Origin of the sequence: Psychromonas aquimarina ATCC BAA-1526 (assembly GCF_000428725.1) — a bacterium.
Lineage (GTDB): Bacteria > Pseudomonadota > Gammaproteobacteria > Enterobacterales > Psychromonadaceae > Psychromonas > Psychromonas aquimarina.
In genome coordinates, this window is the sequence record NZ_AUAM01000026.1 from 1 (window position 1) to 57671 (window position 57671).

At 43.2% G+C, this 57671-nt stretch carries 49 protein-coding genes and 3 pseudogenes (1 of these 52 running past the window's edge); 23 read left to right on the forward strand and 29 right to left on the reverse strand.

What is annotated here, in order from left to right:
- From G337_RS0111030 to priA, 3 genes are all read left to right on the forward strand, one after another.
- Window positions 1-711 (forward strand): transketolase-like TK C-terminal-containing protein (locus tag G337_RS0111030; protein ID WP_028863934.1); only part of this gene is annotated, 711 nt, incomplete at its 5' end.
- Between the two features lie 95 nt (window positions 712-806).
- Window positions 807-1565, forward strand: coding sequence for a uridine phosphorylase (gene udp / locus G337_RS0111035; RefSeq protein ID WP_028863935.1), 759 nt, complete (start codon window positions 807-809; stop codon window positions 1563-1565).
- A gap of 191 nt (window positions 1566-1756) precedes the next feature.
- Entirely contained in the window at window positions 1757-3988 is a 2232-nt protein-coding gene (gene priA / locus G337_RS0111040) for a primosomal protein N' (RefSeq protein ID WP_028863936.1), read from the forward strand.
- A gap of 66 nt (window positions 3989-4054) precedes the next feature.
- Here priA and G337_RS0111045 read toward each other — a convergent pair whose 3' ends face one another.
- Window positions 4055-5713, reverse strand: a complete 1659-nt coding sequence (locus tag G337_RS0111045) for an FAD-dependent oxidoreductase (RefSeq protein WP_028863937.1) — start codon at window positions 5711-5713, stop codon at window positions 4055-4057.
- Between the two features lie 185 nt (window positions 5714-5898).
- Here G337_RS0111045 and G337_RS0111050 point away from each other — a divergent pair, with 185 nt between their 5' ends.
- The 3 genes from G337_RS0111050 to G337_RS26085 are packed head-to-tail and all read left to right on the forward strand — an operon-like array spanning window position 5899 to window position 7121.
- On the forward strand, window positions 5899-6204 hold the full coding sequence (locus tag G337_RS0111050) for an ArsR/SmtB family transcription factor (protein WP_028863938.1): 306 nt from the start codon (window positions 5899-5901) through the stop codon (window positions 6202-6204).
- Between the two features lie 30 nt (window positions 6205-6234).
- Window positions 6235-6657 carry a YeeE/YedE family protein gene (locus G337_RS0111055; protein WP_028863939.1) on the forward strand — a complete coding sequence of 141 codons (423 nt, stop codon included), beginning with the start codon at window positions 6235-6237 and terminating at the stop codon, window positions 6655-6657.
- Window positions 6657-7121 carry a YeeE/YedE family protein gene (locus G337_RS26085; RefSeq protein WP_051303174.1) on the forward strand — a complete coding sequence of 155 codons (465 nt, stop codon included), beginning with the start codon at window positions 6657-6659 and terminating at the stop codon, window positions 7119-7121. Before G337_RS0111055 ends, G337_RS26085 begins: the two co-directional genes overlap by 1 nt.
- 39 nt (window positions 7122-7160) lie before the next feature.
- Here G337_RS26085 and G337_RS0111065 read toward each other — a convergent pair whose 3' ends face one another.
- The 4 genes from G337_RS0111065 to rlmD all read right to left on the reverse strand — a co-directional run bounded on the left by G337_RS0111065 (window position 7161) and on the right by rlmD (window position 14032).
- Window positions 7161-8756 (reverse strand): GGDEF domain-containing protein, encoded by a 1596-nt coding sequence (locus tag G337_RS0111065; protein ID WP_028863940.1) that lies wholly within the window; start codon window positions 8754-8756, stop codon window positions 7161-7163.
- On the reverse strand, window positions 8753-10234 hold the full coding sequence (locus G337_RS0111070) for a hypothetical protein (protein ID WP_157619282.1): 1482 nt from the start codon (window positions 10232-10234) through the stop codon (window positions 8753-8755). The genes G337_RS0111065 and G337_RS0111070 overlap by 4 nt, the downstream gene beginning before the upstream one ends.
- A gap of 201 nt (window positions 10235-10435) precedes the next feature.
- Window positions 10436-12649 carry a GTP diphosphokinase gene (relA, locus tag G337_RS0111075; RefSeq protein WP_028863942.1) on the reverse strand — a complete coding sequence of 738 codons (2214 nt, stop codon included), beginning with the start codon at window positions 12647-12649 and terminating at the stop codon, window positions 10436-10438.
- Between the two features lie 42 nt (window positions 12650-12691).
- A complete protein-coding gene (gene rlmD / locus G337_RS0111080; protein WP_028863943.1) occupies window positions 12692-14032 on the reverse strand; it encodes a 23S rRNA (uracil(1939)-C(5))-methyltransferase RlmD in 1341 nt (446 codons plus the stop codon).
- Between the two features lie 198 nt (window positions 14033-14230).
- Between rlmD and barA the strand changes: the two genes are divergently transcribed.
- A complete protein-coding gene (gene barA, locus G337_RS0111085) occupies window positions 14231-17011 on the forward strand; it encodes a two-component sensor histidine kinase BarA (RefSeq protein WP_028863944.1) in 2781 nt (926 codons plus the stop codon).
- Window positions 17012-17049: 38 nt separating this feature from the next.
- Here the strand turns inward: barA and G337_RS0111090 are convergent, their stop codons facing one another.
- Window positions 17050-18135 carry a mechanosensitive ion channel family protein gene (locus G337_RS0111090; RefSeq protein WP_028863945.1) on the reverse strand — a complete coding sequence of 362 codons (1086 nt, stop codon included), beginning with the start codon at window positions 18133-18135 and terminating at the stop codon, window positions 17050-17052.
- Window positions 18136-18400: 265 nt separating this feature from the next.
- On the opposite strand from G337_RS0111090, the gene G337_RS0111095 reads away from it, so the two are divergent.
- Window positions 18401-20074: a bifunctional metallophosphatase/5'-nucleotidase gene (locus G337_RS0111095; RefSeq protein ID WP_028863946.1), complete on the forward strand. Its 1674-nt coding sequence runs from the start codon at window positions 18401-18403 to the stop codon at window positions 20072-20074.
- Between the two features lie 74 nt (window positions 20075-20148).
- On the opposite strand, the gene cgtA is transcribed toward G337_RS0111095, so the two are convergent.
- The 3 genes from cgtA to rplU all read right to left on the reverse strand — a co-directional run bounded on the left by cgtA (window position 20149) and on the right by rplU (window position 22095).
- A complete protein-coding gene (gene cgtA, locus G337_RS0111100; RefSeq protein ID WP_028863947.1) occupies window positions 20149-21315 on the reverse strand; it encodes an Obg family GTPase CgtA in 1167 nt (388 codons plus the stop codon).
- Between the two features lie 194 nt (window positions 21316-21509).
- Window positions 21510-21767 (reverse strand): 50S ribosomal protein L27, encoded by a 258-nt coding sequence (gene rpmA, locus G337_RS0111105; protein WP_019616184.1) that lies wholly within the window; start codon window positions 21765-21767, stop codon window positions 21510-21512.
- Between the two features lie 16 nt (window positions 21768-21783).
- Window positions 21784-22095 (reverse strand): 50S ribosomal protein L21, encoded by a 312-nt coding sequence (rplU, locus tag G337_RS0111110; protein WP_019616183.1) that lies wholly within the window; start codon window positions 22093-22095, stop codon window positions 21784-21786.
- 357 nt (window positions 22096-22452) lie between these two features.
- Here rplU and ispB point away from each other — a divergent pair, with 357 nt between their 5' ends.
- The gene (ispB, locus tag G337_RS0111115) at window positions 22453-23424 is read left to right on the forward strand and encodes an octaprenyl diphosphate synthase (RefSeq protein ID WP_028863948.1); all 972 of its coding nucleotides are present in this window, start codon (window positions 22453-22455) and stop codon (window positions 23422-23424) included.
- 50 nt (window positions 23425-23474) lie between these two features.
- Here ispB and treC read toward each other — a convergent pair whose 3' ends face one another.
- The 13 genes and pseudogenes from treC to G337_RS0111180 form a co-directional block, all read right to left on the reverse strand.
- Entirely contained in the window at window positions 23475-25151 is a 1677-nt protein-coding gene (gene treC / locus G337_RS0111120; RefSeq protein WP_028863949.1) for an alpha,alpha-phosphotrehalase, read from the reverse strand.
- A gap of 78 nt (window positions 25152-25229) precedes the next feature.
- Complete coding sequence (treB, locus tag G337_RS0111125) at window positions 25230-26684, reverse strand: PTS trehalose transporter subunit IIBC (RefSeq protein WP_028863950.1); 1455 nt, start codon at window positions 26682-26684, stop codon at window positions 25230-25232.
- 218 nt (window positions 26685-26902) lie between these two features.
- Window positions 26903-28216 (reverse strand): adenylosuccinate synthase, encoded by a 1314-nt coding sequence (locus G337_RS0111130; RefSeq protein WP_028863951.1) that lies wholly within the window; start codon window positions 28214-28216, stop codon window positions 26903-26905.
- A gap of 151 nt (window positions 28217-28367) precedes the next feature.
- Window positions 28368-29234, reverse strand: a complete 867-nt coding sequence (gene hflC / locus G337_RS0111135; protein WP_028863952.1) for a protease modulator HflC — start codon at window positions 29232-29234, stop codon at window positions 28368-28370.
- On the reverse strand, window positions 29234-30415 hold the full coding sequence (gene hflK, locus G337_RS0111140) for an FtsH protease activity modulator HflK (protein WP_028863953.1): 1182 nt from the start codon (window positions 30413-30415) through the stop codon (window positions 29234-29236). Before hflK ends, hflC begins: the two co-directional genes overlap by 1 nt.
- A 101-nt stretch (window positions 30416-30516) precedes the next feature.
- Window positions 30517-31809: a ribosome rescue GTPase HflX gene (gene hflX, locus G337_RS0111145; protein ID WP_028863954.1), complete on the reverse strand. Its 1293-nt coding sequence runs from the start codon at window positions 31807-31809 to the stop codon at window positions 30517-30519.
- Window positions 31810-31938: 129 nt separating this feature from the next.
- Entirely contained in the window at window positions 31939-32175 is a 237-nt protein-coding gene (gene hfq, locus G337_RS0111150) for an RNA chaperone Hfq (protein WP_028863955.1), read from the reverse strand.
- 338 nt (window positions 32176-32513) lie between these two features.
- Entirely contained in the window at window positions 32514-33431 is a 918-nt protein-coding gene (miaA, locus tag G337_RS0111155; protein WP_028863956.1) for a tRNA (adenosine(37)-N6)-dimethylallyltransferase MiaA, read from the reverse strand.
- On the reverse strand, window positions 33424-35328 hold the full coding sequence (gene mutL, locus G337_RS0111160) for a DNA mismatch repair endonuclease MutL (RefSeq protein ID WP_028863957.1): 1905 nt from the start codon (window positions 35326-35328) through the stop codon (window positions 33424-33426). Before mutL ends, miaA begins: the two co-directional genes overlap by 8 nt.
- Window positions 35329-35352: 24 nt before the next feature.
- Window positions 35353-35499 (reverse strand): annotated as a pseudogene (locus G337_RS29180) (LysM peptidoglycan-binding domain-containing protein); the annotation flags it as partial.
- A 1518-nt stretch (window positions 35500-37017) separates the two neighbouring features.
- A pseudogene (locus tag G337_RS29555) lies at window positions 37018-38349 on the reverse strand (N-acetylmuramoyl-L-alanine amidase); the annotation flags it as partial.
- Window positions 38346-38804 carry a tRNA (adenosine(37)-N6)-threonylcarbamoyltransferase complex ATPase subunit type 1 TsaE gene (tsaE, locus tag G337_RS0111175; RefSeq protein WP_028863958.1) on the reverse strand — a complete coding sequence of 153 codons (459 nt, stop codon included), beginning with the start codon at window positions 38802-38804 and terminating at the stop codon, window positions 38346-38348. The gene tsaE and the pseudogene G337_RS29555, both read right to left, overlap by 4 nt.
- Complete coding sequence (locus tag G337_RS0111180) at window positions 38804-40306, reverse strand: bifunctional ADP-dependent NAD(P)H-hydrate dehydratase/NAD(P)H-hydrate epimerase (protein WP_028863959.1); 1503 nt, start codon at window positions 40304-40306, stop codon at window positions 38804-38806. The genes tsaE and G337_RS0111180 overlap by 1 nt, the downstream gene beginning before the upstream one ends.
- Before the next feature lie 24 nt (window positions 40307-40330).
- On the opposite strand from G337_RS0111180, the gene queG reads away from it, so the two are divergent.
- The 3 genes from queG to G337_RS0111195 all read left to right on the forward strand — a co-directional run bounded on the left by queG (window position 40331) and on the right by G337_RS0111195 (window position 42561).
- On the forward strand, window positions 40331-41515 hold the full coding sequence (queG, locus tag G337_RS0111185; RefSeq protein WP_051303178.1) for a tRNA epoxyqueuosine(34) reductase QueG: 1185 nt from the start codon (window positions 40331-40333) through the stop codon (window positions 41513-41515).
- Window positions 41516-41667: 152 nt separating this feature from the next.
- A complete protein-coding gene (locus G337_RS0111190; protein WP_028863961.1) occupies window positions 41668-41997 on the forward strand; it encodes an antibiotic biosynthesis monooxygenase family protein in 330 nt (109 codons plus the stop codon).
- 162 nt (window positions 41998-42159) lie between these two features.
- Complete coding sequence (locus G337_RS0111195) at window positions 42160-42561, forward strand: DUF2750 domain-containing protein (RefSeq protein ID WP_028863962.1); 402 nt, start codon at window positions 42160-42162, stop codon at window positions 42559-42561.
- Between the two features lie 28 nt (window positions 42562-42589).
- Here G337_RS0111195 and G337_RS0111200 read toward each other — a convergent pair whose 3' ends face one another.
- Complete coding sequence (locus tag G337_RS0111200) at window positions 42590-43300, reverse strand: pirin family protein (protein ID WP_028863963.1); 711 nt, start codon at window positions 43298-43300, stop codon at window positions 42590-42592.
- A gap of 107 nt (window positions 43301-43407) precedes the next feature.
- Complete coding sequence (locus G337_RS0111205) at window positions 43408-44355, reverse strand: glutathione S-transferase family protein (RefSeq protein ID WP_028863964.1); 948 nt, start codon at window positions 44353-44355, stop codon at window positions 43408-43410.
- Between the two features lie 118 nt (window positions 44356-44473).
- On the opposite strand from G337_RS0111205, the gene G337_RS0111210 reads away from it, so the two are divergent.
- From G337_RS0111210 to G337_RS0111225, 4 genes are all read left to right on the forward strand, one after another.
- On the forward strand, window positions 44474-45373 hold the full coding sequence (locus tag G337_RS0111210) for a LysR substrate-binding domain-containing protein (protein ID WP_028863965.1): 900 nt from the start codon (window positions 44474-44476) through the stop codon (window positions 45371-45373).
- Between the two features lie 75 nt (window positions 45374-45448).
- A complete protein-coding gene (locus G337_RS0111215) occupies window positions 45449-46162 on the forward strand; it encodes a DUF1007 family protein (protein WP_028863966.1) in 714 nt (237 codons plus the stop codon).
- Entirely contained in the window at window positions 46152-47198 is a 1047-nt protein-coding gene (locus tag G337_RS0111220) for a nickel/cobalt transporter (RefSeq protein ID WP_028863967.1), read from the forward strand. The genes G337_RS0111215 and G337_RS0111220 overlap by 11 nt, the downstream gene beginning before the upstream one ends.
- Before the next feature lie 20 nt (window positions 47199-47218).
- Window positions 47219-48589: an L-serine ammonia-lyase gene (locus G337_RS0111225; protein ID WP_028863968.1), complete on the forward strand. Its 1371-nt coding sequence runs from the start codon at window positions 47219-47221 to the stop codon at window positions 48587-48589.
- Window positions 48590-48642: 53 nt separating this feature from the next.
- Here G337_RS0111225 and bamJ read toward each other — a convergent pair whose 3' ends face one another.
- From bamJ to G337_RS26095, 4 genes and pseudogenes are all read right to left on the reverse strand, one after another.
- Window positions 48643-49098 (reverse strand): BamJ family beta-barrel-assembly machinery protein, encoded by a 456-nt coding sequence (gene bamJ, locus G337_RS0111230; RefSeq protein ID WP_425414432.1) that lies wholly within the window; start codon window positions 49096-49098, stop codon window positions 48643-48645.
- Window positions 49099-49270: 172 nt separating this feature from the next.
- On the reverse strand, window positions 49271-50026 hold the full coding sequence (locus tag G337_RS0111235; protein ID WP_028863970.1) for an FCD domain-containing protein: 756 nt from the start codon (window positions 50024-50026) through the stop codon (window positions 49271-49273).
- 324 nt (window positions 50027-50350) lie between these two features.
- Window positions 50351-51520, reverse strand: coding sequence for an amino acid permease (locus G337_RS0111240; RefSeq protein WP_028863971.1), 1170 nt, complete (start codon window positions 51518-51520; stop codon window positions 50351-50353).
- A gap of 324 nt (window positions 51521-51844) precedes the next feature.
- Window positions 51845-52222, reverse strand: a pseudogene (locus tag G337_RS26095) (DNA alkylation repair protein); the annotation flags it as partial.
- 77 nt (window positions 52223-52299) lie between these two features.
- On the opposite strand from G337_RS26095, the gene G337_RS0111250 reads away from it, so the two are divergent.
- From G337_RS0111250 to G337_RS0111280, 7 genes are all read left to right on the forward strand, one after another.
- The gene (locus G337_RS0111250; RefSeq protein WP_028863972.1) at window positions 52300-53868 is read left to right on the forward strand and encodes a recombinase family protein; all 1569 of its coding nucleotides are present in this window, start codon (window positions 52300-52302) and stop codon (window positions 53866-53868) included.
- Between the two features lie 120 nt (window positions 53869-53988).
- Window positions 53989-54306 carry a hypothetical protein gene (locus G337_RS0111255; RefSeq protein WP_028863973.1) on the forward strand — a complete coding sequence of 106 codons (318 nt, stop codon included), beginning with the start codon at window positions 53989-53991 and terminating at the stop codon, window positions 54304-54306.
- 200 nt (window positions 54307-54506) lie between these two features.
- Complete coding sequence (locus tag G337_RS0111260) at window positions 54507-54854, forward strand: hypothetical protein (RefSeq protein WP_028863974.1); 348 nt, start codon at window positions 54507-54509, stop codon at window positions 54852-54854.
- A 245-nt stretch (window positions 54855-55099) separates the two neighbouring features.
- A complete protein-coding gene (locus G337_RS0111265) occupies window positions 55100-55366 on the forward strand; it encodes a hypothetical protein (protein WP_028863975.1) in 267 nt (88 codons plus the stop codon).
- A gap of 300 nt (window positions 55367-55666) precedes the next feature.
- Window positions 55667-56554 carry a type I restriction enzyme HsdR N-terminal domain-containing protein gene (locus G337_RS26100; protein WP_037027355.1) on the forward strand — a complete coding sequence of 296 codons (888 nt, stop codon included), beginning with the start codon at window positions 55667-55669 and terminating at the stop codon, window positions 56552-56554.
- Between the two features lie 95 nt (window positions 56555-56649).
- The gene (locus G337_RS0111275) at window positions 56650-57054 is read left to right on the forward strand and encodes a hypothetical protein (protein WP_028863976.1); all 405 of its coding nucleotides are present in this window, start codon (window positions 56650-56652) and stop codon (window positions 57052-57054) included.
- An 83-nt stretch (window positions 57055-57137) separates the two neighbouring features.
- Window positions 57138-57326 (forward strand): hypothetical protein, encoded by a 189-nt coding sequence (locus tag G337_RS0111280; RefSeq protein ID WP_157619284.1) that lies wholly within the window; start codon window positions 57138-57140, stop codon window positions 57324-57326.
- Window positions 57327-57518: 192 nt separating this feature from the next.
- Here the strand turns inward: G337_RS0111280 and G337_RS0111285 are convergent, their stop codons facing one another.
- Window positions 57519-57671, reverse strand: the 3' end of a protein-coding gene (locus tag G337_RS0111285; protein ID WP_028863978.1) for a hypothetical protein. 705 nt of this gene lie beyond the right edge of the window; the window shows 153 of its 858 coding nt (coding positions 706-858); the start codon falls outside the window, past its right edge — the gene reads right to left on this strand; the stop codon is at window positions 57519-57521.

A 57671-nucleotide genomic window follows, 5' to 3' on the forward strand; every position in this document is an offset into this window, starting at 1 on the left:
TTTGTTCCTTACGGCGCAACATTCCTGATGTTTATGGAATACGCACGTAACGGTTTACGTATGTCTGCATTAATGAAGCAGCGTGCTATTCAGGTATTTACTCATGACTCAATCGGTCTGGGTGAAGACGGCCCTACTCACCAGCCGGTAGAGCAGATTGCCAGCCTGCGTTTAACGCCGAATATGAACACATGGCGCCCATGTGACAGTGTTGAGTCTGCGGTTTCATGGAAATCTGCAATCGAACGCACTGACGGTCCGACATCACTTATCTTCAGCCGTCAAAACCTTAAACCGCAGCCGCGTGATGCACAGCAGCTGAGCGATGTTGCTAAAGGTGGTTACATCTTACTAGACAGTGAAAATGCACCTGAAATCATCTTAATTGCAACGGGCTCTGAAGTTGAATTAGCAGTACAGGCACACGCTGAACTGACAGCCCAGGGTAAAGCAGTACGTGTAGTTTCTATTCCTTGTACAGATGTTTTCGAAAAACAAAGCGCACAGTACAAAGAATCTGTATTACCTTCAGCAGTTACTAAGCGTGTTGCCATTGAAGCGGGTATTGCTGATTACTGGTACAAATATGTAGGCCTGAACGGCAAAGTTATCGGCATGACAACATTTGGTGAATCAGCACCGGCTGAGCAGTTATTTGAAATGTTCGGTTTCACAGTTGAAAATGTCGTTGACGCGGCTAATAGTTTATAAACCTTAAAAATAACAGCAGACGAGACACTGAGGTCATTTTCCTTAGTTTGTTAACTGGTCTGCTGTAACCACAATTTAATCAAAGGAGTTTTACAATGTCAGATGTATTTCACTTAGGCTTAACCAAAAAAATGTTAGACGGCGCAAGCTTAGCAATCGTACCGGGCGATCCGGAGCGTGTTAAAAAAATTGCTGAATTAATGGAAGATGCAACTTTCCTTGCAAGTCACCGCGAATACACCAGCTACCTAGCTTACATCGACGGTAAAGCAGTAGTTATCTGTTCAACAGGTATTGGTGGTCCGTCTACTTCTATTGCAGTAGAAGAGCTGGCACAGTTAGGCGTAACAACTTTCTTACGCGTTGGTACAACGGGTGCTATCCAGTCTCACGTAAATGTTGGTGATGTTATTGTAACTCAGGCATCTGTACGTCTTGACGGTGCAAGCCTGCACTTTGCACCAATGGAATTCCCAGCGGCGGCTAACTTTGACTGTACAACTGCAATGGTAGCGGCTTGTCGTGATGCAGGTGTTGAACCTCACGTTGGTATTACAGCTTCTTCTGATACTTTCTACCCGGGTCAGGAGCGTTACGATACAGTAACAGGCCGTATCACTCGTCAGTTTAAAGGTTCTATGCAGGAGTGGCAGGATCTTGGTGTACTTAACTACGAGATGGAATCAGCTACACTGTTCACCATGTGTGCATCACAGGGCTGGCGTGCTGCATGTGTTGCCGGCGTTATTGTAAACCGTACTCAGCAGGAGATTCCTGATGAAGCGACAATGAAGAAAACTGAAGTTAGTGCTATTTCAATTGTTGTTGACGCGGCTAAAAAATTACTAGTTTAATCCTTTAGAACCTCTCCTTTTAAAGGATAAAGAACCACCTGCGGGTGGTTCTTTTATATCTGCTCCATAATACTTTTCTCAATTTATCCCCTGAAACTTTATTTTTCTACCCTCCCAACAGCAGCCCTTTTTGTTTAACTCTCAGGTTTAAAAACGTTACAATGTTTTTTTACTATTAACTGATTGAGTTTATGAGCCAACCAATAATTTGTCGTGTCGCGCTGCCTGTTCCACTGCATAAACAGTTCGATTATCTGCTGCCTGATTACCTGTTAAAAACAGAGGCAAACAGCTTGATCGGCTGCCGCGTACGTGTGCCTTTCGGCGGCAAAAGACAGATGGTCGGCGTGATTTGTGAAGTTAATCCACACTGTGATTACGCAGTTGATAAATTAAAAACGATCAGCCGTCTGATTGATCAGCAGCCCCTGTTAAACGAAAAAGTCTGGTCACTGCTGCGCTGGGCCTCTTTTTATTATCTTCACCCTTTTGGTGATGTCTTTCAGCAGGCTATTCCAACTCTATTACGCCAGGGTAAAGAAACAGCTTTTAAAGGCAGTGAACACTGGCAGTTAAGCAGCACTGATTTTAATTTGGATGATTTTAAACGTGCTAAAAAACAGCATGAGGTTTTGTCTCTGCTGCACAACTCCTGCTTATCAACTCAAGCGCTTAAAGATCAAGGGATCAGCCGTCCTACTCTCAAGGCACTGCAGGATAAAGGAATAATCGAAGCCGTAGAACTGCAGCCCAGTATAAATACAAACTGGTCAGATTCATTTTCAGAAAATAGCCAAAAGCCGAATTTAACCCCGGAGCAGGCTATTGCTATCAGCGCAGTTAATCAGCAGGCGGATAAATTCAAATGCTTTTTATTAGAAGGGATCACCGGCAGCGGCAAAACCGAAGTTTATCTCAATATCATTAAACCTGTATTACAGGCCGGCAGACAGGCCCTGATAATAGTACCGGAGATAGGCCTGACACCGCAGACAGTGAAACGCTTTCAGGCGCGCTTTAATGTGCCCGTTTACCTCAAGCATTCTGCTTTAAATTCTCGGGAGCAGCTGGATACCTGGTTACATGCCAGACAAGGCAGCGGCGCTATTATCATAGGCACACGCAGTACGGTGTTTTCCGACTTTAAAAATCTCGGCATTATTATTCTAGATGAAGAGCACGATGCCTCTTTTAAGCAGCAGGATGGTTTCCGCTACCATGCCCGTGATTTTGCAATTAAACGTGCTTCATTAGAAAAAATTCCCGTTGTATTAGGCACTGCAACTCCTTCTCTGGAAACGCTGCATAATGCATTACAGGGGAAATACCAGCATCTGCATCTTACCGAACGCGCCGGTAATGCCAGACCACCGGCCAGCAGCTTAATTAACCTCGCCGGTCTGCCGCTGAAATCCGGCTTATCACCGCAGTTAATTGAGCTGATGCATAAACACCTGGCCAGAAACAACCAGGTCATTTTATTTTTAAACCGGCGTGGCTATGCCCCGGTTTTAATGTGTCATGAGTGCGGCTGGTTAGTAAAATGTCAGCGCTGCGACGCCTTTTATACTTATCATAAATCAGCCAATTATCTGCACTGTCACCACTGCACTTCGACCCTGCCTATCCCTAGACAGTGTAATGACTGCGGTTCAACACAGTTAATCTCCACCGGAGTCGGTACAGAACAGTTAGAAGAAACGCTTAATGAGCTTTTTCCCGAGCATCCCGTTGTCCGTATTGACCGCGATAATACCCGTAAAAAAGAGAGTTTTAACCAGTATCTAAGCGATATTAATAACGGTAAATACAAAATTCTGCTGGGTACGCAGATGTTAGCAAAGGGTCATCACTTTCCCGATGTAACTTTAGCTGCATTAATTGATGTTGACGGTGCTCTGTTCTGCAATGACTACCGTGCCAGTGAACGCTTAGCCCAGCTGTTTACCCAGGTCGCCGGGCGTGCCGGACGTGAAGAGAAAAAAGGGCAGGTAGTATTACAGACGCATCACCCGGAGCACAGTTTATTACAGGATCTGGTTAATAACGGTTATCTGGAATTTTCACGCAGTGCCCTGCAGGAGCGCGCATTAGCTCAGCTGCCTCCCTGTTCTTTCCAGGCTTTATTTCGCGCAGAATCCGATAACGCCACATTAGCGGAAAGCTTTTTAGCTTTATGTAAACAGATACTCATGCAGATAAGTGAGAATAATAAAACCACGCAGCGGATCTTAATTTTAGGACCCATTCCTGCGTCAATGGAGCGCCGGGCCGGCAAGTACCGTTTTCAGCTGTTAATACAAAGTGATCAGCGCAGCTTGATTACAAAAACCTTAAATCAGGCATTACACAAGTTAGATGCGCTTCCGGAAGGCCGTAAAGTGCGCTGGTCAATTGACGTGGATCCGATCGACTTTGTTTAACTCTTACAATAAATATTTCACCTCACTGTCAGACAGGGCCTGGCAGCGGGGTAAAAATAACAACAGCTATTTATTTAGTGATTTCCAGGTTTTAAAACCGCCACTTAAGTTTTTCACTTTATAACCTAAATTGGTCAATAAGCGCGCTGCAACATGACCACGTAATCCTACCTGGCAGTAAATTAAGATCTCCTTACTCTTATCAAGCTTCGCTAAATTAGCACGCAGATCATCCACCGGAATGTTAATTGCGCCATGGATCATGCCCATATTATCAACTTCATTTTCGCTGCGTACATCCACCAGCATCTGTTTGTCAGAAAGTGACTCAAGCTCTTCACTATGGAAAATAACTTCGTTCCCCTTCATTACATTCGATGCCACCAGGCCGGCCTGGTTAACCACATCACGCGCAGAGCCGAACGGAGGGGCATAACAAAGCTCAAGATCCTGCAGATCATAAACAGTTAAAGCGGCGCGCTGCGCAACAGAGATAACATCGATACGCTTATCAACACCGTCTTTACCCACCGCCTGCGCACCTAAAATCAAACCGTTATTCGGATCAAACAGCAGCTTTAAAGTCACCGGATGTGCGCCGGGGTAATAACCCGCATGGCTGGCCGCATGCACATAGACTTTTTCATAGGGCATTGCTTTACGCTGCAGTGATTTTTCATTTAACCCTGTCGATGCAACTGCTAAATCAAACACTTTACAAATTGCCGTGCCCTGTGTTTTTTTGTAGGTCTCGGCGGCGCCAAAGATATTATTAGCAGCCAGGCGCCCCTGGCGATTAGCCGGCCCAGCTAGAGGTGCCAGCATCGCCTCACCCGTTACAAATTCAGGATCTTCAATAACGTCACCCACCGCAAAAACAGCATCATCACTAGTCTGCATAAATTCATTTACTTTTATGCCTCCTAATTCACCAATCTCTAAACCAGCCTTAACAGCTAAAGATGTTTCCGGCTTTACCCCTACCGCCATAATTAACAGGTTTGTTTCCAGTGTAGAGCCGTCATTAAGTGTTAATATTAATGATTTATCAGCGGGAGCGCTGGGGGCGACTTCCTGCAGTGTTTTGCCTAATTTTAATTCCACTTTATGCTGCTGCAGCTCTTCATGCAGGACAGCGGCAATTTCCATATCAACGGGTGCCATCACTTGCGGTGCTAGTTCCACTAAAGTGACCTTGATATTACGCTGACGCAGTGCTTCGGCCATCTCTAAACCGATAAATCCGCCGCCGCATACCGTGGCATGCTCAGGTTTATTAACTTCAATAGAGCTGATAATGGCATCCATATCCGGTACATTACGCAGTGTATGGGTTAAATGGTTATGTATGCCCGAAATGGGAGGAACAAAGGGGCCTGCGCCGGGACTTAAAAGCAGCGCATCATATGATTCTGTATAAGTCCGCTCAGCAGCGGTATCTCTAACTGTGACTGTTTTAGCTTGTTTATCGATGGCCGTTACTTCATTATGCACACGCACATCAACATTAAAACGTTTTTTAAAACTTTCCGGTGTCTGCAGTAATAACGCCTCTCTTAACTCGATTTCCCCCCCGATATGATAGGGCAGGCCGCAGTTGGCAAACGAAATATTAGGACCTCGTTCAAACATAATAATTTCAGCCTGTTCATCTAAGCGGCGAGCCCTGGCTGCCGCCGATGCACCGCCGGCAACGCCGCCGATAATTAATACTTTTTTAGCCATTGTTTACTCCGAAATTTTTTATATTTATACAAAACTGCAGCACAAACCTATGCAGCCTTAAGATTAAGCTCTGAAATCATAATAAACACTCAAATTAGAAATGTCTAATTTATATTTCTCTAAATTATTATTTGCTAATACAAAAATCTTAGGTACACTTCTGGTTAATGATAAAAGGAGTCACAATGAAAAATAAATTAGCACTGATACATGAGAAAGCCGGCGAAGTTAGCGAAATACTTAAGCTAATGGCCCATAAAGACCGCATGGTGGTGTTATGTCTGTTATCCGATGGTGAAATGAGCGTCACCGAATTACGCGAACATACCCAGTTAAGTCAGTCGGCATTCTCACAGCATTTAGGCGTTTTAAGAAAAAATGAGCTTGTGACAGTCAGAAAAGAATCACAGCAGGTTTTTTACTCAATTGCAGATCCGCGGGTCAGTTTGTTATTAAGCGCACTGCAGCAGGCTTTTTGTCCTGATGAATAGGCACATTAGACTTATTAACTGGAGGTAGAGATGGAGAATTTTTCCCCCTGGTCAGCATTAGCAGGCGGTGCTCTGCTGGGCCTGTCGGCAGCGGTTCTTATGCTGTTTTCTGGAAAGGTAGCCGGTATCAGCGGCATTATCAGTGGCTTATTCACCAGGCAGAAAAATGAATTCAGCTGGCGTTTAGCTTTTCTTACGGGCATGGCATTAAGCCTGTTTATTCTGCAGCCTTTTTCTATCGATCTTCCCGAACTTATCAAACAGCCTGTTATTTCTATTATAGCAGCCGGTTTTCTGGTTGGATTCGGTACGCGTTTAGGTAACGGCTGTACCAGTGGTCACGGCATCATAGGCTTAGGACGTTTTTCAAAACGTTCAATAACCGCAACAGTGATTTTTATGGCGGCGGCGGTTATTGTTGTTTTCATCCGCAGCCGTTTAGGAGTTTTATAATGTTTACAATTATTGTCGGACTTATCTGCGGCCTTTTATTCGGATCCGGTATGATCATATCGGGCATGGTAGATCCAGCCAAGGTAACCGCTTTTTTGAATATAAGCGGAGACTGGGATCCTAGTCTTATGTTTGTTATGGGTGGCGCACTTGCCGTGTTTACACCAATTTATCATCTTGTAATAAAAAAACGCGGCCGGGCACTCAATGGAGAAAAATTCAGCTGGGCATCCAATACACAAGTGGACGGCACATTAATAGCCGGAGCTGCCGTTTTCGGTATCGGCTGGGGACTGGCCGGTTTTTGTCCCGGTCCGGTTATGGCCAGTCTTGGCGGAGGATCCTTAACTATTTTTATTTTTCTTGCCAGTATGTTAACCGGTACAGCGGCCGCTAGACACTATCTGCGCGGTGCTTTTCCCCTGCCTTTTCTAGGGCGATATAAAAGCAGCAGTTCAGCTTAAAGAGGCAGCTAATTTACTGTGATTATGTGATATGCGCTGTCACAGCAGTATACCGCAGCCGGCCGGATCGTCATTAAAACAGAACAGGTTTCTTCCCTGCTCTTTTGCCTGATACAAAGCACTGTCGGCACGCTTTATGAGCATTTCTCCAGGTTCATCAACAGCTCTGACAGCACCGCCGATACTTATCGTCAAAGGGCGTCCCGGCAGCAGATCTCCCCAGTCAGCTGATTCAATACAGTCGCGTAAACGTTCCGCCAGCAGAGAAACCTTTAACACTGAGGTTTCGCTAAGCAGCACCAGAAACTCCTCCCCGCCATAGCGCATCACACTGTCTATTTTACGCACCTCCTGCAGCAGTAATGACGCTAAGCGCTTTAAAACCAGATCACCGACCTGATGTGAAAAATTGTCATTAACTGTTTTAAAATAGTCCGCATCAATTAATAATGCAGCATAAATTCCAGTCCGGTTGTTCAGCTCCGTCTCTAACCAGCGGCGGTTAAATACCTGTGTTAAAGGATCCGTAAATGCGTCCTGCTGCAGGCGCTCAACAAGTGTAAAATGCCCTTCAACCTTCTGCTTTAAATGCATATTCTCCTGTTGAGTACACTGAATGGTAAGCAGACGCTCCATTTTTTCTAATTTTTGCGAACAGTTACAATTGAGATTACCAACAGATATTTTATTTATTAATAACAGATGCAGCTGATGTGCTTTCTGCTCACTGTGCAGAGCTTTATCAAAATCATCAATAGCGGCATAAGCCCCGCTTAATGCTTCATGGATACTTAACTCTAATGAATGACTGCCTCTTCCGGCACTATTAGCCAGAAGCATTGCTAATAAGCGGATCCCTTTTAATGCATTATCAGAAGCAACAAAACACCAGCCTAACTCCAGCTGGATCATGTTTCTAACCCGGTTTTCCAGCCCCTTGGCCGCCAGCTCCTTTGCCAGGCGGATAGCGGCTAAAGCTTCGCGCAGATTACCTTTTTTGCGCTGAATCATTGCCTGATATAAATGACTAAGTGCCTTATATTCAGTAACTTCTGAGATAACATTATTATGCTTACAGTCATCCAGGTATGTCTGCGCTTTATCTAATTTATGCACAGAGATACAGCTGGCTATAAGATGAAAGTCCAGTCTTGCGTGAACATCTGCACAGCTCACTCCCTGCGCAAGAGATTTACCTTTATCAAAATATTTAAGTGCGCCGCTGTGATCACCGATAATCTGCAGCTGCCGGCCTATCCCCAGCAGAGCCTCTATGAAATAGTTAACATCACCTGACTCCGCACTATAAGCTCCAACCTTTAACCAGCCTTCGGCAGCTTCCTGATACAACTCCGTATCATGCTGGCGGTTACTCAATTCGGTTAAAATCTGTAATTTATCAAGGCTGTGAGCATTTACAGAAAAGCTGCCGCCGCCGTGATCTGCGACCGGTAAACTTTCTTCATCTTCACCTAAGTCTGTAAGAATTTCAGATAAAAGAAACTCTCCGCGCAGCCTTTCCCTGTCCCTCTGAGCTTTCTCATCAATAAACTGGCGGCATAAAAACAGCGCACGATTAGCCTGCTGTTCCTGCACCTCCTGACGGACAGGTTGTAAGAGTGATGCGGTTTTCATAAGTTACAGCCCTCTTTGTTGTCTAAATAACTTAAAAAGTCTGCCGGATAAAAATGCTTTACTATATGTGTGTGATTGTTTTCATCGTCTCTCCACCACGGGAAAGCAGCTAACATAGCTGTTAATGAATCGCACATTTTAGACTGCTGCCCGTCTTCCAGCTGAAACAAAATAGCCAGACAACTGTTTTTAAAACGGGTTATCACCTCATGACGACGGCATAAAGTATGCGCAAAAGGAAAAAAATCGATCAGATCTTTATCATTATTGAGTTCAAAAACGAATACATGGAAGTTTTTCTGGTACGAAGCCCGCTCACAGGAATACAGCCAGATTGAAGGCTCACGAAAAGCAGCAAACCCGCTTTCGCTGGCATCAAAGGCTTCCGCCTCTAAACGCTCTATTAAATGGCGGGCTTTATTATTTAACACTTCGACTGTTAAATTACACTTATCTTTACCTAAGGCAATACTCTGTCCCTGTAAGAATTTAACTTCATATTTACGGTATTTTTTATAATATCGAAGTGCGCACTCGCTCTGTAATAAATGCTCTTCCAGCTCAAAACGCAGCCTGTATAACTTCGCCAGCAGCTCAAACTGATTAAAACGTAAAGCAGTACTTTCTGCTGTATCTAACAGCTGACGTGCTTTATCAAAGCGCAGCTGCTCAACCGCCACCTGCGCAGCGCAGATCGGCGCAGAAGTTTCCAGCCAGTTTTTTCTACCGGAGGATGCAATGCTCGATGCCTCATACGCTGCCAGTTCAGCTTCACTCAAGCGCCCTAAATTCAACAGTGCCTGGCCTTTTAACTCCTGTATCTGCGCGTGCCAGGCAAGATCATGACACCCCTGCAGAAAAAATGCAGCTTTATCTAACACTTCTAACATTAAAGAATACTGCTCGAGAGAGCATAGAGCGGAGGCTAATAGAATTGCGCTTTTGCCTGCCAGAAAGTTAAGTTCAAACTGTTCAGCTAAAGTCATAGCTAAAGACAGTGCAGAATAAGAAAGCTCACTTTCCTGGTTAATAGACCAGATGTTGGCAACACCAATTAACGATTCGATCTGTATCGACATCTGGTTATGGACCAGCGACTTTTCCATCGCCATATTCCAGAAATTATGTGCAGAACGAAAACGAGCTAAGCCCCAGTACTGCAGAGCATAGATATGATAAAGCTCAGCTAAGTATTGAGCTTCAAATTCTGGAAGTAATAACTGCTCCGCACGCTCGCACAGGCGCAGACCTTTTTTATACTGCATTAAATGCCAGGAAATACGCGCCAGCTGCATGGTAGCAAGCAGCTGTGCACAGCCGTCTCCCAGCTTTTCAGCTTTAGAGCATGCTTCCAGTATTTTTTTCTCTGCCTGCTGCGGCTTCTCCACAATTAAGTTTTCGAGATTCAGCAAAACCAGTACGATATCGGACTGCAGATCAATAACCATTCTATCCTTAGCCAGGTTAATAATATTCACAGTCAACCTATCACAACAAGATGAACCATTGGTAATAATTTCCTGATTATTTGATCAATACTTGAAGCGAGGCTGCATTTATAAATATATAGGGCAGAAAATCAGGCTGTAATAAAAACAGCAGGAATTGAAAAAGCATAAACGGGAAAGCCCCTGTGCCGAACGGCACAGGGAAAGCGGCGATGCTGAAGGGATTATTTACTATAGGCGCCGCACATCAGATACATCTTTTAACTGTTTTAACTTAGTCAGTAATTTACCTATTTCATCACTGTTATAAACTTCTAAATTCATATCAATAATCGCAGACTGATTTTTAATATTAGTCATACTGTTAACCCCTAATAAATTTACTTTTTCATTAGATAACAGGGTGGTAATATCTTTTAATAAGCCGCTGCGGTCACTTGCCTCAAGACGCAGGGTTAATGTATAACCCGAAGAGTGTGCATCTCCCCAGGCAGCTTCAATAATACGTTCAGGATGTGCATCACGCAGATCAGCAAGCTGCTCACACTCCTGGCGATGTACTGAAATTCCCCTTCCCTGAGTAATATAACCTTCAATAGGCTCTCCGGGAATCGGCTGACAGCAGCGCGCAATACTGTGCATTAAATTTCCAACCCCGTCGATAATAATATTATTACCCGTCGATTTAGGGGTAAAACTTTTTTTACGTTTCTCTAATGCTTCAAGCGCAGCTAAATCCTGCTGTTCTAATGTCTGCTGGTGATAGTGATTATCTAAAAAGTGTACCAGCTGATTGATACGCAGATCACCATTACCGATTCCGGCAAAAATATCATCGTCCGTGCCGACATTAAAACGCTCAATAGCCGGTGTCACATCGCTGAGTTTTAATTTTACTTTGCTCAGCTCAACCTCTAAGAGCTCGCGTCCGGCCTGTACATTTTTATCCCTGTCCTGTTTTCTGAACCAGGTCGCAACCTTATGTCTTGCCCGAGGCGCATGAATATAACCAAGATTAGGATTGAGCCAGTCGCGGCTCGGATTAGGCTCTTTCTGAGTTAGAATTTCAACCTGATCACCGGTCTGCAGCTGATAGGTAAAAGGCACAATATGGCTGCCTATTTTTGCACCAATACAGCGGTGCCCGACCTGGCTGTGAATATAATAAGCAAAATCCAGGGGCGTTGCTCCCGCCGGCAGGTCGATAACTTCACCTTTCGGGGTGAAAACATAAACCCTGTCATCAAATACCTGACTGCGGATTTCATCAACCACATTTTCATTGTCGGTAATATCCTCCTGCCAGGCGAGAAGTTTACGCAGCCAGGCAATTTTCTCTTCATAACCGCCCGAGGCTTTACCACCGGCACTGCCCTCTTTGTATTTCCAGTGGGCGGCCACGCCGAGTTCAGCATCGTCATGCATCTGCTGGGTACGAATCTGCACTTCTATCGCTTTACCTTCAGCACCGAGCACCACAGTATGAATCGACTGGTAACCGTTTGCTTTCGGATTGGCAATATAATCATCAAACTCACTGGGAATATGGCGCCATTGAGTATGAATAGCACCTAAGGCGGCATAACAGTCCTGCAGCTGTTCAACAACAACTCGTACTGCGCGCACATCATAAAGCTCTTCAAACTGAAGATCTTTTTTATCCATTTTACGGAAAATACTATAGATATGCTTAGGACGTCCGTAGGCCGTTCCGTGTACGTGCATCTCTTTTAGAGAATGTTTTACATTATCAACAAAATCCTGAATATAGTTTTCACGGTCAATGCGTTTTTCATCAAGCTGTTTGGCAATTTTTTTGTAAACTTCCGGCTGCAGATACCTGAATGAAAGATCTTCCAGTTCCCACTTTAACTGACCGATACCGAGACGGTTAGCAAGCGGCGCATAAATTGAGGATATTTCACGAGCCACTAGTACCCGCTTCTCTTCATCGGCATATTTAACCTGACGTAAATAACAGATCCGTTCAGCAAGCTTGATAACCACAGCACGCACATCTTCAACCATGGCTAATAACATATGACGCAGATTATCTACCTGAGCGGCGCTGCTTTTTGAAGGCCCCTGATTCTGCAGCGCACGAATACCTTCCATATCCGCAGCGCCTTTAACCAGTTTAGCAATGCGCTTGACCCACAGCTCATCAACCTGCTCCTGAGTTAATATCTTATGATCCAGAAGAGGGAATATCAGGGCCGCATTCAGGGTATCCATATCCATATTCAGTGTTACCAGAATCTCAACCATTTCTGTGCCCAGCTCTAACAGCGGCAGCTGCTCCGGCTGGACACACAAAGCAATTATTTTTTCATAATTATTTAATAAAACTTTCTGATCCGAACCACTCAGGCCAAGCGTGGTCACCCATTTATGCGGATCTTTTTGTGCTGTTTGATAAAAATGCGTATCTCGAACTGAAACCATTAAACTAACTCCGAAATAAAGAAAACACGATATTCTGAATAATTATTTTACACGGACAAACAGAGCCATAGACTCCATATGTCCGGTCTGTGGAAACATATCTAATAAACCTAACTTAAGCAGCTTATATCCCTGTTCAAGCAGCTGCTGACTATCCCGTGCTAAAGTTACCGGATCACAAGAAACATAAACAATATGAGACGGTTTCTGCGAAACAATAAAAGCCATGCAGTCAAATGCTCCGGCGCGGGCAGGATCCAGTAAGACTTTATTAAACGTCCGGGCAGCCCACTCCTGTTTTGCCAGGTTATCTGCACTTAAATCTGCCTGGTAGAAACTGGCATTCGTTATCTTATTTAAAGATGCATTCTCAGCGGCACGGTCAACCATCTTCTGTATGCCTTCAACCCCGACAACAGAGGCGGCTTTTGCAGCAATCGGCAGGGTAAAATTACCTAAACCGCAGAAAAGATCTAAAACATGATCGTCTTTGTTTACAGCAAGCCAGTTAAGCGCCTGCGAGACCATTTTCTGATTAACTTTACTGTTTACCTGTAAAAAGTCCGTCGGGCTGAATGTCAGTCTGCAGTCCCACTCAGCAAGCTGATAACTCAACTCTTCCTGTCCGGCCAGACAAACACATGAATTAGTCGATGCCTGTGCGAAAAAGTTCACTTGACGGCTTTCGGAAAACTGTTCAATTAACTGCAGGTCGCTTTGCGGCAGCGCTTTTAAATGGCGCAGTAAAACCACTACGCCCTGCTCAGCATACATTAATTCAATATGACCTAAATCGGCTTTACTATGCAGAGAATTCAGCAGCGCCTTTAAAGGTAAAATCAGCAGTTCTAATTCCGGCTGTAAAACCGGACAGACTTTCTGATCAATCAGAGAATTACTCTGCGCACGGCGGAAGCCCATCTCTAACTTTTTAGTTTTTTTATTATACTGCAGACCAAAACGGGCGGTGCGCCGGTATGCCCATTCCTGATCCGTAACGGGATCTTCAAGCTGCATTGGCGCCTGTCCGGCAAAACGTTTAAATAAAGCCGTTAAACCTGCCGATTTTATATTTATCTGCTCGATATGATCTACATGCTGCAGATGACAGCCGCCGCACTCTTGATAATGAGGGCAGGCTGGTTTTATGCGCTTTTCACTGCTTTCAATAATTTTTTTAAGCACACCTTTGCTGTAGCGTTTTTTACTTTCTATTATCTGAATATCCAGCAGTTCACCGCTAAGTGCACCGTCAATGAAAAGAGGTTTATCTTGAAAGAATGCCATGCCGCGGCCCTGATGGTCCAGTTTTTCAATTTTGACATTTTTTAGAATACGGTTTTTTGCACTATTTGTGCGTGATGCTTTAAAGAACTGAGCCATAAGTTATTCACAGGTGAAGTTAGCTATGCCATGATAGCGGTACCCTATTGGGCATATATATTTATCGATAATGCTATTGTCACATAAAACAAAATAAAAGCATTCATTACTTATAGGCAAAGCGCATAGAAATTCAATTCAGTGCTCCTGAAAATCCGCCGCTGTTTGCTGATAAACTCAATATTAGAAATATTACTTATGACTAAATACGGACTTCGTGCACAGGTTATTGCATTTACGATTTTACCCACCATTCTTATCGGTGGTTTATTAGCGAGTTATTTCTCTTTTCACCGCTATCAGCAGGCTAACGATTTTTTAATCAACCGGGCCATTAATATTACCGAACCGCTGGCAATTGCCAGTGAATACGGCATGCAGGATGAAACTCGTACCATATTAAGACGTCTAATCGGTGCAACCCATCGTAAAAACAGCCCGATGATCAACAGCATTGCTATTTTCGATGCACAGAACAAACTGTTTGTAACCAGTAACTACCATCGTAATTTTCAGCAGCTGCGCATTAAAAACGAGCAGAAGATCCCGGAAATCACCAAGGTTTATCACTACAAAGACACCATAGTTATTCACAGCCCGATTATCGACGAAACTAATTTTTTAGAATACCAGTTAACTTTTGATCAGCCCCGTAAAATAGTGGGTTATGTAGCCATGGAAATCAACAGCGATCAGGTCGACCTGTTACTTTACCGTGATACCGCCCTGTCTTTTGGTATTATGATATTAGGCTTTCTCGGCAGTTTGTATCTGGCGGTTAAACAGGCGCGAAGAATTACCGCACCAATCTCTGAAATGGTTTCAGTTGTTGAAAAAATCAGTCTGGGACGATTAAATTCCCGCGTAGAAGGCGACTATTCCGGCGAAATCGATCTGCTCCAGCACGGTATCAATGAAATGGCGCTGGCAATGTCCAAACACCATGAGGAGATGCAGGACAGTATCGATCTGGCCACCAGTGAATTAAGAGAAACACTGGATCAGATGGAAGTGCAGAATATTGAGCTGGATATTACTCGAAAAGACGCCCAGCAGGCAGCTCAGGTAAAATCAGAATTTTTAGCCAATATGAGTCATGAATTACGCACACCGCTTAACGGCGTAATCGGATTTGCCAGACAGCTTCTAAAAACGCAGCTCAGCAGCAATCAGGTTGACTACCTGCAGACAATTGAACGTTCAGCTGGAAATCTGCTTAATATTATTAATGATATTCTGGATTTTTCTAAACTTGAAGCGGGTAAATTAAACCTGGAAGTTATCCCCTTTGATCTGCGCGACTGTATTGATGAAACCATGCACCTGCTTGCACCAAGCGCACATGAAAAACATCTTGAACTAAGCATGATGGTTGATCCGGAAGTCCCCCATGAAGTACTTGGCGACTCCATGCGTATCCAGCAGATCTTAACTAATTTAATCGGTAATGCGATAAAGTTTACTGAAAACGGCAATATAGAGGTACAGATACAGCGTATTGAAGATGAACGCGACTGCGATGAAAAAGTAACCCTGAAAATGATGATTTCAGATTCCGGAATTGGTATTTCAGAGAAACAGCAGGCGCAGCTGTTCAAAGCCTTCGGACAGGCAGATACCAGTATTACACGTCAGTACGGCGGTACCGGTTTAGGTTTAGTGATCACTCAGAAACTAGTCAGACAGATGCAGGGCAGCATTGATTTAGTGTCGACGCCGGATCAGGGCTCAACTTTCTGGTTTACCATTAAACTGGAAAAAAATACCCGTAATCCTTTAGTCAGCCTGCCAGTAGAGCGTCTGCAGAAACAATCAGTCTTAGTTTATGAAAATAACCAGTATGCGGCGCGCGCCTGTTCACAACTGCTCAATCAATGGCAGACGGAGTTATCACTGGCAGAAACCGAACAGCAGTTAGAGCGGTTATTAAACAAGCAGTACGACAGTATTATTATCGGGCACAGCCACAGTGAAAACCTGCAGCCGCTGCTCAGTCATATTGAGCAGGCGCATCAGTATAGCGACAACATAGTTGTACTGCTTAACTCAAGCGATCCGAGTATCTATGAAACGCTGATGAAAACCGGCATTAAACACTGTTTAAGTAAACCGATAAACCATAAAAACCTAGCTAAAGCGCTGGTTTCAGACAAGCAGCAGATCAGTGAAATCCACTCTCATAAAACTCTGCCGCAGCTGGTCAAAAAAGATATTAATGTAATGGCTGTCGATGATAACCCGGCAAACTTAAAACTTATTTCAGCAATGCTCGGGGATCGAGCCAGCCGGGTAACAACCTGCATTAACGGCAAACAGGCCGTAGAACACGCTAAATCACAGCACTTTGACCTTATCTTTATGGATATTCAAATGCCGGTATTAGACGGCATCAGCGCCTGCCAGCAGATTAAAGATGATAAAACCAACAGCGATACACCAGTTATTGCGGTGACCGCCCATGTACTGCCGGGTGAAAAGGAACAGTTTTTACAGCAGGGTATGGATGACTGCCTGGCTAAACCCATTGATGAAAGCGCACTGCAGGAGATTATTAATAAGTGGACGCCCGAGGCAGAGGTGATAGAAAAGATCAGCCAGCCGAGACCTGCACAGCAGCTCCCGGAAGCGAGTCACACAAGCGGATCTTTTGACTGGACACTGGCCTTAAGACAATCCTCTGGAAAAGAAGATCTCGCCAGAGAGATGTTAGGCATGCTGGTTAATGAGTTTGATGAAATCAAAAAGCAGGCTAATAAAGCGATTAACGGGAAAATAGACAATGTACATTTTGCGCAGATTATTCATAAATTTCATGGAGGCTGCAGTTACAGCGGCGTACCTAAACTTAAGAAAATTGCCGGTCTGATTGAAAAAGAGCTGAAACAGGGTATTACTCCGGATCTGTTAGAGCCGGAGTTATTAGAATTATTAGACGAGTTAGAAAATGTACAAAAAGAGGCGAAAAGCTACTTAACTTAAATAGTTAAGTTAACCCGGTGCGCCGGGTTAACTGTTTGTTATTTTAACTGTTCAGGCTGAGCCTCTATATGCAGCTGCCTGGTGGGAAATGCAAATTCAGCCTGATGCGAGGCAACAATGTTCGCCACCTGCAGGAGCACATCCTGCTTTATTTCATGGAATAATACCCAGTTAGTTGTTTTGGTGAATGTGTAAATAAAGAAATCTAAAGAGGAGTTATTAAAATAATTAAAGTTAACAATTAAAGTCTGTTTCTGATCAATATCGGAATGATTTTCAAGCATAGCTCGGACATCTTTGATAATAATTTCAATTAAATGCACATCACTGTAACGCAAGCCAAATGTCTCTTTAATGCGGCGATTACTCATACGTGACGGGTTTTCAACAACAATCTGAGTGAACAGGCTGTTCGGCACATATAAAGGGCGTTTATCAAAGGTACGAATACGGGTAATACGCCAGCCGATCGACTCAACGGTTCCCTCAATTGATTTGTCCGGGCTGCGGATCCAGTCTCCGACTTTAAAAGGTTTATCCATATAAACCATTAATGCGCCGAAAAGATTCGAGAGCAGATCTTTAGCCGCCATACCAACCACTAGCCCGCCCATACCACCGAATGCAAGCACCCCGGAGACACTGACACCTAATGTCTGGATAACCGACAATGAGATGATAACTGCCACTGACAGCTTCGCTAATTTAGCCAGCGCAGTAACTGTGGTTGTGTCTTTGTCCTTGTATTCAAAAAAAGTCTGCTCTGTTTTATGAATAAAACGCAGAAAAGACCAGCCGATTAACAGCAGAACAGATATTTTCTGCACCAGGGGAAGATAATTAGAAATTAACAGCTCTTCACTTTCAGCAATAACACGCAGCGCCATTGAACCACCCGTCAGAACGATCAGCCAGTTTACCGGACGCAGTAAAGCAAAGAATACAATGTCATCCCAAAAGTTACTGGTACGAGATATTAAACGTTCTGTTTTCTTAGCAAAAGAGCGCCAGAAAAGCTGTACTAACAGAGTGATAATTAAAACAACAACAAAATTACCCATCCAGTTACCGATATGCAGCGACATCAGCAGCTGCTGTAAATATAACTCTACTTTTTCGACCATAAGTACTCCTTGATAATAAACAGCTCTGCCCATTACAGTTCAAGATACGCCGTGAGCATATTGAGGCATAAAAACGATATGTTTTGATAATATCAGAAGGTGACTTTTAAATTGAAATAAAATGACATTTCCACTATTTATCTCTTACAACAAAGAGATAAACAGCAGTTCTGTTGTAACACAAATCGCCGCAAAGTATATTTACCATAACGGTTAAAAACAGGTTAAAATAACTCAGTCTCAAAGCAGACAATCAGAGGTAAGATTGCACAAAAACGATAAAAATATAAAGCTTAAGATAGTTCATATCAATGATACCCATTCACATTTTGAACCCTCTCCTTTACAGATAAACATCCCGCTGGATAAGCACAAAACAGGATTAACTGCGGCCTGCGGCGGTTACTCGCTTATCGATTCTTTTACCCGTAGGGAGCGATCTAAAGCACAGCAGGAAAAAGCAGGTTTTCTGTTTGTACATGCGGGTGATTCATTTGAAGGCAGCGTCTACTTCTCATGCTTTAAGGGGGCGGCTAATGCAGCTGTATTAAATGCAATGCAGCTTGATGCAATGGCAGTCGGCAATCACGAGCTGGACACGGGTGACGAACTGCTGGCCGACTTTATTAACCAGGTAGACTTTCCGCTGCTGTCTGCCAATATGCGTTTAAAAAAAGACGGCGGTTCAGCACTTGAAAAATGCACCGGCCGGCTGCTTTATCAGTCCAATGAGCAGCATAAACCAGCTTATCTTACTAAGGTAATTAACGGCATATCAATTGCTGTTTTTGCTTTAAGCATTACTGATATGCATGATATTGCCAGTCCGGGACCTGCCGTTGATTTTAGTGATCATATTAGTTGCGCTCAGTCTATGGTCAGTGAAATTCAGGACGCGGGTATCAACTGTATTATTGTTATCAGTCACCTTGGTTATACACAGGATAAGCGCTTAGCAGAAACTGTGAACGGGATTAGTTTAATCATCGGCGGACACAGCCACACTCTGCAGGGCGATTTTTCCAATATCGGCCTGGCTCGAGAAAGTGCCTATGCACAGGCTGTTAATAACTGTTATATCGTACAGGCAGGACACAACGCGATGGCGGCCGGATGTGCAGAGCTCACGCTGGCTCCCGCAGGAAAAATAATCTCCATCAGCGGCGGCAATAAACTGCTCCTGGAGAAAAACAGCCTGACAATTAACAGCCCCGCGGAACAATCTAACTTACAGGCTGCGGAGCGCTATCTTACTCAGCAGGCAAATATCAGCTTTGAAAACAGAAGTGACCGGGTTGAACAGTTATTAGAGCGCGATTTTCGGCCGGCAGTCGAGCATTATAAAAATGATATTGTCGGCCATGTATTAACAAGCAAACGCCACTTAAGAGTTCCAGATCAGCAGGGAGGCAGTCAAGTTGCGCCTATTGTCGCGCAGTCGCTTCTGCATTACGCCAGAAAACACAATCAAGATGTTGATTTTGCAATTATTAATGCAGGAGCAGTACGAACCCACCTGCTTCAGTCAGCGGTAAGCGCCGCAGACATTTCCGGAAAACTACTGCCGTTTTCAATTTCGGTGCAGTCTTACCAGGTCAGCGGAGAAACTTTATTTGAAGCGGTTAACAGTGCAGTAAAAAGCAGCGTAGATCCTGCTGGAAGTACCGGCAGTTACCCCTATTTTTCAAACCTGTCTATTAAACTGCGCAGCACAGAATTAACAGACGGCATCAGAAAGCTATACCAGCAGGATGCACAGGGAGAGATATCTGAACTGCAGATGGATAAGCTGTATTCGATAGTCACCACGGGTTATATGTCCCGCGGCAAAGGCGGCTATCAGGCTTTGATGAAAAAACAAGAAGATGTATTTGATTTCGGCATCAAACCTGCGGATGCTTTTACCCACTACCTTAGAGAATTAAAAACACTTTTATAATCCCCCCAAAACAAAAACGCCGTTTAGATTTAATCTAAACGGCGTTTTTATATGCTTAGATAAAGAATAAAAAATTACTCTTTAACGTAGATAACTTCCATCATCTCTTCGTCATCGTCCCAGTCGTCATCATCATCATGGTAATCTGCATTGGCATCATCCATTGCCGATTCATGGTAATCATCCCACTGGAACTCAACCTGCGCACGCTCCTCTTCCGGAGTAAACTCTGGCGGTAACTCTTCTAAGTATTCAACAACATCCTGACAAACGGCCTGCGTACCTGTTTTTGAAATAGCGGCAACTTTATAAACCGGGCCGTCCCATTCAAGTGCATCCTGAACACGCTGCATAACTTCCTGAGCTTCATCTTCTAATAAAAGATCAGTTTTATTAAAAATCAGCCAGCGGCGTTTGCCTGCCAGTTTAGGGCTGTGTTTTTCCAGTTCAGAGATAATAACCAGGGCATTTTCAACCGGATCACTACCATCTGCCGGTAATAAATCGATCATATGCAGTAACACACGGCAGCGTTCTAAATGACGCAGGAAACGCGTTCCCAGACCGGCACCATCGGAAGCACCTTCAATTAACCCTGGAATATCGGCAATAACAAAGCTGCGCCCGTGCCCCATACTTACTACCCCCAGATTAGGGATTAATGTGGTAAACGGGTAATCAGCTACTTTTGGTTTGGCAGCTGAAACACTGCGGATAAATGTTGATTTACCGGCATTAGGTAAACCCAGCATACCCACATCGGCAAGCAGTAATAACTCTAACTGCAGATTACGAACTTCACCCGGCGTGCCGTCAGTCTTCTGCCGAGGCGCACGGTTAGTACTGGTTTTAAAACGTGCATTACCTAAACCGTGAAAGCCGCCTTTAGCAACCAGCAGTTTTTGATCATTTTCAGTTAAGTCACCAAGAATTTCACCGGTATCACAATCACGAGCACGAGTACCAACTGGAACTTTAACGATTTTATCTTTACCGCGAGAACCAGTACAGTCACGAGGCTGACCGTTTTCACCACGCTCTGCGTCGTAAAAACTCACAAAACGGAAATCAATCAGAGTATTTAGATTTTCGTCTGCCTGTAGGTAAACGTCACCGCCGTCACCACCGTCACCGCCGTCAGGGCCGCCGCGAGGAATATATTTTTCTCTACGGAAGCCGATACAGCCGTTGCCGCCATCTCCAGCATCAACCTTTATTTTTGCTTCATCAACAAACTTCATTACAACCTCCAAGAAAAACAATATGCCTACCTCGAATAGGCAAACCTTTAATGCGAATAATTATACTCATTTCTATTCAACATAGATCACATATTTATGTATAAATAGAAATAAATACTTTCTTTAAATAAAAATTATAGATAAAAAAAAAGCCCCGCATCAGCGAGGCTTTTCGAATGCTAAACCGGAACTGATTATTCAGCTACGATGCTTACAAATTTGCGGTTTTGAGGACCTTTCTGTTCGAACTTAACTACACCAGTCGCTTTAGCGAATAGAGTGTGGTCTTTACCAAGACCTACGTTAGTTCCAGCGTGGAATTTAGTACCACGTTGACGAACAAGAATGTTACCAGCTAATACTGACTCACCACCAAAACGTTTAACACCTAAGCGTTTACTTTCTGAATCGCGACCGTTATTAGTACTACCACCAGCTTTTTTATGTGCCATTTTTAATAACTCCTAATTAAGCGTTAATTGCAGTAATTTTAACTTCAGTAAACCACTGACGATGACCCGCTTGAGTACGCGAATGCTTACGACGGCGGAACTTAACGATTTTTACTTTTTTACCACGACCGTGAGAAACTACTTCAGCAGTTACTTTACAGCCGTCTACGTATGGAACACCAACTTTAACGTCTTCAGCGTTAGCTACTAGAAGAACTTTATCAAATTCTACAGTTGCGCCAGCTTCTACGTCCAGTTTTTCCAAACGAAGAGTTTGTTCAACAGCAACACGGTGTTGCTTGCCACCACTCTGGATAACAGCGTACATGTTTATTACTCCGTTCAGGCGTCTCGTGCTGTTTCATTAAGAAACCAAGCTTCGAGAGCACACTTATTAATCACAATGGAGGCGGAGTCTACGGCAAAGAGCCTCTTTTGGCAATCATATTTAGGAAAAATAGAGTAAAAAAATCGGCAAGTGCATTACGGTTCATTGAACAAAAAACAAGCACAACAAAATCACATGCAAAATCAATAACTTATAAAGCCGGTTTGAAGTTTTCTAAAGGAGAATAGAATCAAAAATTTACTTCGATAAATCGCGCTTAACAGAGTTGTGATAATGGCGATAAAGGGCAATAATATGCACTATTTTTTTAGTGTTAAAATTCGGAACATCAAGACCATGAATATTAAACAAATTCAGCAAATTTCTTTAACTGAAATGAATCAAGTCAATGAACTGATCATGGCACAATTAAGCTCGGATGTTGCATTAATCAACCAGCTTGGTTTTTATATCATTAACAGCGGCGGAAAACGCATTCGCCCCCTGATAACAGTTTTAGCAGCCAAAGCTCTGAATGTTCATGATCATAAAACCACAAAACTTGCAGGAATCATCGAATTTATTCACACCGCCACATTATTACATGATGATGTTGTTGATGAATCCGACCTGCGCCGCGGCGAAAAAACTGCTAATGCTTTATTCGGCAATGCGGCCAGCGTATTAGTGGGAGACTTCCTGCATACACGTTCTTTTCAGATGATGACTGAATTACAGAATTTAAAAGTATTAACTATTTTATCGTCGGCAACAAATATTATTGCTGAAGGTGAAGTGCTGCAGCTGATGAACTGTAACGATCCGGATACTACAGAAGAAAGTTATATGGACGTTATTTATTATAAAACAGCAAAACTGTTTGAAGCAGCCAGCCAGCTGGTTGCTGTATTAAGTGAACAACCGGCAGAGATTGAAACAGCACTGCTTAATTACGGAAAATACTTAGGCACAGCTTTCCAGTTAACCGATGATGTTATGGATTACAGCTCAGACGCGCAAGATATGGGTAAAAATACCGGTGATGATCTTGCCGAAGGCAAACCAACACTGCCGCTTTTATACGCCATTAAACACGGCAGTGAAAAGCAGGTGACCTTAATTAGAGACGCCATTGAAAAAGCCAACGGCATGGAGCACTTTGACGAAATCATGCAGGCTCTGCATGAAACAAACGCATTGGAGTATACAAAACAGCGCGCAATGGAAGAAGCGGATAAAGCCATCGCAGCGATAAGTATCCTTCCGGATAATGAATACAAACAGGCATTAATCAGCCTGGCGCATCTGGCGGCTGCCCGCACCGCATAAATGCAGCTGCAGATAAAAAGCCCCTGGTAGTTTATCTGCCAGGGGCTTTTTTATTCCTCTATCAGTAAAACACGACATTCATAGGGCCTGAGCTTTAAGCTGCGCACAGGTTTTTCTGTTAATACCTTCGGGTAATTGGCCAGAATATATTTTCCCTTACTCATTTCTAAATTTGACGGCAGTTCGTACTGCACCGTTTCAGGGTAAAAGTTATTTATACAGATAAGCCTCTGCGGCTCACTGCTACGCTGATAACAAAAGATCTGCGCATGATCCGGCGCTAAATCCTTATAATCCCCACAGGTGATCACTTCAAGCTCTTTACGCAGCTTTATCAGAGACTGGTAATAGTAAAAAACTGAATTTTTATCAACAAGCGCCTGCTGTGCATTTATCTGCTTATAATTAGCCGCGACCTCTAACCAGGGTTTACCTTTTGTGAAACCGCCATGAGCCTCTGTGTTCCACTGCATCGGCGCTCTGGAGTTGTCACGAGATTTCTGAGCAAGAATGGCCAGCACTTCCTGCTGACTTTTCCCCTGCTTAAGCAAAATATCGTACATATTAGTACTTTCCAGATCCCGGTACTGCTCAATTGAGCTGTAACCCGGATTGGTCATTGCAATCTCTTCCCCCTGATAGATATAAGGTGTTCCCTGCATCATATGAATTGAGGCAGCCAGCATCTTCGCAGACTCAAGCCGGTACTTGTGATCATCACCTAAACGGCTGACGATACGAGGCTGATCATGATTACACCAGAACAGTGCAGACCAGCCTTTTCCAGACATGCCCTGCTGCCAGTGGTTAAAAATACTTTTCAGCTGTAAAAAATCAAAGGGTGCCAGCGTCCATTTTTCCCCGTCGACATAATCGACTTTTAAATGATGGAAATTAAACACCATAGACAGCTCTTTTCCATCCGGCGCGGAATAACGGCGGCACTGCTCAAGCGTAGTAGAAGACATTTCCCCCACGGTCACAGAGCCGTATTTATTAAACACTGCATCACTTATTTCACGCAGGTATTCATGTACTCGCGGGCCGTCGGTATAAAAACGGCGTCCGTCTCCCTGCAAATCATCAGGGTAATCCTGCTGTTTCGAGATCAGATTAATAACATCAAGGCGGAAGCCGTCCACCCCTTTTTCAGCCCAGAAGCTGATTATATTTTTTACTTCATTACGTACTTTAGGGTTTTCCCAGTTTAAATCAGCCTGCTCCCGCGCAAAAAGATGCAGATAATACTGCCCGCTTTTCTGATCTAAGACCCATGCACTGCCGCCGAACTTTGACTGCCAGTTAGTAGGCTCGCGGCCGTTGAGCGGATCTTTCCAGATATAATAATCACGGTATAAACTGTTTTTATCGGCAATCGCGGATTTAAACCATTTATGCTCGGTAGAAGTATGATTAACCACAATATCAAGAATGATACGTATACCTTTGTGATGGGCACTTTTCAGGAGTAGCTCAAAATCCCCCATAGAGCCGAAATCAGGGTTAATAGTATAATAATCAGAAATATCATAACCATTATCAATCATAGGCGACTGATAAATTGGAGTAAGCCAGAGCGCATCAACCCCAAGCCTTTTAAGATAATCAAGTTTAGAGATAATGCCTTTAATGTCGCCAGTGCCTTTAGCCGCGCTGTCGCAAAAGCTTTTAGGATAAATCTGATAAACAACCGCTGTATGCCACCACTGTTTCTGCTGTGTTTTCATATATTCACTCTCAGGTTTATACTCAGCTGATTCCCCTGAGTGCAGCTTCATACACAAAGGGTAAGACTTTATTAACAGTTAACGAATTACAGCTTCTAATTCATCTTCAATTAACTCAAGATCCTCAAGATCCCCTCTTTTTTGAGCGCGTTTATACAGCAGCAGAGTTAATATCACCGGCACAACCACAGCGACCAGCATAGCCAGTGCATACACGCCCCAGTACTGCGGCTGGATTGACAAAATACCGGGCAGTCCGCCGACACCGATACCGTTAGCCATTACCCCGGCAAAACCGCAAATCCCGGCAGCCAGTGCGGAACCGAGCATTGCGCATAACATGGGGAATTTATACTTTAAATTAATACCGTACATAGCGGGCTCAGTAACCCCCAAATAAGCAGATATAGCGGCAGGTACCGAGATTTCACGCTCATTCTGTTTTTTACTTATCCAGATAATGCCGACCACAGAAGATGCCTGGGCAATATTAGACAGTGCAATCAGCGGCCAGATCGGGGTTCCTCCGAGATCCTGCATCAGCTGCAGATCAACCGCATTAGTCGTATGGTGAATACCGGTAATAACCAGAGGTGCATAAAAGAAAGCAAAAAGCATCGAGCCTAAAACAGCAAAATCCCCGGTCATAGCAGCCTTAGCTACATAACCTACGCCGTCGCCGATTTCACGGCCTAAGGGACCGATAATAGAGTGTGCTAACACAACTGCGGCAAGCAGCGATACAAAAGGAACAACCACTAAGTACAGATATGCTGGAATAATACGTTTAAGATTTATTTCAATCATAGCTAATGCCATCCCTGCTAATATCGCCGGGATAACCTGCGCCTGATAGCCCACTTTTTCCATCGCAAAGAAACCAAAGTCCCAGACATCCGGGGTTCCTGAACCAATACCGTAAGCATTCATTAACTGCGGTGAAACCAGGGTAATACCCAGTACAATACCAAGAATCGGTGTTCCCCCCAGTTTTCTCACCGTGGCCCAGCAGACACCAACCGGCAGGAAGTGGAAAATAGCTTCACCAAGCAGCCATAGGAAAGAGTGAACCGACGCCCAGAACTGGCTGATTTCAACCAGAGTTTTACCGTCAAACATGCGGATATCACCGATCACATTACGAAAACCAAGGATTAAACCACCGGTTATAATTGCCGGTAACAGCGGTACAAAAATTTCCGCCATATGAGAGATAGACCGCTCAAGCAGATTCATATTCTGTCGTGCTGCCAGTTTTGTCGCCTCTTTATCGGCCCCTTTACCGCCTGTTATTTCGCTTAACATCTTATGGACTTGATCAACTTCAGTTCCAATCACAATTTGAAACTGCCCGGCATTGGTAAAGCAGCCTTTGACCATTGGAATCTTCTCAATCTCTTTCAGCTTAGCTAGCTCCGGATCACTTAAGGCAAAGCGTAAACGTGTCAGGCAGTGACTGACACTGGCGATATTGCCCTCTCCCCCGATAAGTTCAACTAAAGACACGACCTGCCTGCGATCAATCTTACTCATATCACTATCCTTTATATTGTTGGGCAGCAGGAACGTTCTTACTGACTGATATGAATAATAAAATAAGAAAGCCCCTATTAATTACAATAGATTAGGATAAAAACTAAAAAAGAGATACTCATGCAGGGGAGGGGGGGGGAAGAATGAAAAATAGAAATCAAAAAAGCCCCTGACACTCTACAATGACAGGGGCTTTTTATTAAGCTTTAGACAGATGATTAGTTAAACGGGTTAACCTGAATCATTGTTTCGTTACGGTCTGGGCCAGTAGAGATAATATCCATTGGTACGCCGGTAACTTCTTCTAAACGCTTGATGTATGCTTTAGCATTTTCAGGCAGTGCATCGTAAGATGTTGCACCGAATGAACTTTCAGTCCAGCCCTGCATAGTTTCGTAAACAGGAACAGCGACTTCATAACCGTCTGCAGACATAGGCGGTACATCAACCACTTTACCGTCCGGCATTGTGTAACCAGTACAGATTTTGATCTCTTCCATACCGTCTAATACGTCTAGTTTTGTTAAACAGAAACCAGTAATACTGTTCAGCTGCACGGCACGTTTAATTGCAACAGCATCAAACCAGCCTGTACGGCGTAAACGACCAGTTGTCGCGCCGAACTCATGGCCTACAGTACCAAGGTGTTTACCGGCAGGGTCTAGTTTATCAATACCGTCGTATAACTCAGTCGGGAAAGGACCTGAACCTACACGTGTTGTGTAAGCTTTAACAATACCTAATACATAATCAAGGTGTGTCGGACCAAAACCACTACCCGTAGCAACACCACCAGCAGTTGTATTTGAAGAAGTTACGTACGGGTATGTACCGTGGTCGATATCCAGTAACGTACCTTGTGCACCTTCGAATAAGATATTATCACCACGTAAACGAGCTTTATCTAACTCATCAGTTACATCAATAACCATGCTGATTAATAAGGGAGCCATCTCAGTCATCTGTGCAAGCACATCTTCGTAACTGACCGCTTCTTCTTTGTAGTAATTAACTAACTGGAAGTTATGGTATTCCATTACTTCTTTAAGTTTCACTGCAAATGATGCCATGTCGAATAGATCATCAACACGCAGACCACGACGAGCAACTTTATCTTCGTATGCCGGACCAATACCACGACCGGTAGTACCAATTGCTTTATTGCCACGTGCTTTTTCACGCGCTACATCTAGTGCAACATGGTATGGAAGAATCAGAGGACAGCCTTCACTGATTGAAAGACGTTCTTTTGCAGGAATGCCGCGTTCGATAAGCATGTTCATCTCTTTGAACAATGCATCAGGTGCTAATACTACACCGTTACCGATAACGCATTTTACGTTTTCACGTAAGATACCTGATGGAATCAAATGAAGAACCGTTTTCTCTCCATCAATTACAAGTGTATGACCCGCATTGTGTCCACCTTGATAGCGAACTACCCATTGCGCTTTGTCTGTCAGCAGGTCTACAACCTTACCTTTACCTTCGTCACCCCATTGAGTGCCAAGAATTACTACGTTTTTTCCCATCAGAATCACATTTCTCTAGCGAATTGAGAGAGGATTTTAGCAAACATTAATCCTGTATTTCAATATCTTTAATAAACAAATCGCAGCAGTATTTATTACGGGTACAAAAAAGGGCGGTAAACCGCCCTTTTAAAATTATGGGTAATAAATATTAACCTTTAGTATTCATGTACTTAAAGAAGTCAGAATCAGGACTTAAAACCATAACATCATCTTTATCAGAAAAACTCTTCTCATAAGCTTTCATGCTGCGCAGGAAGGCAAAAAACTCTGCATCCTGAGCATATGAGTCTGCAAATATTTTCGAAGACTCAGCATCACCGGCACCACGGACCTCTGAAGATTTTTTATTTGCTGTCGCCAGCATAATCGAAATCTTACGGTCGATATTAGCGCGGATCACCTCTGATTTTTCCTGACCTTGAGAACGGTGCTCTTTAGCCACGGCTAATCGTTCAGCACGCATACGCTTGTAGATACTGCTGCTGACTTCATCAGGCAGATTTATTTTCTTGATACGTACATCAACAACTTGAATCCCCAGCTCTGATGAACGAGCCATACGCTTAAGTGCAGTTTCCATTACTTCACCGCGTTTACCAGAAACAATATCTTTAATCGTATGCGAACCAATTTCACTACGCAGTCCGTTATTGATTTTACGTTTAAGTAACGCTTCAGCCTGCATCTTATTACCACCGGTTGCCAGGTAATAAACAGCCAGGTCATCAATCTGCCATTTAACATAGGAGTCGATAATTAAATCTTTTTTCTCCGATGTTACAAAACGGTCAGCCTGATCATCAAGTGTCTGGATACGTGTATCCATAATTCGAACAGAATCAATAAACGGTACTTTAAAATGTAAGCCGGGAGGGTAGGCAACAGGCACACCTTCGCTGTCACGTTTTACCTTGCTGAACTGCATTACGATACCGTTATGCCCTTCAGTAACAACAAATGCACTGCTCATAAAGATCAGAGCCAGCGCGATAGGTATTATTAGGAATCTTTTCATTAGTAATCTCTCCCTGTACGGCTGCTGTTACGAGAGAATCGGTCACTGCCGGATAAACGTTCATCATTATCTGCTTTCTCATCAGCTCGAGAGCGTGTTTCAATCTCAGAAACAGCGTTACTCTGAGTCGAGTTCTGCTTGCTCATTAATTTATCCAGAGGCAGGAAGGTTAAATTACCGCCGGCCTTATTATCAATTAATACCTTAGAGCTGTTATTCAGCACAGACTCCATGGTTTCAAGATAAAGACGCTGACGCGTAACTTCCGGGCTAGCTTTATATTCAGGTAATAATTTATTAAAGCGGGCAACTTCACCCTGTGCTTTTAGGATAATACCTTCTTTATAAGCCTGTGCCTGCTGTTCAATACGCTTCACCTGACCACGAGCAATAGGTTCTCTTTCCCGCTCATAAGCTTCAGCTTCCCGTACAAAACGCTCTTCATCTTCCTGTGCGGCTATCGCATCATCAAAGGCGTCTTTTACCTCTTCAGGCGGACGTGTCTGCTGTAAGTTGACATCGACAATTTCGATCCCCAGATCATAAGGTTCGATGATTTTATCCAGCATTTCCCAGGTTTGCTGACGTACTGTTTCACGACCCGTTGTTAATGCGTCATCCATGGTTGAATGACCAATAACAAAACGTAATGAGCTGTCAAGTGCCTGCAGCAGACTGTCATCAGCATTGGTTACACTAAACAGATATTTTTCAGGGGCAATTATTCGATACTGTACTTCCATCGCCACATTAACAATGTTTTCATCTTCGGTAAGCATGAAACCAGTTGTCGGCATGGTACGGAACGCTTCGACGTTAATCGGGATTATCTGATCGATAAATTTAGGGTTCCAGTGCAGTCCGGGTTCAACCTGGGAATTGTAAGCTCCAAAACGCAGTACTACGCCGCGGTCTGACTCTTTTATTGTATACCAGCCGCTGACAAACCAGACAATAGCAAGCACAGCAAATACAGTGATCACGGCAAATTTACCACCGCTGCTGTTACTGCCGCCGCCGTTACCTGAAGATGGTTTTTTACCAAATAAACCACCAAATAAATCTGCTAGTTTCTGGAAAACAACATCTAAATCAGGTGGTCCCTGATCGTTCTTTTTATCATTGTTTTTCCACGGGTCTTGATCTTTTTTATCATCTTTTCCCGGTTCGTTCCAAGCCATATTTAGCTCCCGATTAAGTAATACAAACAAATTGTTAACTGCAATGTAGCAATGTTCACTGTAATAATAAAGGGAACATGACATATTATGTAGGCAGCATGTTAATTAATGTTAACGATATACTCTTCTATTGAGGCACCCTGCTGTTTTATCAAGCGTAACCAGTCAATATTATTCAAACGAATATCCAGCACACAATCACCATTTTCCGCATAAGATTCATTTTCGATACAGTCCAGCTGGTAAAACAGTGCGCGTAATTTCCCCTGTGCAGGGGGAATCGCCAGGCGCAGAGAACGAATCTGTCCTTTTAAAAGCTCAGTTAATGCTTCAAACAACAGATTAACACCTGTCCCGCTTTGTGCAGATAACCAGACTCGCACCGGTTTGCCCTGATCATCGTAATCAATATGCGGCTGTATATCTTCAAGGACATCAATCTTATTCATCACCATCAATTGAGGCACTTCGCCGGCATCAATTTCTGCCAGTACGTTTTCAACGGCGTTGATATTATCGTGGTAACATTCATCAGCACAGTCAACAACATGAAGCAGCAGCGTCGCCTCGCGCGTTTCCTGCAGCGTCGCTTTAAAGGCGGCCACTAAATCATGCGGCAGGTGACGAATAAAACCAACGGTATCTGCTAAAATACAGTTGCCGACATCTTCAACATCAATTTTACGCAGTGTCGGATCCAGCGTTGCAAATAACTGATCGGCAGCATAAACATCTGCATCGGTAATCTGATTAAACAGGGTCGATTTACCGGCATTGGTATAACCCACTAATGAAATAGTCGGTACTTCGTTACGCTGCCGTGAACGACGCCCCTGTTCCCGCTGTTTTTCTACTTTTGCTAAACGAGATTTAATAGTGCTGATACGTGCCCGTAATAAGCGCCGGTCAGTTTCTAACTGTGTTTCACCCGGACCACGTAAACCTATCCCGCCTTTCTGACGCTCCAAATGCGTCCAGCCGCGAATCAGGCGTGTTGAAAGATGACGCAGCTGCGCGAGCTCAACCTGTAATTTACCTTCATAGGTACGTGCACGCTGAGCAAATATATCCAGAATCAGAGCAGTCCGGTCTAATACTAAACATTCACATAACGCCTCTAAGTTCCGCTGCTGTGCCGGACTTAAAGCATGATTAAATATAACCACATCAGCCTGCAGAGTCTGCACGGTATCTGCAATTTCCTGCGCTTTACCGGTACCGACGAAATAACGCGCATGTGGTGATTTTCGCGGACCTGTGACGGTATCAAGTGCATTAACACCAGCTGAACTAACCAGTAACTTTAGTTCATCAAGGTCTTCTTTGTTATCTTCATCAGAAAAAGAGATATGAACTAATACAGCCTGTTCACCGGCTTCGTAACGATCAAACAAATAAAGCTCCAATTAAGAAGGAAATAAGGGAAGAGTTGTTAATCCTAACATAACCATGCAGAGGATTAGATAAAAAAATGGCCTGCACAAAGGCAGACCAAAATAAATAATCAAAAACCTGAAAACAGGCTAATCATGTGTTTCAACATGCGGAATAGCAGGTACGGACCGCGCAGGAACAACTGTCGAAATTGCATGTTTGTAAACCATCTGGCTTACGGTATTTTTTAACAGAATAACAAACTGATCAAACGATTCAATCTGCCCCTGCAGTTTAATGCCGTTTACTAAATAAATAGCCACTGGAATTCGTTCTTTCCGCAGCGTATTTAAAAACGGATCTTGTAATGATTGTCCTTTAGCCATCATTGTTCCTTATTATTGTTATTAGTTATTTTAAAGCTAAACCAGTATAAACAATGGTTAAATAAAAACCGATTTCAATACTCAAAATTTTGATCCATAACACTTTCTAGACAAGTAACTGTATTTACAGCTTACAGCAAATACGACCAAAGCAGGATAATCATCTCAAAATTTGGTTAACAAGACCTTTTCAGCCAAGCAGATAGCAGTTATAAAACCGCTTTAATCAGATCAAAATTCTGTTCACAGCCGCTTTCCAGCCAAGTTACATCTTTCCAGCCGCGAAGCCCAATTTCTTTAATAAAGAGCTTTGCCGCAAGGCAAACGGCTTGGCTGTGTTATAAAACCGCTTTAATCAAATCAAAATTCTGTTCACAGCCGCTTTCCAGCCAAGTTACATCTTTCCAGCCGCGAAGCCAAGTCATCTGCCTTTTAGCCAGCTGCCGGGTTGCAACAACACCGCGAAAAACCATCTCATCATAATCCATACTGCCGTCTAAATATTCCCACATCTGACGGTAACCAACACAGCGCATGGAAGGAAGATCCAGATGCAGATCACCTCGATCGTGCAGTGCCTGCACTTCCTGTTCAAAACCGCCCTGCAGCATCAGCTGAAAGCGGCGTTCAATACGCTCATGAAGAACACTTTTTTCAGCCGGTGCGATAGCAAACTGCCTTACATCATAGGGAATAGGCTCGCTTTTCACCTGCGTTAATTCTGTCATGCTTTTACCGGAAATACGGTAAACCTCAAGCGCACGTGATAAACGCTGCGGATCGTTAACATGAATGCGCTTTGCGGAAACCGGATCTATCTCTTTTAATAGATCATGCATGACCTGCCAGCCCTGCTCTGCGGCTTGTTTTTCGATTTCAGCACGAATCTTAGGATCTGCACTAGGCAGAGGAGATAATCCATCCACCAGTGCTTTGTAATAAAGCATGGTGCCGCCTACTAATAACGGTGTATTGCCTCGCTCAGTTATCTCCTGCATCAAACGCAGTGCATCATCTCGAAAATCTCCGGCAGAATAAGACTCAAGCGGATCAATAATATCCACTAAAGCATGCGGCGCGAGTGCCTGCTCCTGTTCTGTCGGTTTTGCGGTACCGATATCCATGCCTTTATATATTAACGCAGAATCTACACTGATAATTTCACAACTGCATTCCTGTGCAAGTCGAATCGCTAAATCGGTTTTCCCTGAGGCGGTAGGACCCATTAAAAAAATAGCCGTCGCTTGTTTAGTCATCTGAAAAACCTTGTACTAATAATGATAAATCGGGTTCGTGAAAGAGAATGTCCTGATACAAACTCATATTCTCGGAAAAAAGAGACAGTAATAAATCTAACTGTGACAAAGCTGTCTTTTCTGTCCACTGGCTGCTTTCAAGCTGATAATTCTGCTGTGTCTTTACTAAAAAAGCACAAAAATCATTTACCTGAGACTCATTCATAACCTTATCTAAGGTCGTTAAATAGGTTAATAGATCTGGTAATATTTTAGCAACTGGTGCCTGGCGAAGTAATGCAGGAACTTTACTGATAATCAGCCTGCCGCCCTGGACTTTAAAAGCAAAACCTAAACGGCTGAACAGCTGCTGAAAGTCATCACAGATTTGTAATAAAGGCGTTTCAAGCTGCACACGTACCGGCAGTAATAAAGGCTGTGAAATGACTTCACCGTTTAACCAGGCATCAAACAACTGAAACTGTTTAACCACTGCTTCGGCCTGCTTTAGAGACAACACCAGCAGCGGTGAAGCGGCCTGTATCACCTGCTGAGCAGGATTTACTTTAAGCAGTAAATACTCATTTTTAATTAAGCATAATGCCTGTGCAAAATCTGCACTTGCCGATATTTGAGACGCGGCCTGAGGCATCGGATTAACCGCTAAAGGTGATGTGCTTAAATGCGCTTCAGCAACAAAGTCACAATAAGCGTTTACCTGAGCTTCATCAAGCTGCGGTTTTGTATAAGCAGAACTGTAACCCGAAGAAGAGGGAGCTGCCGAGCTTGGAGCTGCCGAGCTTGGAGCTGCCGCTTTGTAACCTTCCTCTGCAGCCGCACTTTCGGGGAGTTCCGGAGGCTGATAAAAATGCTCAGCGGCTTTAGTTTGAAGACCGCCGGTATCATCCTGATTCAGTAGAGGTCCTTCATTTAAAGTACTGCTTAGGGTGCTGACAATAAAATCATGTACCCAGCGTGCTTCATGAAAACGCACTTCATGCTTCGAAGGATGGACATTAACATCAACCTGCTCAGGATTACATTCAATATATATAACGTACCCGGGGAATTTCCCCTGCGGCAGCGAATAAGCATACACCTGTTTTATCGCATGATTAATAAGCTTGTCGCGGATCATACGGCCGTTGATATAACAATACTGTACATCACTCAAAACTCTTGGCGATAACCGGTCTGAAATCCAGCCGGAAATTTTCAGTTCATTATCACAGCTTTGAAAGTGCAGCGCACCTTTAACAAAATTTTCACTGCAGATAGATGCGAGGCGTTTTTCCTGCTGAATTTGTGTCTGCGCAGCCCGGTACTGACGGATTATTTTACCGTTATGTTTTAAAACAAAAGAGATCTCAAAACGACTTAAAGCAATGCGTCGGATCAGTTCATCGATATGCTGGAACTCTGTTTTTTCTGTTTTTAAAAAACGGCGGCGCGCCGGTGTATTAAAAAACAGATCCAAAACTTCTACCGTTGTGCCCTGCGGATGGGCGGCGGGCTGGATATCCACTTTCATATCACGCCCTTCGGCAACCGCCTGCCATGCCTGTTCCTGATCTGCAGGTTTAGAAGTAAAAGTAAGTCTCGAAACTGAACTGACACTGGCTAATGCTTCACCGCGAAAACCTAAACTTACAATCGCTTCCAGATCATCTAAATGACTTATTTTACTGGTTGCATGACGGCTCAAAGCTAAAGTTAACTGCTCTTTACAGACACCTTTACCGTTATCTTTAATACGAATGCACTTCGCACCGCCCTTTTCAATCTCGATTTCAATACGTGTTGCGCCTGCATCTAGGCTGTTTTCAACCAGCTCTTTAACAACAGATGCAGGGCGTTCAACCACTTCTCCGGCCGCTATCTGGTTAGCGAGCCGGGCAGGTAAAATTTGAATAGGCATTAGATGAAATTATCCAAAAAATGATTAAGTAACAGGGATAGTTAAAACTTGTCCAATCGCCAGCGAATTTGAACTTAGTTTATTGCTGATTTTAATAGCACTAGTGGTTGTACCATAGCGTTTAGCGATCACAGAAAGAGATTCGCCGCTGCGCACTTTATGTCTGGTCGGCTGGCGGCCTGAGGCTGGGATTTTAATTTTCTGGCCGATACGCAGCGAGGTCGAAGACAGCTTATTATAATTTTTCAACACACTACTGCTTGTTCCGTAACGGCTGGCAATCACCGACAATGACTCGCCGCTTTTAACAAGGTGTACTTTAGGCTGCTGCTTTTTGACAGCTGCATAACCCGCTCCGGGAATCTTTATTTTCTGACCGATACGCAGCGAAGTCGAAGACAGATTATTATAGCTTTTTAGTTCACGGGTGCTTTTACCGTAACGTTTGGCAATCACAGAAAGTGATTCACCGCTTCTAACCTTATGAACCTGCGGCTTACTTTGAACTGCCTGCTTAGCAGCACTACCGCCCGGAATACGGATCTTCTGACCGATACGCAGCGAGGTCGAGCGCAGCTTATTATAGTTTTTTAATTCACTGGTAGTTTTACCGTAACGTTTAGCAATCACAGAAAGTGATTCACCGCTTCTGACCTTATGAACCTGCGGCTTACTTTGACTACTCTGTTTAGCGATTGAGTTATCGCCCGGGATACGGATCTTCTGACCGATGCGCAGCGAAGTCGAGCGCAGCTTATTATAGCTTTTCAGTTCACTGGTACTGCTTCCGTATTTTGAGGCGATAAGCGATAAAGACTCACCGCTTCTTACCTTATGTACAAGCGGCTTATTAACCACAACCTTGGAAGGTGCTTGAGCACTCTGCGCAGTGGAGCTCATGCCGGGTATTTTTATTTTCTGGCCGATACGCAGCGAAGTCGAGCGCAGCTTATTATAGCTTTTCAGTTCACTGGTACTGCTGCCGTATTTTGAGGCGATAAGCGATAAAGACTCACCGCTTTTTACCTTATGTACAAACGGCTTATTAACCACAGCCTTTGGAGCAGCTTGTGCCGTCTGCACTGCTGGGCCCGTGCCGGGTATTTTTATTTTCTGGCCGATCGCCAGAGAAGTAGAACGCAGCTTATTATAGCTTTTCAGTTCACGACTGCTGCTGCCGTATTTGGCAGCAATCACAGATAAAGATTCTCCGCTTTTGACCTTATGTACAAGCGGTTTATTAACCACAGCCTTAGGAGCGGCTTGTGCCGTCTGCACTGCAGGGCCCGTGCCGGGTATTTTAATTTTCTGGCCGATCGCCAGAGAGGTAGAACGCAGCTTATTATAGCTTTTCAGTTCACTGCTGCTGCTGTCGTATTTTGCAGCAATAACCGATAAAGATTCGCCGCTTCTCACCCGATGAACACGCTCAGGCTGATAAGCTGTAGACGGAGAGCCAGCCAGCTGCGTGGTAACAACATAGCCGCCCGGAATCTTGATTTTCTGACCGATCGCCAGAGAAGTGCTGCGCAGATTGTTAAACGATTTTAATGCACCTGCGCTGCTGTTATATTTAGCGGCGATCACCGACAGTGACTCCCCCCTTTTAACTTTATGAGTTCGTGCCTCCTGTTTAACCGCTGTTGCCTGACGGGCCGGCTCATGCTTAACCACCAGCTGATAGTCTGGCGGAATATCCAGGACTTGGCCGGTACGCAGAGAGTTTGATCTAAGGTTATTATATTCTTTTAACTGCTTAGAGCTCACGCTGTAACGCTGCGCTAAAATTGATAAGGATTCACCACTGCGTACGGTATGTTTAATAGCACGTTTTTTCTGAGCAAACAGAGTATCGTGCAGCGGTGAGCGGGTAAAATGTTTATAAATACCTTTAAATACCGCATTCGCAATTTTGTTCTGATGCTCGGCCTGATTTAACAGGCGCTCTTCGCTGCGGTTGGTAATAAATCCAGCTTCCACCAGTATTGAAGGGATATCCGGCGATTTTAAAACAGCCAGGCTGGCATGAACGGGTTTTTTCTTATGCAGCTTAGTGACCTGCTTTAACTCCTTAACAACCAGATCTCCCACTTTATAACCGACATCCATAGATTTATCCATGGACATATCCAGCACCATTTTCTGAAAATAGGGCATATTGCTGGAGTCCTGCATCATATCCCCGGTACCGCCGATCAGCTCGGAACGGGCCTCATGGTTCTCCATCCAGCGCCCCTGCTCAGTGGTTGCCCGACGTTTGGATAATACCCACACGGATGCGCCGCGCGGCTGACTAGAGGTAAAACCATCGGCATGGATTGAAACCAGAAAGTCTGCTTTACCTTTTCGGGCAATACTGGACCGCTTGTTGAGATTAACAAAATAATCGCCGGTACGAATCAAAAATGCGCTCATACCTTTCTGGGCGTTTATTTTCTTCTGCAGACGCTTGGCGATCTGCAGGGTAATTTTTTTCTCGTAGGTATATTTCCCCAGTGCGCCGGGATCATCTCCACCGTGTCCGGCATCAATGGCAACAATGACATCCCGCCCGGCGGGAGTTGAACTGACTTGCGGCTTAGCGGCAGGTTTGCTCAGCCTGCCATGCGGAAGATCCACCACTAAACGGTGCCCGTAGGGTTTTGCAGGAGGCAGAGAGAATATTTTAGCTTTGCTGGCTTTATTTAAATCGACCACTAAACGGTAGGTACCCGTTTTACCGCTGGCACTTTCCCGCAGCCCTTTAACTAAAGGACCATCATTCACTATTTTCTTTAAATTAACTTTTGATGAGGTTGATTTAAGATCAATAACCAGGCGGTCAGGATGTTTTAAATAATGGGTTTCATAACTGGGTTTGCTGCTGAGATCTAATACAACACGCGTATTATCCGGTGAAGGCCATGCGCGTACTCCTTTTAACTGATTGCTCTGGGCAGCTAGAGCAAGCGAAAAAAGTCCGGATACACACAAAACACATACAAATAGCGAACGGATAAACAGTCGTGTTGTTAATTTCATAATTTATTTAAAACTCGTAAACCAGCTTCCGTATTTGCCTGAAGCTCAATAACCCGCTGTTCCCCCGCATAAGAGAGAGTCAGATCAATATCTGGAGGAGGTAATACGCCCTCTCCGCGCTCAGGCCATTCAACTAAACAATGGCTGGTATCAGAAAAATAATCGCGAATCCCCATGAATTCTAATTCTTCAGGATCGCCCAGTCGATACAAATCAAAATGATAAACCTGCCAGTCTGCCAGTTCATAGGGCTCTACCAAAGTATAAGTCGGGCTTTTCACATTACCTTTATGTCCTAATCCCTGGATAAAACCACGTGTTAACGTCGTTTTCCCTGCCCCTAAATCCCCATGCAGATAGATACAAACAGGTGATTCACAGGCGCCGCTTAAACGGCTGCCGAAAGCAACGGTCTGCTCGGCATCAGCTAACTTTTCTTTAAACAAATCAAACATTATGGATTTACTAATTTCCTAATATACGGGAACAGATCACTGGCTAACAAACCGCGTTCATCCCGCCCGGCCGCTAAGTCTGCAGCTGAACCATGAATCATTACGGCAAGTACGGCCGCGTGCAGCGGATCTACCCCTTGTGCTAATAAGCCTCCAATAATACCAGAAAGCACGTCCCCCATGCCACCACTTGCCATACCCGGATTGCCGACATTTGCCACATAGGTTTGCTTTCCGTCACAAATTAACGTGCCGGCCCCCTTTAAAATCACAATTCCACCAAAACTACGTTGTAAGCTGCGCACCGCAGTAAACCGGTCATTTTCAACTTTAGTAATAGAACATCCCAGTAAACGGGCGGCTTCTCCCGGATGCGGCGTTAATATCCAGCTGTCTTTCCAGGCGGCTTTACTAGCCAGCAAATTCAGCCCGTCTGCATCAATCACGGCGGCTAAATCACTGGCCAGGACAAAATCAAACAAGTTTTCTGCCCACTCGTCTTTACCCAGTCCCGGACCAATCACCAGATTAGTTGCCCAGTCGCGGATGCTGCTGTCATTCATTTTATCCAGATAAAAAGCTTCAACCATCAGCTCCGGACGCCCGGCAGTCACCGCTGACTGATTTTCAGCCCGTGTTAATACTTTAACTAATCCAGAGCCGCTGCGTAAAGCGGCCTCGCCGGCCAGACGAACCGCTCCCGGCATGCCGATATTACCGCCTAACACTAATGTTCGGCCAAAAAAACCTTTGTGACTGATACGGCTGCGTTTCACTAACAGAGCACTGAAATCATCATATAACACACGTGAGACAGTGCTTTCACATAATGATTCAAACTCTTTAGTAATGCCCAGACCGGAAAAATAGATTTGTCCGCAGTGCTCAGGTGCACAACCGCTAAATAACCCCTGCTTCAATCCCACAAAGCTGACCGTTGCATCCGCCTTAACTGCAACATCACTAACCGCACCACTGTCAGCATTTAAACCAGAGGGGATATCAACACTTAAAACCGCCTTGCCGCTCTGATTTATTTTATAAATCAGACGTTGATATTCAGCACGTACCGGCCCCTGCAGGCCGGTTCCTAACAATGCATCAACAATCACATCGGCGCCTTCAAAATCTGCCTGCTCAATGCCGTCAATAGTGCCTTGAGCAATAGACCATGCCTTTCCCGCCCTAGCAGCATCGCCTGTTAAATCATCAGGCTTTCCTATCTGACAAAGCTGTACATCTAATCCCGCATTTCTGGCTGCAGCGGCAAAAATATAACCGTCACCGCCGTTATTACCTTTACCCGCTAAAACTAATACCCGCTGTGCATCTGCAAAGCGCTGTTTAAATACCTGCCAGCAAGCCTGTCCGGCACGTTTCATTAAAGAATATAAAGTAGTTCCTGCGAGCTCGGCGGCCTGCCCCTCAAAATCCTGGATCTGCTGCGCACGATATAAAGAATGTGGTAAACTGCTCTTAGTTTTTATCTGATTAGAAAGCATTGTTTTATCCTATTGAGAGTTCAAATGACAAGTCCTGCAAATTCAGCAAAAAGTCCAGCTGTTACAACCAATACAAAAATTGAGCAGCTTGATTTATCAGCACTCTCTGAAAATATCAAACTGTGGGGAAAAGCTCTAGGTTTTCAGGAAGTGGGCATCACAGATATAGCTCTAAAGCAGCATGAAAGCAAATTACAGCAGTGGTTAGATAACAGCTATCACGGTGAAATGGATTATATGGAAAAGCACGGTATGAAACGGGCTCGTCCAGATGAACTGCACCCCGGCACGTTACGGGTGATTTCGGTGCGCATGGATTATCTGCCGGACAATGCTCAGTTTGCACGTACTTTAAAAAATAAAAATAACGCCTATATCAGCCGTTATGCACTTGGCCGTGATTACCACAAAGTCCTGCGCAAAAAACTTAAACAGTTAGGACAGAAAATTGAGCAGCAGGTCGGCAGCCTCGGCTACCGCCCCTTTGTTGACAGCGCACCGGTATTAGAGCGGCCACTGGCTGAGAAAGCCGGGCTCGGCTGGGTAGGTAAACACTCACTGTTAATTGATGCTAAAGCGGGCTCCTGGTTTTTTATCGGCGAGTTAATGGTGAATTTACCGCTGCCCGTTGATAAACCGGTGGAAAACAGATGCGGACAGTGCGTTGCCTGTTTAAAGATTTGTCCAACTAACGCGATTGTTGCCCCTTATATTGTTGACGGACGGCGCTGCATCTCCTACCTCACCATTGAACTGCAGGGGCCTATCCCGGTTGAGTTTAGAAAAGCGATCGGCAGCCGCATATACGGCTGCGATGACTGTCAGTTAATCTGCCCGTGGAACCGTTTTGCAGATACGACTCAGGAGGCTGATTACCAGGTGCGTCATCAGCTCCACAAACAGCCTTTATTAGAACTTTTTAACTGGAGTGAAACTGAATTTTTAACTAATACCGAAGGTTCACCTATCCGCCGTATCGGTTATCAGCGCTGGTTACGTAATATTGCAGTTGCTTTAGGTAATGCTCCGACAAGTGAAGCGGTTGTTGACGCCTTAAACAATAAACTGCTAAGCAGCGGCTCCGAGCTGTTAAATGAACATATTCAATGGGCATTAAAGCAGCATAAAGAGCAGATTCCGGTTATTAATGAGCGCCTTAACCAGCGTTTAATTAAAGCAGTGGAAAAAGGTCTGCCAAGAGATGCGTAGTCAAAAAAACAAATATCCGACAGCGGTTTAATCAGCAGGAAATAAAACGATTTAATTACTCCTATAGTGCGCCTGCAGCTTGACATAAAGGCCTTTGTCGAAAAAACTTAAAGTATCTGATAAGTATCTGCCAACCGCAGTCTGGAGGTTTTATGATCGCCGTACTTTTTCGCTGGGAAATTAAACCGGGATGTGAGCAGTCTTTTAAAGAAGGCTGGTCTGAGATTATTCACCGCAACATTGAAAAATATGGAGCGCTTGGAGCTCGTTTACATAAAACACATGACAATCAATGGTTATCTTACAGTCAATGGATTAGTGAAGAGCATTTTATTCGTTCTCGTAATCTGCAGGACAGGCACGAAGAGGCGCGGGCTAAAATGATAAGCGCCATCAGTAAAGCTTATGAGCCGATAGTCATGGTGCCTATGATTGATCATTTAATAGCGAGCGAGACTACACAACCGCAGCTGCTGCCGTAATCTCCTCTTGGTTAACACAGCAGCCCGCAATCGCTGTTTTTTATATAGCCAAGCTGCTTGAAAATACAGATTCAAGCGGCTTGGGTATAATAGTTACAGACCTGCCTGGTTATTTCGATTATCCTTAGGCCTTCTATCCATACTCCAGCAACAGGAAAACCTATGACTCAGCAGTTAGACGAGCAGCAGATAAAAAAAATTCAGAAATATGATGCCCAGCAGCGTTACTTTTACCTGCTTAAAGAAGTCGTTAAAAATTCACAAATCTGGCTGTTAGTTGATGAGCATGGCTGTGTCATGCTTAATACTGAAGATGAAGACTGTGTACCAGTCTGGCCTAACCAGGAATTTGCGGAGGCCTGGGCAACTGAAGAGTGGTCTCACTGTAAAGCAGAAGCTATTTCATTACAGAAATGGTTTGACCGCTGGACACACGGTTTAGAAGAAGATGAACTGGCGTTAGTGGTATTCCCGGATCAGAACAGTGAAGGATTAATTTTCTTCCCCGATGAATTTGATTTTGAACTACGCCAGCAGGTGAAAAAAAGTCGAGCTAAAAAATAAACGGCAAAACAAAAATTAATGTGCCGCATCATGCCGGCACATCAATAATAACAATTTCACAGTCTGTTACCGCCTGCACGGTTAATAAATCAGTTTCCGTCACTTCTGCACCGTCTCCCCGATTAAGAAAAGCACTGTTATTATCAGCTGTAATATTAAACCGCCCCTTCGACGCCAAAACATAAGCCTGACTGGTAATTTTCTGTGTTATTACGGTGCCCTGTTTTAAATTACCGCCGAAAATCCGCGCCTGCTGATAAATAAACAGAGCTGCATCTTTATCCTGTGCAAACCCGGAAACCAGCAAAGGCAGTCTCTGCGTAACAGCAGCGGCGGGAAATTTTTTACTTTGCCATCGCGGCTGCACATTAAGCTTATCCGTTTCAATCCAGATTTGATAAAGAGCTAACGGCTGGCTGCTTAAATTATATTCTGAGTGGGTAATACCGGATCCTGCACTCATTACCTGAATTTCACCCGTTTTAGTCAGCCCTTTATTACCTTCACTATCTTCATGAGACACACTGCCGCTGCGGATATAACTGATAATTTCCATATTTTTATGCGGATGCGGATCAAAGCCGTAACCGGCAGCGACAATATCATCATTAATAACACGCAGTTTACCAAACCCCATACGCTGCTGATTGTAATAAGCGGCAAAACTAAAATGGTAACGAGTCTGCAGCCAGCCGTAATTCTCACTACCAAGATCCTCAAAAGGAATATGTTTAATCAAAATACAAACCTCTCTTTCTATAAAAGTTCACGCACCATAGCCAGCCGTAATTATCAGCGCCGAGATCCTCAAAAGGAATATGTTTAATCAAAATACAATCCTCTGTTTTATAAATGATCACGCAGATGTGCTGTTTCAAAATCCAGGTCAGGCCCTAAGGGGACAATACCCGTCGGGTTGATCATGGTATGGCTGTTATAATAATGCGTTTTGATATGCTCAAAATTAACCGTTTCTTTAATACCCGGCACCTGATACAGCTCACGCAGATAACCACTGATATGTTTAAATTCACTAAGCTTTTGACGGTTGCACTTAAAATGGCCGTGATAAACCGCATCAAAACGTATTAAACTAGTAAACAAACGCCAGTCCGCTTCAGTTATTTTTTTACCGGTTAAGTACCTGTGTGTAGTTAAGCGCTCTTCTAACCAGTCCAGTGAAAAAAACAGTGCTGTATAAGCTTTTTCATAGGACTCTTGATTTGTTGCAAAACCAACTCGATAAACACCATTATTAATATCATTATAAATACGCTCATTAACGGCATCGATTTCTGGACGTAAATCCTGCGGATAATAATCGTCATAGTTTCCAGTCAGCTCATTAAAAGCGCTGTTAAAAATACGGATAATCTCGCTTGATTCATTATTAACGATAGTCTGGGTCTTTTTGTCCCATAAAACAGGAACCGTAACACGCCCCTGATAGTTCTTATCCGCTTTTAAATACACTTCAAACAGGTGCTTTAACTGGTAGAGATCTTCTCCTTGCTTCGAGAAAGTCCATCCTTTATCAAGCATCTGCGGTTCAACCACAGAGACTGATATAATATCCTGCAGCTGTTTTAACTTTCTAAAAATAAGAGTGCGGTGCGCCCATGGACAGGCAAGAGAGACATATAAATGATAACGGCCTGCTTCAGGTTTATGTCTACTATCGGAGTTATTACTGATCAGCGAGCGAAACTGGCTTTCCTGACGAATGAATTCACCGTCACTGTTGTCTGTGTCATACCATTGATCAACCCATTTACCTTTAACTACTAATCCCATTTTCCGCTCCTAATCACCTTTTAACTGATGCATTAATTATAGGAATTGCTTTCGTTTTAAATAAGGGTTTTAATTCGCTTTATTTGGTCAGAATATTTGAACAATTAAGGGGAGATTTATGAGTCCAATCACACTGGAAGCTTTAGTGGTGTTAGATGCGATCGATAAGCGCGGCAGTTATGCAGCGGCCGCGGAACAGCTCAATAAAGTCCCTTCGGCACTCTCTTATATAATCCAAAAATTAGAAGAGCAGCTTGCTGTTACCATCTTTCAAAAGCAGGGAAGGCGCGCCGTCTTAACGCCGGCAGGAAAAAACCTGCTGAATGAAGGACGCCTGATTCTTGAAGCGACGGAACGCCTTGCAGAAAAAACCCGGACAATTGCTAACGGCTGGGAACCAAAGCTCAATATCGCTATCAGCTCAATATTAAAAACCCCGGAAATATTTAATGTTTTCAGCGCTTTTTTACAGGACCACCCGACTGTCGAAATGGATATTCGCGAAGAGATATTAAACGGCGCATGGGAATCACTGGCTGATGATAAAATAGATCTGATTATCGGTGCATCTGAACCTATCCCTAAGCAGAAAGGCATACAGACCGTTGCATTATGTACTTTTGATCCGGTTTTTGTGGTCAGCCCTGATCATGCTCTCGCCAGACAGAAGCAGCCGTTAAGTATTGAACAGGTCAGTAAGTACCGCACCGTTGTTGCACACGATACCGCATCACAGTGGGTGCCGTTAACACATGCCGTATTCGCACAGGAACACTTCTTTTATGTGCCCAGTATTGAATATAAAATTAATGCCCAGCTGGCTGGTATCGGCTGCGGATTTCTACCGAGAAACCGCATTAAGCAGTATTTAGATTCCGGGGAATTAGTTGAATTAACATTAGATATACCAAGGAAACCGGTGCAGTTACACCTGGCCTGGAAACTGGTTAATCGAGGCAAAGCACTCAAAGCGGTTAAAGAGATGCTCTTAGAAAAAAAAGAACTGCTTGAATATTAAAGATGTTTCATATCGAACAGCTGATTTTGAGTGTGTTATTATCTGACTTTTATCATTTCAGGAGAAATTAAAGCAGTGAAATTACCTATTGTTCAACAGCAGAGCAGACCTTGGGTAAATGGATTTTTTAGCAGTTCAGGGGAATTAAAACTACTGCTAGCCTGCATAGCTCTTATGGTTATGTCTGCAGCACCTTCAGCCCAGGCGCATCCTCACTCCTGGGTAGATACCAAAACGGTTATTCAGGGCTCTGACTCACATATAAGCGGCTTTCATATGAGCTGGACATTTGATGCAATGACCTCGATGTATATGCTTGACGGTGAAGATTTATCCCCGGAGAATAAAACAGAAACACTGCAGAAACTGGCCGATTCCGTACTTGAAAATATGTACAATGAGCATTATTTCACTTACTTCTATGATGGTGAAAAATCGGTTAAATATAAAACAGCGCAGAATGCCCGGTTAACACAGGACAAAGCAAAACTGATTTTAAGTTTTGATCTGCCTCTTTCCAGACCGCAGCCGTTAACCACCGACTCTTTACGCTTATTAATCTTTGAACCAAGTTATTACATTGATATGTCCTGGAAAAAAAGCTCTGATCTGCAGCTGTCAGAGGCTTTGGCCCAGTCCTGTTCATTTGACTTAATTGCACCAAACCCGACAGCAGAACAGATGAGCTACGCACTTTCCCTTCCCGCAGATGCTGACCCGGACAATGAGCTTGGGCAGTTATTCACTCAGACAGTTAAACTCGTATGTCAGGATAAAAATGCACACTAATAAATTTTTCAGCTTTAATAAACTAGGCCTGTTAATTTTTCCGGCTCTGTTTTTCTGGGGCGCCTACAGCCTCTGGCAGCTTTGGCCGTCGCTGGTCATTTCCAGTATCAGATGGCAGGGAGAAATCAATAACCAGCTTAGCGAACTCTTATATTTAGCCAAAGAGAATCTCTTTGAAGCAGGTTTTTCCTTAGCCGCACTGAGTTTTATCTATGGAATACTGCATTCAGCGGGCCCCGGCCACGGAAAGATAATAGTAACCACTTACCTGGCAACTCACCCGACAAAAGTAAAAGTCAGCCTGCTCCTTTCTGCCTTAGCCTCGCTGATGCAGGCCGTTGTGGCCGTTCTTTTAGTTTCAGTTCTACTGCTTGTTTATCAATCATCTATGCGTGAAATAAATCATAAAGCAGAGTTATTAATCAGCTTTAGTTTTATCGCCCTGATTCTTCTGGGCCTGTTTATCAGTTACCGGGCGCTAAAACAGATACTCTTGTTTAACAAAAACTCAAAAAGCCCGGGTGATAGACAAACAGTAACTGTCAGCACCCTCAAAGCAATAAAACCAGAAGATAAAGTAAGTGTTCACCAACCAGGTAAGACCGGTTATATAAAAGCGATAAGCACTAAAGAGCAGGACAGCTGCGGATGCGGCCATAAACACCTGGCAGCTCCTTCGAAGATAAATCAGGCGTCTTCATTAAGGGAATATGCTGCGGTTATTTTTAGTATCGGTATTCGCCCCTGTACAGGAGCTATTATGGTGCTGCTCTTTGCCAATATGCTGGATATCTACTGGCTGGGCATTATCAGCGCCTTTATAATGGCAGTAGGAACAGCAATAACTATCTCCAGCATTGCCCTGTTAACCATTTCAGGAAAACATCTGATCCGCCGTTACCTGCGCTCGCATACAGCAGCCTTTAAACTATCCTTGTTTAGTCTGCTGCTGCAGTTAAGCGGCGGCAGCGCACTTTTTCTGCTTGGTTTATTATTAATTAATTCACAGACACTCTCACTGTCCCCGGTATTATAAGAGTGCAATAGGAATAAAATATGTTATCCATTTTTGATATTTACAAAATCGGTATTGGTCCTTCAAGCTCTCACACCAGCGGACCTATGACTGCCGGTTATAAATTTGCTTCACTGCTTGAACAGAATCTGCCGCAGGTTAAAAGCATCACAGTAGATCTGTATGGTTCTTTATCATTAACCGGAAAAGGCCACCATACCGACCGGGCGGTGATGCTGGGGTTATTAGGCTTTAAACCTGAAACAATCAAAACCAGCAGCGCAAAAGAACTGCTTAATAAAATTACCAGCAGCGCACAGCTGGCTGTTTTAAATAAACATGTTATTCACTTCAATCCTGATACTGCGATTGTCTTTCATAAAGAAAGTCTGGCTCTGCATGAAAACGGCATGACCATCAGCGCCTTTGATAAAGATAATAAGCGCCTGGCCTTTGAAACCTATTATTCCACTGGCGGCGGTTTTATCAATACAGAAGCGGAATTAAAAAACAGCAGCACACAAACGGATACCGCTGTTCCTTTCCCGTTTAATTCCGCTGAGACCATGCTGAATTTCGCCGAGCAGCAGGGGTTAAGCATTGGTGCTTTAGTACAAAAGAATGAGCTGGCTTTTTGTGATGCTGAAACATTAGATGAAAAAACAGCACAGATCTGGAAAGTGATGTATTTATGCATTGAACGCGGCCTAGAAACTGAAGGTATTCTGGAAGGCGGCTTAAAGGTTGTCAGACGCGCACCGGCATTATTAAAAACTCTGGAGTCTAACCAGGCAGTTGACAGCGATCCGATGACCATTCTTGACTGGGTTAATCTTTATGCCTTTGCCGTCAGTGAAGAGAATGCGGCCGGCGGTCAGGTGGTTACTTCACCAACTAACGGTGCTGCCGGTGTTATTCCGGCTGTACTGATGTATTACAATAAATTCATTCGTGAATTAGATACCAAACAGCTTAAAGACTTTTTAGCCGTCTCGGCAGCCATCGGCATGCTCTACAAAATGAATGCTTCTATTTCCGGGGCTGAAGTCGGCTGTCAGGGAGAAATAGGTGTTTCTTCCTCTATGGCGGCGGCCGGATTAACCGCCATCCGCGGCGGCAGCAATGAGCAGATCTGTATTGCAGCCGAAATAGCCATGGAGCATTCCCTGGGTATGACCTGTGATCCGATCGGCGGTTTAGTGCAGATCCCCTGCATTGAACGTAATGCAATGGGCGCAATGAAAGCCATTAATGCTTCACGCATGGCCTTAAAGAGAAACAGTAAGTCACTTATTTCATTAGATAAAGTGATTGATACTATGTATCAGACAGGCAAAGATATGAATAAAAAATATCGTGAGACATCTCTGGGCGGGCTGGCAGTTATTCATATTGCACCGCCCTGTGAATAGCTTGTAAAAAGCCAAAAGGTCACGGAAATCAAACCGTGACCAGTTGCTAATGACTAGTCGTTAATAGCAATTAATTCAACATCAAAAATCAGCAGTGATCCTGCAGGAATTTTACCAACACCACGATTTCCGTAAGCTAAATTACTTGGAATATAGAAACGGAACTTATCACCGGCATTCATCAGCTGCACACCTTCAGTCCAGCCGGGAATAACCTGGTTCAGGCCGAATGAGATAGATTTACCGCGCTCGACCGAGCTGTCAAATACAGTACCGTCAATTAAGGTACCGTGATAATGCACTTCCACACTGCTTTTAGCTGTTGGATTCTGCGTGCCTTCACCTTTAGTTAAGACTTCATACTGCAGACCTGACTCTGTACTTTTTACACCTTCTTTGTGCGCATTCTGCTCAAGAAATTCAACACCAATCTCAATATTCTGCGGTGCATTTTTACTGCTGCTGAAACGCTGAAAAATAAAAAACAGACCAACTAAAACAAAAGCGATAATTATTAACTTTGCCACGATGCAGACCTTTTAAAGAATTAAAAAACTGACTTTACTAAATTTACACAGTTAGGGAAATGCTTAATTTGCTTAAGAAAACGGGAAAGGTCCGGTGCTAGGGGCTGATTAACCTGCACAGGCAGGCTAATCACAAAAAATACGGTCCTGAAAATCAGTCTACTTTGTAAGAGTCAAAAAGGTAACCGTCAAAATCCTTAGAATCAACATCGGAAAGTGAAAACAGTACATCTTTAACATTTTCCATATGCTGCCACATGGCCTGTTTTGCCTGCGCCGGATCTTTTTTCTGCAGAGCGGAAAGGATCTTGGCATGATCTTCAAGAAACTGTTTTCTATAGTTGTCAGTATGAATATGGGTATGCAGCTGCGCCCACATTTTACTGGCAGCGCGGCGTTTCCAGATATTCTTCACCACTTCTACCAGATAGTTATTCTGCGTTGATTCTGCAATCAGAACATGAAACTCAGTATCATAATCATATTCTGCATTGCCCGCTTCGATTGCTTTTCTTTCATTCTCAAGAACATGCTTCATGCGCACAATCTGCGCCCGGGTAACATGGATGGCGGCAAATTCAGCAATATTACTCTCCAGCAGCTGTCTAGCCTGAAGCATTTCAAAGATCCCCAGATCCTCGGCTTCATGAGCAGAGCTTTCACTCGACGGATCCTGTGAAATATCATCGGGAAGCGCTGTGACATAAACCCCGGATCCTTTACGAACTTCAACTAAGCCCTGCAGCTCCAGCATAATAATCGCGTCACGAATAGCGGTTCTGCTGACAGCAAAGGATTCAGCAATGTCCCGTTCAGTGGGCAGGCGGTCACCAATTTTATACTTTTTAGTTTTAAGCTGCTTAATGAGCTCATTACCAAGAGCAACATATCTTCGTTGAATTCTTTCCATAATATTTCTTATTAGATAGCAAAACAGATTAAAGCCGATAATAACAAAATGCTAACTGATTAACCAACTCCACGCTATCGCTTTGATATTAATCACGAATAATTAACGCTAAAGCAGAGCCTTAGTACAATCAGGATAAGTAAATGGTGAGTTTGCTATAAACACAGAAAAGATTAAATATAAAAAGCAGATTGGTGACGACTTGAGCAATGCACCGCAGGTCTTTCTGGAACTGCTCAAGAGAATAATTAGTTAAGCTGAGAAAATCTGTAGATTAGTAAAAAAACAGGTCACCCGTAAACCTTACAGGTGACCTGAAATTTACTAAATAAGCTGTGAAACCAGCAGGAAACCGCCAAAGGTGAAACTTGCCAGCAGCGCCGCTCGTCCACCGGCTACCTGGTAATGCGAGCCCTCTTCTAATAGATCTTTAAACTTATTAGAGCGTACCTTTAATACCATTGCCATAGGTACAAAAACAGCCAGGAAAACTAAGATAATCCCCGCATAAGCCAATACGCCGATAAACTGATCTTTAGCTAATAACGCCCCCATTAACGGCAGCATAAAAGTAATCACAAAGGTTACTGACTTGTTTTTATTAAACAGATCCCGGTTCTGATCAAACAGAGACATCGCCACGCCAAGAAAAGAAGTCAGCAGAGCCAGCCCGGTAAATAACGATAAAACAGGTCCGATATTTTCGTAACGCTGGCTTAACACACTGATCAGCTCTGACACGTTAGAAAATTTCACTAACTGCTCAACGGGTAAATTACCAACAACCGCATATAACCACAGCAGATAACAGAACAAAGGAATAGTTGCTCCGATTACTACCATATTTCTCAGCTGCTTATGAGTTGCTTCGCTGTTGTATTTAACCACAGACGGCACAACCACCATAAAACCAAAACTGGTAAATAAAACAGCACTGTTTTTTATCAGATCTACCTTACTGTCGTTACTTACCAGCGAAAAGTTCTCAGATGATATATTTGGAAGCAGGTAAATCAGAGTAATCGTCAATACAATCAGCATCACAAAAAACAGTACCCGGTTAAGTTTATCAACCGCAGCCGTACCCTGAGCAACAAAAACCCCGGTAATACAGGTAAACAGAATCTGACTCTGGAGCAGGTTCAGCTCAAGGCCGTAATTTCCTAAGACCTGACGCAGCAGATCACCGGCACTTACTATATAAGCGATCATTAAACAGGTTACCAGGCAGTATAACAAGCCGTTGGTCAGCAGCTGCCCCTGTTTGCCTAAGGTTTTACGGGCGATACTGTTCATGCCGATACCGCCGCCGGATTTTATGGTCGCTTCAAGCAGCAGCAGTGCCGCATAGGTAGTACCAAGCCAGATAAGGAGCATTAATACTGTTCCCCAAAGCAGTCCGAACTGCGCTAATACCATAGGAATTGCCAGCATGCCGGCACCTAATGCAGTCCCTGCAATAAGCAAAGTTCCGCCTGTTAATTTTAAATTCAAAATATCTGCCTTATCGGTTGTTTTAGCGCGCGGACGAGAAAGTCATTCCTTATGACAGAACTCCAGCCCGCAGCTGTATCGCTGCTAAATGCAGCATGTAAAAATCATATTAAACCGGCCTTATGCCGCTTAACCAAGGTGTTTTGCTGAGGCTTAAATTTTCCTGCTTCAGCCGCTTGAGATTATTCAGGAGCGATATCATAAAACAGCACAGCGCACTTTGGTATTACTGATTTCACTAAAATAAAATCATTTTCACAAAAACATTGAAAATAAAGAGATACATAAATGAAAAAATAATCAGCCGTAAGTACAGGCAGCAGGTCAGCGGCGTCCTTTTAAATAATCCAGCCTTAGCGGTTCTGGAAATTTTTCAATCGCATAGCGAAGCATGGTACGGGGCATCTCTGCATAGAACTTATCAAGAAAGTGCATTTCCACAGTCAAATCGCGATTACCAATTTCCCGCAGCATCCAGCCTAGCGCTTTATGCATTAAATCATGCGGGTGATTTAATAAATGCTCCGCTAACTGCAGGGTCAGCTGAAAACGCCCTGCTTTGATAAATGCAAAACTGCTCATTACCGCGATACGCTGAAACCACAGGTTATCACTGTCGGCAAGCTTCCATATTTGCTCTGTTTCTTTATCCAGTAACCAGGTGCCTAATAAATAATGCGCAGAACTGTCAACCAGATCCCAGTTATTGACCCCTTCAAGCTACTATTATGTGATCTACTGTTATAATACAAGCACGTAAATCCACGAGGGCCGCAACAATGAATCACACCACCGCATACATCTACAGCCGCATTAGCTCAAAACACCAGACCACTGGCCACGGATTAGACAGACAGCAAGAGCTCGCGCTGGAATACGCCAACCGGTTAAACTTCAACATATCGACTGAAACATTTAATGACATAGCAAGTGGTTATCACGGAAAACAAATGGCCGGTAAATTAGGGCTATTAATTGAAGCAGTAAATACAGGACGTATACAGCCACCTGCTGTATTAATCGTTGAATCACTTGACCGCCTGGGACGTGAACACGAAGTAGAAGCACTATCAAGACTGCTTGATCTTATAAATGCAGGTATAGACGTTCACGAAGTTTCAACTGAAACCGTCTATAACAAAGCTCGACCTGAATTACTTCACTTAGCATTGGCAGTCATGTCGAGAGCTCACAACGAATCAAAGCTAAAGAGTCAGCGAAGCCGTGACGCACTGGACCGCGTATTCCATAAAGCAGAGCGGAAAGAGGGCATTATATCACGCAATGTTCCCAGTTGGATAATCATTAACACTGACACTACCACACCAGCTACAGCATTCAGCCTGAACAAAACATTCGCTTCAACTATTCAATACATATTCAACCTATATCTATCTGGTATGGGCTCCAATCGCATCGCACAGAAGCTACACGAAGAACAACACGAACTAGTGCTATCAAAGCCACACCAAGCTAAGCGCATGAAACAAACGTGGACGGACAGTCGAGTCCTTAACATACTCCAAGCAGAAGCAGTGACAGGCACGTTCACCAGTAAATCCGCATCACGCCAGCACATCATAATAAATGACTACTACCCACAAGTTATATCAATCGAGCAGTTCAACCAAGCTCAAGCAATACGGACTAACAAGAAGCGCACTAATGCTCAAGCCAGCAACAATGGAACAGTTAAGAATATACTGTCAGGGCTTATTCGATGCGAATGCGGAATGAAATGGCAGTATAACAAATCAGCATGGACTACTAAGCAAGGTAAGCAAATCAGAGAATACTTAAGATGTGGAAGCTACAAAGCAAGCCCAAATTGTGGCAGTCAATCACTACAGCTAAGACAGCTAGAGCACCTTATCCTCACGTGGTTCAGCTCAATCAATCTTAATAACACTGTATCTAACACTAATGAACACAGGGCGAAGTTACAACAGCTAGAACAGCAGGCTGAGAACTTACTTGACTTAGTAATGATGGGTGATGCACGTGCCAATACACGTTATCAAGCTTTAATGAATGACATCAATGAAACTACGTCACTTATAGCAAATGAGACAGAGCAACAAACTGTTATACGTAATGCAGAGTCCTTTAACGTATTCGATGTGCTTGACGTGAAAAACAATGAACTAAGGCGCAAAGTTCAAATACTGCTAGTAGCTACTGTGAATCGTATTACTATTAAAGTCGAAGGTAAGGACGTGACTCTACGTATCTACATGAACAACCACCAGCTAAGTGATGACGGTTTTGCTCAACAATTCAAAGGTGTAGTAAATGACATGGCAAAAGCACATCAAACGCATTGTATGCCACGTGTTGCAATTGGCTAACAAAATTATGGAGTGAGATTCAGTGTCGCCTTTAGAATGGCGTATAGGGGGAATGAGCTAACTTGCTGTGGGTTAAATAACTGTAACCTTAATAATAAAAATAAAAAACAAGGAAGTATTATGCCTATTGAAATAACAGCAGTTCTAGCTACTGTTGGATTGGGCGCTGTAGGCTGGCTGGTTATGCGTATGCTAAATGGATACGATAATCGAATTAAATCAGTTGAACAGGCGTCGAACAACCATATATCTAAACAACTAGTTGATGATGACCGTTGGAAACGACAAGAAGTTACTAACATCAAAGTTGAGAACATACAGCAGAAACAAGCTGTAATTGAGAATCGTGTTGATACTCACGATGACAACATAATGGAACTTAAGGAACAGCTAAAATCTATGGATGGAAAGCTTGATCAACTACTAACACGTTTGTAATCAATAGCACCTTAACTGGTGCTTTTTTGTGGTTTTCTCCTCCAATTATAAAGTTTGCATCAAAAAAACACACAAACCATGATCTAAGGCACTGTCAAATACAAACCATTTTGCTATAAAACATCTTTATTATGTGAACTACATATTCATTAGTAAGTATCACCTAATAGGCTATTAACTTTTATTAAAAAGGAATAATCATGGCAACACTAGATATGAAAGGCCCATTTGCTTTAAATGATGCCACAATCGATAAAATAATCTTAAAAGAGTCTGCTGGTAATTACGCATTAGGTCAAACAAATGACAAAGATGTATTTATAGTTTCCTATGTAGGTCGTTCCGATTCTGACGTAAAACAACGCCTTAAACATTGGGCTAAAAATTCCAAACGACCTATGTTTAAATATTCTTATGCTACATCACCAAAAACCGCATTCGAAAAAGAGTGTAAAAACTATCACGACTTTGATGAACCAGCAGATAATGATATTCACCCAGACAAACCTGATAATAGTAGTTGGTCCTGTCCTGTTTGCAGTTGTTAATGAGTTCAATTCAAATCTTAAACTATGAAATTTAAATGAGGATCTACAAGATATTCTGGTATCCCTAAATTTCAATCATCTTTCTACAAACATAATAATGGCTGTTTTCTTTGTTTTTCCTGCCACTAATAATCGTTGTATAGGTTGTTTTAAAAACAGGATTACATTGCTTCATGGCCATATCTTTTACTGTGTATCAACAAGCATATAATCTAATATGCTATTCGGCACTAAGGCGAATTAATATGACTGTATACTGTGTATCATATGACTTGAATAAAACAGGCCAAAACTATAATGGGCTTTACAAAGAACTAGAGAAATCATCAGGCTATTGGCATTATTTGGATTCAACTTGGTTGATAGCCACTTCTGAAACCGCTACTCAATTATTTGCTCGTTTAAAAGCATATGTTGATGATAATGACTCAATGCTAGTTATCAGAGTAACGACAGAACATAGTGGCTGGTTACCTAAGAAAGCATGGGATTGGATTAATAATAACGTTTAATGCTTAACGAAAGCATTTAAGCGGGTTATACAGAATAAGGATTTGATGTCTTAAACCTTATACTTTTGTATGTGGCAAACTCCACATAATAAGTGCCTATAGTATTAATTCCTAATTTTGATTCATTTTTGGGTGCCATATGGCACCATCCCCTCCACACACGTAAAAATAAAATCAAACACCTACAACAACCATGATCTAACACACTGTTTAAAAAGACTAATTTTGTTATAAAACCATCTTAATTAAATGAATTATGTTTGCGTGTTAATAAACTACGTAAATAATTGGAAGGTAATAATGTTTGATGATTTTGATTTTAGTTTATTAGACGATCCTGATTTTAAAGAAGATTCGGTTCGAGAAGAGTTAATATTACCGATTATCAAGGCACTCGGTTATTATTCTAATGGTGATAATAAGATCGTAAGAAGCAAATCTTTGATGCACCCGTATGTAGCCATAGGTTCTAAACAACGAAAAGTTTCAATTATTCCTGATTACATGTTCCTCTCAGAGGGAATGCCATATTGGATTCTAGATGCAAAGTCACCAACTGAAGAAATAATGAAAAGTAAGCATGTAGAACAGGCCTATAGTTACGCAATACATCCGGAAGTCAGAGCTAAGTATTATGCACTATGTAACGGTCGAGAGTTTTCTCTATATAGCATTGATAAATTTAAACCAATATTGAACTTTTCACTTGAAAATATTGGAGAGTATTGGGAATTTTTATACCGCCTGCTCAACCCAAAATTAAAAGCTAATGATGAAATAATGGAGTATCACCCTGATTACGGTATCCATATGCTAAAGCTTGGCGTCACAAAAGGATTTAAATATATTGGGCTAGCTGTAAATATTAATTGCATATCTAAAATTGAAGATGGGCTATATACAACAACGACGGTTATTCCTGGTGATACAGAGTTTATCGTATCAATTGATTTCAATGAAGAACAGTTAGAAGTATTGCTTTCAATGCAACCAAAACATCTTGCTGAAATCGTTAGAAGCGGATTGAAAAGACAACCTTATTATATTTTCTTAAAAAATGACGACTTAAAGTTTGGTGTTAGTGCTTCACTTTCTAATAAAATTCAAGAAAATGCAGAAGAACAATACGTGTCCTTTGTCGCAGATGAATTCATGGAGTATTGTGGATTAACTGAATCTAAGCCCTAACAAGTGCGTCACGTGAGAATTTTATTCACTGATGGTTATCATCAAAGCGATCTTAAAATCCACATACACAAACATTGCAGTGAAAAGAAAACTAAATGCAAAATAATATTAACCAGTTTAACGAAGTGGCCGCAACTATATTCGCGTATCTTCATGATCATTTCCCTAAGCCCGTAGGCATGAAAATGCATGAATTAGTTGGTGGAGAAATAAATTCAGACGAAATGTCTATGTGTCCCAAAACAGACTTTGCTAAAGATGTAGTAAATTGGTTAACTGACGAAGGTTACATTAAGTCGAGTGGCGGGAATTTTGCACTTTACAGTCAGTGTGTTTTAACATCTAAAGGTTTAGATGCATTAAATTCTACTCCTGATAGCCTTGGTGGAAAAGCAACCACTATTTCAAAAATTAAAGATGGCTTAGCAACAGGTTCTAGCGAGGTGATTAAGGCAGCTATTGGAGCAACTGTTAAGTCTATTGTTAGCCACGCACTCTAACAACAGCTATTGTCGGACAAATTGTCCGCTACGCTTCAAATTTGCACAAAACACAGCATTATATTTTAAGGGGAGGTTTAGTTATGACATTAACTATTGGTGAATTAAAGAAAATGATTAAGGACTACGATAATGATATTGAAATTTCATTTAGTGGTTTAGATTTCTATCGTTTAAAAATGAGAGGCGATAAACTGGTTCAAGTCGAATTCAATCAAGGTGTTTATAAGAGTCGAGAAACAGGGGAAATTATTGTAGAAAATAACGATTGATTTAGAGGATATAATCATCGGTAAAGAAAAACGGAAAATGGAAGAAACATGTGGTCGCAAAGCTCAAGACCCTTCCCGTTTTAAATATTTATATAAAGATCAGAGATAAACGTCGGTGCTTGTCCAACAATAGGATTAAGTCATGGTTCGCGTTGCTCGCACGAACTATCCTTAATTAGTGGTAGTAAATATTTATGCAGATGTATTTTTTTCACTCAAGTTTGCGACTACATCAACTAACCTAGATGATGATATAGCAGCTTCTTCACCTAAATTTTGCCCATTCATCGAGTTTCTTATTTCATTACTTAACATATTTTCCACATAATCAAGATATGAATGAAT

Excerpts from the sequence above, each read along its gene's own strand:
- hflC (WP_028863952.1), bottom strand. The coding sequence starts at position 29,234 with ATGAAAAGATTCCTAATAATACCTATCGCGCTGGCTCTGATCTTTATG.
- G337_RS0111210 (WP_028863965.1), top strand. The coding sequence starts at position 44,474 with ATGAGTCCAATCACACTGGAAGCTTTAGTGGTGTTAGATGCGATCGAT.
- treB (WP_028863950.1), bottom strand. The coding sequence starts at position 26,684 with ATGAGTAAGATTGATCGCAGGCAGGTCGTGTCTTTAGTTGAACTTATC.
- rlmD (WP_028863943.1), bottom strand. The coding sequence starts at position 14,032 with ATGGCTCAGTTCTTTAAAGCATCACGCACAAATAGTGCAAAAAACCGT.
- G337_RS26085 (WP_051303174.1), top strand. The coding sequence starts at position 6,657 with ATGTTTACAATTATTGTCGGACTTATCTGCGGCCTTTTATTCGGATCC.
- G337_RS0111250 (WP_028863972.1), top strand. The coding sequence starts at position 52,300 with ATGAATCACACCACCGCATACATCTACAGCCGCATTAGCTCAAAACAC.
- queG (WP_051303178.1), top strand. The coding sequence starts at position 40,331 with ATGACAAGTCCTGCAAATTCAGCAAAAAGTCCAGCTGTTACAACCAAT.
- G337_RS0111045 (WP_028863937.1), bottom strand. The coding sequence starts at position 5,713 with ATGGCTAAAAAAGTATTAATTATCGGCGGCGTTGCCGGCGGTGCATCG.
- G337_RS0111205 (WP_028863964.1), bottom strand. The coding sequence starts at position 44,355 with ATGGGATTAGTAGTTAAAGGTAAATGGGTTGATCAATGGTATGACACA.
- relA (WP_028863942.1), bottom strand. The coding sequence starts at position 12,649 with ATGGTTTCAGTTCGAGATACGCATTTTTATCAAACAGCACAAAAAGAT.
- hfq (WP_028863955.1), bottom strand. The coding sequence starts at position 32,175 with ATGGCTAAAGGACAATCATTACAAGATCCGTTTTTAAATACGCTGCGG.
- G337_RS0111055 (WP_028863939.1), top strand. The coding sequence starts at position 6,235 with ATGGAGAATTTTTCCCCCTGGTCAGCATTAGCAGGCGGTGCTCTGCTG.
- G337_RS0111180 (WP_028863959.1), bottom strand. The coding sequence starts at position 40,306 with ATGCTTTCTAATCAGATAAAAACTAAGAGCAGTTTACCACATTCTTTA.
- G337_RS0111195 (WP_028863962.1), top strand. The coding sequence starts at position 42,160 with ATGACTCAGCAGTTAGACGAGCAGCAGATAAAAAAAATTCAGAAATAT.
- ispB (WP_028863948.1), top strand. The coding sequence starts at position 22,453 with ATGAATATTAAACAAATTCAGCAAATTTCTTTAACTGAAATGAATCAA.
- G337_RS0111260 (WP_028863974.1), top strand. The coding sequence starts at position 54,507 with ATGGCAACACTAGATATGAAAGGCCCATTTGCTTTAAATGATGCCACA.
- G337_RS0111255 (WP_028863973.1), top strand. The coding sequence starts at position 53,989 with ATGCCTATTGAAATAACAGCAGTTCTAGCTACTGTTGGATTGGGCGCT.
- rplU (WP_019616183.1), bottom strand. The coding sequence starts at position 22,095 with ATGTACGCTGTTATCCAGAGTGGTGGCAAGCAACACCGTGTTGCTGTT.
- G337_RS0111090 (WP_028863945.1), bottom strand. The coding sequence starts at position 18,135 with ATGGTCGAAAAAGTAGAGTTATATTTACAGCAGCTGCTGATGTCGCTG.
- tsaE (WP_028863958.1), bottom strand. The coding sequence starts at position 38,804 with ATGTTTGATTTGTTTAAAGAAAAGTTAGCTGATGCCGAGCAGACCGTT.
- treC (WP_028863949.1), bottom strand. The coding sequence starts at position 25,151 with ATGAAAACACAGCAGAAACAGTGGTGGCATACAGCGGTTGTTTATCAG.
- udp (WP_028863935.1), top strand. The coding sequence starts at position 807 with ATGTCAGATGTATTTCACTTAGGCTTAACCAAAAAAATGTTAGACGGC.
- G337_RS0111130 (WP_028863951.1), bottom strand. The coding sequence starts at position 28,216 with ATGGGAAAAAACGTAGTAATTCTTGGCACTCAATGGGGTGACGAAGGT.
- G337_RS0111275 (WP_028863976.1), top strand. The coding sequence starts at position 56,650 with ATGCAAAATAATATTAACCAGTTTAACGAAGTGGCCGCAACTATATTC.
- G337_RS26100 (WP_037027355.1), top strand. The coding sequence starts at position 55,667 with ATGTTTGATGATTTTGATTTTAGTTTATTAGACGATCCTGATTTTAAA.
- mutL (WP_028863957.1), bottom strand. The coding sequence starts at position 35,328 with ATGCCTATTCAAATTTTACCTGCCCGGCTCGCTAACCAGATAGCGGCC.
- G337_RS0111235 (WP_028863970.1), bottom strand. The coding sequence starts at position 50,026 with ATGGAAAGAATTCAACGAAGATATGTTGCTCTTGGTAATGAGCTCATT.
- G337_RS0111265 (WP_028863975.1), top strand. The coding sequence starts at position 55,100 with ATGACTGTATACTGTGTATCATATGACTTGAATAAAACAGGCCAAAAC.
- hflK (WP_028863953.1), bottom strand. The coding sequence starts at position 30,415 with ATGGCTTGGAACGAACCGGGAAAAGATGATAAAAAAGATCAAGACCCG.
- G337_RS0111050 (WP_028863938.1), top strand. The coding sequence starts at position 5,899 with ATGAAAAATAAATTAGCACTGATACATGAGAAAGCCGGCGAAGTTAGC.
- G337_RS0111190 (WP_028863961.1), top strand. The coding sequence starts at position 41,668 with ATGATCGCCGTACTTTTTCGCTGGGAAATTAAACCGGGATGTGAGCAG.
- G337_RS0111220 (WP_028863967.1), top strand. The coding sequence starts at position 46,152 with ATGCACACTAATAAATTTTTCAGCTTTAATAAACTAGGCCTGTTAATT.
- G337_RS0111225 (WP_028863968.1), top strand. The coding sequence starts at position 47,219 with ATGTTATCCATTTTTGATATTTACAAAATCGGTATTGGTCCTTCAAGC.
- cgtA (WP_028863947.1), bottom strand. The coding sequence starts at position 21,315 with ATGAAGTTTGTTGATGAAGCAAAAATAAAGGTTGATGCTGGAGATGGC.
- G337_RS0111065 (WP_028863940.1), bottom strand. The coding sequence starts at position 8,756 with ATGAAAACCGCATCACTCTTACAACCTGTCCGTCAGGAGGTGCAGGAA.
- rpmA (WP_019616184.1), bottom strand. The coding sequence starts at position 21,767 with ATGGCACATAAAAAAGCTGGTGGTAGTACTAATAACGGTCGCGATTCA.
- priA (WP_028863936.1), top strand. The coding sequence starts at position 1,757 with ATGAGCCAACCAATAATTTGTCGTGTCGCGCTGCCTGTTCCACTGCAT.
- G337_RS0111280 (WP_157619284.1), top strand. The coding sequence starts at position 57,138 with ATGACATTAACTATTGGTGAATTAAAGAAAATGATTAAGGACTACGAT.
- miaA (WP_028863956.1), bottom strand. The coding sequence starts at position 33,431 with ATGACTAAACAAGCGACGGCTATTTTTTTAATGGGTCCTACCGCCTCA.
- barA (WP_028863944.1), top strand. The coding sequence starts at position 14,231 with ATGACTAAATACGGACTTCGTGCACAGGTTATTGCATTTACGATTTTA.